At 65.5% G+C, this 51446-nt stretch carries 37 protein-coding genes and 1 other annotated feature; of the genes, 22 read left to right on the top strand and 15 right to left on the bottom strand.

The window, feature by feature from the left end; translation table 11 throughout:
- The first annotated feature begins 130 nt into the window (after positions 1–130).
- The 9 genes from AIIKEEIJ_RS16420 to AIIKEEIJ_RS16380 are packed head-to-tail and all read left to right on the top strand — an operon-like array spanning position 131 to position 10900.
- Complete coding sequence (locus tag AIIKEEIJ_RS16420; RefSeq protein ID WP_161996142.1) at positions 131–970, top strand: hypothetical protein; 840 nt, start codon at positions 131–133, stop codon at positions 968–970.
- Positions 961–2541, top strand: coding sequence for a hypothetical protein (locus AIIKEEIJ_RS16415; protein WP_161996141.1), 1581 nt, complete (start codon positions 961–963; stop codon positions 2539–2541). Before AIIKEEIJ_RS16420 ends, AIIKEEIJ_RS16415 begins: the two co-directional genes overlap by 10 nt.
- Positions 2538–4043, top strand: a complete 1506-nt coding sequence (locus AIIKEEIJ_RS16410) for an SCO6880 family protein (protein WP_161996140.1) — start codon at positions 2538–2540, stop codon at positions 4041–4043. Before AIIKEEIJ_RS16415 ends, AIIKEEIJ_RS16410 begins: the two co-directional genes overlap by 4 nt.
- Positions 4044–4062: 19 nt before the next feature.
- Complete coding sequence (locus AIIKEEIJ_RS16405; protein WP_161996139.1) at positions 4063–5820, top strand: ATP-binding protein; 1758 nt, start codon at positions 4063–4065, stop codon at positions 5818–5820.
- A complete protein-coding gene (locus AIIKEEIJ_RS16400; protein WP_161996138.1) occupies positions 5817–6131 on the top strand; it encodes a hypothetical protein in 315 nt (104 codons plus the stop codon). The genes AIIKEEIJ_RS16405 and AIIKEEIJ_RS16400 overlap by 4 nt, the downstream gene beginning before the upstream one ends.
- Positions 6128–7759, top strand: a complete 1632-nt coding sequence (locus tag AIIKEEIJ_RS16395; RefSeq protein WP_161996137.1) for a peptidoglycan DD-metalloendopeptidase family protein — start codon at positions 6128–6130, stop codon at positions 7757–7759. The genes AIIKEEIJ_RS16400 and AIIKEEIJ_RS16395 overlap by 4 nt, the downstream gene beginning before the upstream one ends.
- Positions 7760–7773: 14 nt before the next feature.
- On the top strand, positions 7774–8322 hold the full coding sequence (locus AIIKEEIJ_RS16390; RefSeq protein ID WP_161996136.1) for a hypothetical protein: 549 nt from the start codon (positions 7774–7776) through the stop codon (positions 8320–8322).
- A gap of 17 nt (positions 8323–8339) precedes the next feature.
- Positions 8340–10331, top strand: a complete 1992-nt coding sequence (locus AIIKEEIJ_RS16385; protein WP_161996135.1) for a TraM recognition domain-containing protein — start codon at positions 8340–8342, stop codon at positions 10329–10331.
- 2 nt (positions 10332–10333) lie between these two features.
- A complete protein-coding gene (locus AIIKEEIJ_RS16380; protein WP_161996134.1) occupies positions 10334–10900 on the top strand; it encodes a DUF4913 domain-containing protein in 567 nt (188 codons plus the stop codon).
- An 83-nt stretch (positions 10901–10983) separates the two neighbouring features.
- Here the strand turns inward: AIIKEEIJ_RS16380 and AIIKEEIJ_RS16375 are convergent, their stop codons facing one another.
- The 5 genes from AIIKEEIJ_RS16375 to mobF all read right to left on the bottom strand — a co-directional run bounded on the left by AIIKEEIJ_RS16375 (position 10984) and on the right by mobF (position 21624).
- Positions 10984–13725 (bottom strand): AAA family ATPase, encoded by a 2742-nt coding sequence (locus AIIKEEIJ_RS16375; protein WP_161996133.1) that lies wholly within the window; start codon positions 13723–13725, stop codon positions 10984–10986.
- A gap of 5 nt (positions 13726–13730) precedes the next feature.
- The gene (locus AIIKEEIJ_RS16370; RefSeq protein WP_161996132.1) at positions 13731–14849 is read right to left on the bottom strand and encodes an ImmA/IrrE family metallo-endopeptidase; all 1119 of its coding nucleotides are present in this window, start codon (positions 14847–14849) and stop codon (positions 13731–13733) included.
- On the bottom strand, positions 14842–15537 hold the full coding sequence (locus AIIKEEIJ_RS16365; protein WP_161996131.1) for a hypothetical protein: 696 nt from the start codon (positions 15535–15537) through the stop codon (positions 14842–14844). The genes AIIKEEIJ_RS16370 and AIIKEEIJ_RS16365 overlap by 8 nt, the downstream gene beginning before the upstream one ends.
- Positions 15538–16104: 567 nt before the next feature.
- Positions 16105–17286 (bottom strand): hypothetical protein, encoded by a 1182-nt coding sequence (locus AIIKEEIJ_RS16360; RefSeq protein WP_161996130.1) that lies wholly within the window; start codon positions 17284–17286, stop codon positions 16105–16107.
- A 48-nt stretch (positions 17287–17334) separates the two neighbouring features.
- Positions 17335–21624, bottom strand: a complete 4290-nt coding sequence (gene mobF / locus AIIKEEIJ_RS16355) for a MobF family relaxase (protein ID WP_161996145.1) — start codon at positions 21622–21624, stop codon at positions 17335–17337.
- Between the two features lie 246 nt (positions 21625–21870).
- Between mobF and AIIKEEIJ_RS16350 the strand changes: the two genes are divergently transcribed.
- From AIIKEEIJ_RS16350 to AIIKEEIJ_RS32660, 3 genes are read left to right on the top strand one after another with little or no spacing between them, the layout of a single operon-like run.
- Positions 21871–22407: a hypothetical protein gene (locus AIIKEEIJ_RS16350; protein ID WP_338020968.1), complete on the top strand. Its 537-nt coding sequence runs from the start codon at positions 21871–21873 to the stop codon at positions 22405–22407.
- Between the two features lie 13 nt (positions 22408–22420).
- Positions 22421–22990 carry a hypothetical protein gene (locus tag AIIKEEIJ_RS16345; protein ID WP_161996129.1) on the top strand — a complete coding sequence of 190 codons (570 nt, stop codon included), beginning with the start codon at positions 22421–22423 and terminating at the stop codon, positions 22988–22990.
- 54 nt (positions 22991–23044) lie between these two features.
- A complete protein-coding gene (locus tag AIIKEEIJ_RS32660) occupies positions 23045–23221 on the top strand; it encodes a hypothetical protein (protein ID WP_169918107.1) in 177 nt (58 codons plus the stop codon).
- 137 nt (positions 23222–23358) lie between these two features.
- Here AIIKEEIJ_RS32660 and AIIKEEIJ_RS16340 read toward each other — a convergent pair whose 3' ends face one another.
- Both AIIKEEIJ_RS16340 and AIIKEEIJ_RS16335 read right to left on the bottom strand, forming a co-directional pair.
- Positions 23359–24360 (bottom strand): DUF4192 domain-containing protein, encoded by a 1002-nt coding sequence (locus AIIKEEIJ_RS16340; RefSeq protein WP_072815172.1) that lies wholly within the window; start codon positions 24358–24360, stop codon positions 23359–23361.
- Positions 24361–24463: 103 nt separating this feature from the next.
- A complete protein-coding gene (locus tag AIIKEEIJ_RS16335; RefSeq protein WP_072815170.1) occupies positions 24464–24694 on the bottom strand; it encodes a hypothetical protein in 231 nt (76 codons plus the stop codon).
- Positions 24695–25688: 994 nt separating this feature from the next.
- Between AIIKEEIJ_RS16335 and AIIKEEIJ_RS16330 the strand changes: the two genes are divergently transcribed.
- Both AIIKEEIJ_RS16330 and AIIKEEIJ_RS16325 read left to right on the top strand, forming a co-directional pair.
- Complete coding sequence (locus tag AIIKEEIJ_RS16330) at positions 25689–25925, top strand: BrnT family toxin (protein ID WP_072815168.1); 237 nt, start codon at positions 25689–25691, stop codon at positions 25923–25925.
- 5 nt (positions 25926–25930) lie between these two features.
- On the top strand, positions 25931–26182 hold the full coding sequence (locus tag AIIKEEIJ_RS16325) for a hypothetical protein (RefSeq protein WP_072815224.1): 252 nt from the start codon (positions 25931–25933) through the stop codon (positions 26180–26182).
- A 418-nt stretch (positions 26183–26600) separates the two neighbouring features.
- On the opposite strand, the gene AIIKEEIJ_RS32655 is transcribed toward AIIKEEIJ_RS16325, so the two are convergent.
- From AIIKEEIJ_RS32655 to AIIKEEIJ_RS32650, 5 genes are all read right to left on the bottom strand, one after another.
- Complete coding sequence (locus AIIKEEIJ_RS32655) at positions 26601–26906, bottom strand: hypothetical protein (protein ID WP_202917131.1); 306 nt, start codon at positions 26904–26906, stop codon at positions 26601–26603.
- The gene (locus tag AIIKEEIJ_RS16315) at positions 26872–35775 is read right to left on the bottom strand and encodes a helicase-related protein (RefSeq protein ID WP_161996143.1); all 8904 of its coding nucleotides are present in this window, start codon (positions 35773–35775) and stop codon (positions 26872–26874) included. Before AIIKEEIJ_RS16315 ends, AIIKEEIJ_RS32655 begins: the two co-directional genes overlap by 35 nt.
- A gap of 95 nt (positions 35776–35870) precedes the next feature.
- Entirely contained in the window at positions 35871–36500 is a 630-nt protein-coding gene (locus AIIKEEIJ_RS16310) for a hypothetical protein (RefSeq protein ID WP_161996128.1), read from the bottom strand.
- A 200-nt stretch (positions 36501–36700) separates the two neighbouring features.
- Positions 36701–36898 carry a hypothetical protein gene (locus AIIKEEIJ_RS16305; RefSeq protein ID WP_238072206.1) on the bottom strand — a complete coding sequence of 66 codons (198 nt, stop codon included), beginning with the start codon at positions 36896–36898 and terminating at the stop codon, positions 36701–36703.
- 39 nt (positions 36899–36937) lie between these two features.
- Entirely contained in the window at positions 36938–37114 is a 177-nt protein-coding gene (locus tag AIIKEEIJ_RS32650) for a hypothetical protein (RefSeq protein WP_169918105.1), read from the bottom strand.
- Between the two features lie 154 nt (positions 37115–37268).
- Here AIIKEEIJ_RS32650 and AIIKEEIJ_RS16300 point away from each other — a divergent pair, with 154 nt between their 5' ends.
- The 3 genes from AIIKEEIJ_RS16300 (at position 37269) to AIIKEEIJ_RS16290 (ending at position 42608) form a co-directional block, all read left to right on the top strand.
- Entirely contained in the window at positions 37269–39341 is a 2073-nt protein-coding gene (locus AIIKEEIJ_RS16300) for a DNA methyltransferase (RefSeq protein ID WP_161996127.1), read from the top strand.
- Positions 39338–41890 (top strand): DEAD/DEAH box helicase family protein, encoded by a 2553-nt coding sequence (locus AIIKEEIJ_RS16295; RefSeq protein ID WP_161996126.1) that lies wholly within the window; start codon positions 39338–39340, stop codon positions 41888–41890. Before AIIKEEIJ_RS16300 ends, AIIKEEIJ_RS16295 begins: the two co-directional genes overlap by 4 nt.
- 271 nt (positions 41891–42161) lie before the next feature.
- Complete coding sequence (locus AIIKEEIJ_RS16290; protein ID WP_238406437.1) at positions 42162–42608, top strand: hypothetical protein; 447 nt, start codon at positions 42162–42164, stop codon at positions 42606–42608.
- A gap of 393 nt (positions 42609–43001) precedes the next feature.
- Here AIIKEEIJ_RS16290 and AIIKEEIJ_RS16285 read toward each other — a convergent pair whose 3' ends face one another.
- Positions 43002–43811: a recombinase family protein gene (locus AIIKEEIJ_RS16285; RefSeq protein WP_072816378.1), complete on the bottom strand. Its 810-nt coding sequence runs from the start codon at positions 43809–43811 to the stop codon at positions 43002–43004.
- A gap of 827 nt (positions 43812–44638) precedes the next feature.
- Between AIIKEEIJ_RS16285 and AIIKEEIJ_RS16280 the strand changes: the two genes are divergently transcribed.
- From AIIKEEIJ_RS16280 to AIIKEEIJ_RS16260, 5 genes are all read left to right on the top strand, one after another.
- A complete protein-coding gene (locus tag AIIKEEIJ_RS16280; RefSeq protein ID WP_338020967.1) occupies positions 44639–46333 on the top strand; it encodes an asparagine synthase-related protein in 1695 nt (564 codons plus the stop codon).
- 12 nt (positions 46334–46345) lie between these two features.
- Positions 46346–46612 carry a PqqD family peptide modification chaperone gene (locus tag AIIKEEIJ_RS16275; protein ID WP_161996124.1) on the top strand — a complete coding sequence of 89 codons (267 nt, stop codon included), beginning with the start codon at positions 46346–46348 and terminating at the stop codon, positions 46610–46612.
- 12 nt (positions 46613–46624) lie between these two features.
- Positions 46625–47023: a lasso peptide biosynthesis B2 protein gene (locus AIIKEEIJ_RS34340; protein WP_161996123.1), complete on the top strand. Its 399-nt coding sequence runs from the start codon at positions 46625–46627 to the stop codon at positions 47021–47023.
- 39 nt (positions 47024–47062) lie between these two features.
- Positions 47063–48835, top strand: a complete 1773-nt coding sequence (locus tag AIIKEEIJ_RS16265; RefSeq protein WP_161996122.1) for an ABC transporter transmembrane domain-containing protein — start codon at positions 47063–47065, stop codon at positions 48833–48835.
- A gap of 359 nt (positions 48836–49194) precedes the next feature.
- On the top strand, positions 49195–50019 hold the full coding sequence (locus AIIKEEIJ_RS16260) for a transposase family protein (RefSeq protein ID WP_161996121.1): 825 nt from the start codon (positions 49195–49197) through the stop codon (positions 50017–50019).
- Positions 50020–50026: 7 nt separating this feature from the next.
- On the opposite strand, the gene AIIKEEIJ_RS16255 is transcribed toward AIIKEEIJ_RS16260, so the two are convergent.
- Positions 50027–50845: an IS3 family transposase gene (locus AIIKEEIJ_RS16255; RefSeq protein ID WP_161996120.1), complete on the bottom strand. Its 819-nt coding sequence runs from the start codon at positions 50843–50845 to the stop codon at positions 50027–50029.
- Positions 50750–50884: a sequence feature (AL1L pseudoknot), on the bottom strand. It overlaps the preceding gene by 96 nt.
- A complete protein-coding gene (locus tag AIIKEEIJ_RS16250) occupies positions 50842–51153 on the bottom strand; it encodes a transposase (RefSeq protein ID WP_006935361.1) in 312 nt (103 codons plus the stop codon). Its footprint overlaps the feature before it by 43 nt. Before AIIKEEIJ_RS16250 ends, AIIKEEIJ_RS16255 begins: the two co-directional genes overlap by 4 nt.
- Between the last annotated feature and the right edge of the window lie 293 nt (positions 51154–51446).

Here is a 51446-nt window from a genome sequence, read left to right as displayed (position 1 = left end):
CCTCCGCGACCACCCTGGTGGTGTGGATCGACGACGACTGGCGGCTGAACCTGCCCAGCAACGACACCGCCACCATCACCGCCCTCGACGCGCTGCCGTCGGAGCTGGTCGACCTCGAGGAGACCCGTAAGTGACCGAGCAGAACACCACCGACTCGACCAACGAGAAGAATACTCCCTCGCTCGAAGCCGAGAACGAACGCGCATCGTCGGCCACCAAACTCACCATTGGCTTGGCGGCGGTGGCCATCATCGTCGTCGTCGGTGTCGTGGTCAGCCTGGTGATGGTCTTCCGAGGCGAGGACGCAGAGCCGTTGGTCTCTCTCGATCCGACCACCGGCAGTAGCGCTACCGCCCAGGACAAGGACGGACTGTTCGAGCCGGACCCGGTCTTCGACAAAGGCAACCGTGTTATCTACGTGCCGCTCGAGCCCCACGGTGTGATCCTGTCCGACACTCTGGCCAGCTCGAACCGTCCGGCGGACCAGGCCCCTAGCGGGGTGATGCTCCAGCGCATCCACGGGAACATGGACCTGCCGTTCTCGACTTCCGATGGCCCCACCGGGTTCACCGACAACGGTGTCGCCACCGGGTTCTCTCGCACCGCGCAAGGAGCGGCACTCGCCGCTGCGCACTACTTCGCATATGTGACCGGGGGCGCGGATCGTCTCGAACTGCTCGAACAGGCCGGGAAACTGTCCGATCCGACGGGGCAGTTCGCCGACCTGGGTCTACCCGACAGCATGGCGACCGCGGCTCTGCCGATGATCAAAGTGATCTTCAACCCCGACCTGGCCCTCGTGAAGTTCGGCTACACCGCGGAAATGGATGATGGCTCCACGAAGGTTGTGGCCTCGAAGATTCCGATGGTGTGGCGCGAGGACACCGGGTGGGTTCTCAAGGGCGACGCGACTGCGTTGGGTGTCGAGTACGAGCCGGTGCCGGCCGACGGGTGGCAGCAATGGTGGTGAATCGCAGCCTGTTCACGGGCTTTCTGCGCCTGCTGATTACTGCGTGTGTCGCGGTGGTGGTCACTTTCGGCGTGGCAGGTACGGCGTTTGCACAGGAAACAGAGGACTCCTCGACGGATTCGTCCAGCACCAGCGCCGATAGCTCCGAAGTCGAAGAGCAAGACTCGGGTTTCTCGTTGTCTGAGGGTGCTGGAATCTTGACCTGTACCCCAGGCGGCACGGCTGTCAGCGCAGCTTTGAAGGGGATCGGAGCTCTCGCGGACATCGATACGGATTTCGTACCGAGCTGCGGCGAAGGTGTCGGTGAGGTTGTCGATGCCGGTGTGGGCAAGCTTGAAGAAGTAGCTGGCGGTGTCGCGGAAGGCGCGGTCGAGAAGACCGCACTGTGGATCGGCAACGCCGGTGTCGCGGTCCTGAAGTTCGCGCTCGGATGGTGGATCACCGGTACCGAGATGGACGGGGACACCTTCCAGGCCACGGTAGCGACGGTCAACGACTACACCTTCTACATCCAGGTCGCGGCCCTGTCGTTGTCTCTGATCCTGCTCGGCGGCCGGCTGGCACTGGCCCGCTCCGGCGCGATCCGCGACACCTCGGAAGAGGGCCTCAAGCAGATGGGCCGTGCGGCGTTGCTCGCCGGGGGAGCATCGACGCTGATCGTGCTCGGCACCGAACTGTCGGACCAGATTTCGGCCTGGTTCATGGACAGTGCGGTCGGCTCCGACCCGTCCCGACTGGCCGAAGCGATGGTCTCGATCTACCTGTATTCGGGTCCGGCCGGGGTGGGCCTGCTGTTTCTGATCGGCATCATCGGCATGCTCGGCGGGTTGATGATGGCGTTCTTGATGCTGCTGCGCACCGGCATTCTCGTGCTCATGGCAGCGGCGCTGCCGATCGCCGGCGCGGCCGGAGGCACCAAGGTCGGCAGCCAGGCATACGAGAAGATGCTGGCCTGGACGATCGCGTTCTTGCTGGTCAAACCGGTCGGGGCGTTCGTGATCGGGGTCTCGGCGATCCTGTTCCTCGAAGCCACCCCGACCATTACCGACCCCGAGAACGGCGACGGGTTCATGGCCTTGTCCGGGGTCATCACCTTGTGCGCTGCGGCGCTGGTGCTGCCTGCCCTGATGCGGTTGATCGTCCCGAACGTCGGTGCACTGGGGGGCGGCGGCAGCGGCCTGGCCGCAGCCGCCGGCGTGGCCGCGGTCGGCGCGAAGGTCGGCGGGATGATCGCCACCGGCGGTGCCAGCGGCGCAGCATCCGGCGCGGCGACCACCAGCACCACCTCATCGAGCATCTCGAATTCTCCGAGTGGGGCTACCCCGTCGGGTTTCGGGGCCGCAGGGGGTGCCGGGGGTGGACAGGCAGGCGGCAATCAGAACGGAACTCCGTCCGCCCGTGATGGCAGCGCCGCCGTCGGCAGTGGTGGCCCGCAGGGCAACGACTCGGGCACCCCCGGTGCCGCTGCGTCCGGCAGTTCTGGAGTGGGCGGTTCCGGTCACTCCGGCTTCGATGCGCCTGTGGCGACGGGGGCCGGTCACCAGTTCAACCGAGGGGGCTTCGAACAGTGAGCAACGAGCCGACATTCAACACCTACGGCAACTGGCGCCGGCCCCGCAGCACCGGCCTGCTCGGAGCCACCTTCGGCACCTCGATCGCAGGGATCGCCGCCGCAGCCGTCGTCATCATCGCGGGCCTGTTCCTCGGCATGACGGTCGCATTGCTGCTGGCCATCCCGGTGATCGTGTGCTTCATCCCCCTGGTCATCTCCCGTGACGGCCGCTCCGGCTACGAAAGGGCACTGATGCGATTCCAGTTCTGGCGCGGCCGCCGCCGCGGTGAGCACGCCTACGCTTCGGGCACGTTCTCCCGCGTTCCCGGGCGGGCCTACCGTCTTCCCGGCGTGCTCGGCGAGACCGAGCTCTACGAAGGCATCGACTCCGACGGGCGCACCTTCGGCATGATCCACATGCCCAGTAAGAATGCCTACACCGTCGTCTTCGACGCCTACCCCCAAGGCGCCGAAGCCGTCGACCAGGACGTGATCGACCACTATGTCGGCAACTGGGCACAGTTTTTGTCCGGGGCCGGTGAGACCTCGGACATCCTCGCGGTGGTCACCACCGTCGAGACGCTGCCCGAGACCGGCATCGAGCTGTACGAAACGGTGCACCAGAACACCCGCGCCGACGCCCCGCAGCTGGCCCGCGATGCGGCCTACCAGCTCGCCACCGGCTTGACCTCCGGCGGTATCCGCCTCGCAGCGAGGATCGCGATCACCTTCGAAGCCAAGACCACCGAACGCAAACAGGACCCTTCCGAGCAGGCTGTCGAACTCGGCCGGCGTCTGCCCGGTCTGACGGCGTCGGCAGCACGCTCCGGTGTGCCCTGCTCGCCGATGGATGCCGACGAGATCATGGCGTTCGTGCGCCGCTCCTATGACCCGGCCTCGCTCGTCGATGTGGAAGCCGGCGTGTACTCCGGCGAGGGCACGGGGTTGACCTGGGAGGACTGCGGTCCGCGGACCGCCCTGGAAAGCGCCGACGGCGGCAAATACGTCCACGACGGCGCGGTGTCGGTGACCTGGGAGATGCGCGAAGCACCCAAGGGCGCGGTGACCGAACGGGTGCTGCAGCGCCTGTTGGCCCCGAACGAGGCGGTGCCGCTCAAGCGGGTCTCGGTGCTCTACCGCCCGCATTCGGCCGGGGAAGCCACCGACATCGCCGACAGCGACTACCGCAACGCGATGGCCGAAGCACATGGTGGGTCGCTCAAGAACGGATCGATCGGTTCGGCGAAGTCGCAGATCGAGCTGGCGGCCACGGCCCAGGCCCGCATGGAACAGGCCCGTGGCGCCGGGATGGTGCGCTTCGGCGTGCTGGTGACCGTGACCGAACCGGCCGGCAGCTCCGATGTGCCGAAGATCGACGCCCTGGTCGAGGACCTCTCGCGCCAGAGCCGACTGACAATCCGCCGCTCGTGGTGCTGGCAGGCCGCAGCGTTCGCGGCCTCCCTCGGTGTCGGGGTCATCGCCCCCGACCACACCACCATTCCCAGCTTCCTCAGCAACTGAACACGCAAAGGGCACATCCATGAGTGCACGCAACGCCACGAGATCGTCGCGGCTGCTCACAGCGCAGAAGATCGCCAAGACTCTGCTGTCGGACGACGAGTTGTCCCGGCTCGAAGAGCAGGCCGCCACCGCCACCGGGCTCACGAAGGCATGGAAGAAAAGCCTGGTCAATCGCCAGTACAGTCGCCGGGCGACGGTGGAGCGGTTGACCCGGATCAATTCCGACGGCTTCGACCGCCCGCTCGCCGATCTCGACGATCGCGGATTCGACGGGGTCGGTGGTGGCCGGATGTCCACGGTGATGCCGCCGGTCGAATACCGGGGCACCTCGGTTCAGGTCGCTGGGATCTACCCGTGGATCGTCGGCGCGAAGGCCCCGCTGCTGGGTACCCCGCTGGGTCGGCATCTGACCACCGGCGCGGCCGTCGGCTTCGATCCGCTCTACGCCTGGAAGATGAAGGCGATCACCGCCCCGTCCTGCTTCATCTGCGCCCTCAACGGATTCGGCAAGTCGACGCTGCTGCGCCGGATCGCCCTTGGCGATATTGCGCGAGGCACATTGGTGCTCGTGCCCGGTGACGTCAAGCCGGACCTGCGGGTGCTCACCGAGCAGGTCGGCGGGCAGGTCAGCGAGGTCGGCTACGGCACCGGCGCGATCAACCCCCTCGATCGCGGCCCGATCGGCGACGCGATCGAGCAGTTGCCCGCAGGTTCGCTCGAACGGGAGAAGGCCGAGTTCGCGCTGCACGCCCGCCAGCTGAACATGATCTGCGCGCTGCTCGAGATCGTCCGCCGTGGCCCGCTGAAGGACTTCGAGGAAACCCTGCTCGCCTCGGCGATCCGGTTGCTCTACGCCCCGGGCTCACGGTTCGACAACGACCACGCCGCCCGCCTCGAGGACCTGCTGACGCTGATCTCGACCGGCCCCGAGGAACTGATGGACGACGCGGTGGCCGACACCGACGACGAATACCGCGGTCAGATCAAACCGCTGCTGCGCTCGCTGCGCGCGTTGGTCAAAGGCCGGTTCGGAGAGACCTTCAACCGGCACAGCACCGTGCGGATCGATATCACCAAGCCGATGGTCGATTTGGACATGTCCTCGGTGCCGCCCGGCGACGAGTTGATGCGGGCTGCGGTGCTGCTCGCCGGATGGAACGAAGCGTTCGCGGCGGTGGAAGCGGCGCACATCCTGGCCGACAACAAGGTGCCCGGTGCCAAGGCTCTGGCGGCGCACATCATCTTGGACGAGGTCTGGCAGGTGATCGCGACCGGCAGCTCGGCGGTGGCCCGGTTGGATGCGGTGCAGCGGTTGCAGCGGTCGATGGGTGTGGCGATGACGATGGTCACGCACTCGCTGGCGGACTTCGAGAAGGTCGGGGCGCTGGGCATGATCGAGCGCTCCCGCGCCCGGATCGTCGGCCCGGTCCCCGAGGCCGAACTCGACCGGCTCGGCCGGTTCATGAAGTTCTCTCGCGCTGAGCGGGCGATGGTGACCGGCTGGGCCAACGACAGCACCTCCTCGGTGGAGGAGAAGAAGGCACTGCGCCAAGCACGCCGCAAGGTCACCGGAGACGGCGATGGCACCGTCTCGGCGGGCAGTAAGCGCACCGCCGCCGGTGTCGGGCATTTCCTGCTCAAGCTCGGCGAAGGCGCAACACCGGGCACCCCGTTCAAGGTGTGGGTGCCCCAGGCAGAAAAGGATTCCGGGATTCACGACACCGATGCCCGTCTGCGGGCTGCCGATGAGGATCGAGCCAAGGAGTTCGCCGCATGAGCCGGCGTGGCCGTCCCGGCCGTCGCCGGTACACCCTGGTCGATGACCTCACTCGTGAGGCCGCGATCGAAGTGGTTCTGGGGCGCATGAAGGTAGGGGTCAGCTTCACCGCTGCTACGCGAGCGGCTGCGGCGCAGCTGGATGTGGCCGAGACGACGGTGCGGGGCTGGGTCAACCGCTCCGGCCGGCGCCCTCGCCGCACACCGCAGGAAGTCGCCGCCCTGGAGGCGGAGCTCGCACTGGCGCAGGACCTGAACCGGGCGCTGGCACGCAAGCACGGCATCGCCGCTGAGGATCTGAGCCTGCGGTGAACACCAAGGGGGGTACCGGCCTGATCGCGCTGATCCTGGCGCTCACACTGATTCCGTTCTTCCTGCTCCTCGTGCTGGTGATGGGGATCCAGGACGAACAAGACCGTCAGGCCGGCACGAGTTGCCTCGGCCCCGGTTCGGGTGTGGGGTCGGGGGACCGGCTCGCACCGACCGGCTCGTTCCTCAAACCGGTCGATCCCTCCGCCGTCACCCTCACCTCCAGGTTCGGTGAGCGGTGGGGGACCCAGCATCAGGGCATCGACCTGGCCGGGGCCATCGGCACCCCGATCTACGCCTCGGCCGACGCGGTGGTGCGCCATGCCGGCCCCGCCAGCGGGTTCGGGCAGTGGGTGGTCCTCGACCACGTGCAGGGTGGGCAGCTGGTGTCCACCGTGTACGGGCACATCGACACCTACACCGTCGCCGTCGGCGAGCAGGTCCGCGCCGGTCAGCAGATCGCCACCGTGGGCAATCGCGGGGAATCGACCGGCCCGCATCTGCACTGGGAAGTCTGGCCCGGCGGCTGGGGCACCGCAGCGGTGGACCCGTTGCCCTACTACGACTCCGCTCCCGCACCGGGACAGTCCTCGGCCGGGCCACCCACCGCGGTGCCGTCCGCCCCGCCGGAGGGGAACTTGGCGCAACCGTTGCCGCCGTCGGCCGGTTCCGAGCAGGGCCTGCAGGTCGATGCGAAGAAACTCGCTCGCGCTGCCCACCTGAAGTTCGGGGACCGGATCGCGAGCATCGGGGGGTGGCGCGCCGACGGTGGCTACGCCAGCGATCACACCGAAGGTCGGGCTGTGGATCTGATGATCGCGAACTATCGCTCCGGTGACGGGGTGGCTCTCGGGGACGAGATCACCGACTACATCCTGGCCAACGCGGAGTTCTTCAATGTCGAGTACGTGATCTGGCGGCAGACCTACTACCCCGTCGGCGGTGCCCCGAGTCTGATGGAAGACCGCGGCAGCGAGACCGAGAACCACTACGACCACGTGCACATCAGCGTCCACGGTCAGGGCACCGACGAGAGGTTGGTGTCGTGGGGATCGCTGCCCGGTGGCAGCGGCAACGCCACCGCCGCGGCCGCCGACTGCCTCATCTCCGGTGAGGGTATCGGCGACCGGCTCGCCGATGGCACAGTGCCGGACGAGTTCGTTCCGTGGATCGAGCGGGCCGGGTCGATCTGCCCGCAGATCACACCCTCGCTGCTGGCCGCCCAGCTCGCCGCCGAGAACGGCTTCCGCCACGGAGACTCCGCGCCGGTATCGGTCACCGGGGCGAGGGGACCGGCGCAGTTCATGCCGGGCACCTGGGCGAGTTATGGCCGCGACTACGACGGCGACGGCCGGGTCGATGTGAACAGCATCGGCGATGCGGTCATGGCCCAGGGCCACTACATGTGCACCATCGCCGCCACCATCGACGGGGCGATCGCAGACGGGGTGGTCTCCGCACCGAACGGGCGCACCGAGCTGTATCTGGCCGGCTACAACGCCGGCGAAGGCGCCGTCCTGAACTCCGGGGGTTTCCCCACCGGGCACACCGACTACGTGGTCCAGACCCGCCCCTACGCCGACAAGATCATCGCCGCAGAACCGCAGTACCGGGCGATGGGCAACCAGTGAAAAGAGGTACACCCGTGAGGATCACACGAGTCACCATCGCGGCCGTGTGCACCGCGGCCGCCGTCGCCCTGGCGGGCTGCGGCAGCGACACCACCCGCGACCAGCACACCCGTGAGGGCAGCGACGACCACCAGGTGATCGAACCGCTCTCACCCCAGCAGATCGACGCCGACCAGACCGCGATCACCGCGATGCAGATGATCCTGTCCTGGCAGCCGGCGATCGACGAGAGCAAGGCCGACGCCCTGATCCGGGCCACACCGTATCTCGGCGGAGACCTGCTCGCCGTTGCCGAATCCGGCAGCCGTGCCGACGTCCGGCCCGATGCCGACTGGCAGCAGTGGGCCGCGGCGAAAGACGCGGTCACGGCGGTGTGCGCCCATTCGGACACCACTCCGGCGGCCCCGGCCGGGATGCGCACCGTGGTCCTCGACGTGATCTGCACCCAGACGGTGCTGCACGCCAGCGGGCAGACCACCCGCCTGACCCCCCAGCTGTGGCGCACCACCATCGTCCGCACCGACGACGGGTGGCGACTGACCGATTACCGATTCCAGCAGTAGAAGGGGGCGCACAAACGATGGCACACACCAGACGCGAGCGACCGCGCAGCTCCTCGGCCGCCGACGAGGTGTTCCTCAAGGCGTTCCCGGCCCTGCTGGTGGCGGCCTATCTGCCGACGATCGCCTACAACACCGGCGGGGGAGCAGACCCCACCTGGAACCCGATCGGCTTGTTCTTCGCCCTAGGGTTCGGCTCGACGAGCTGGCCGGCCGGCGCAACCATCATCCTCGGTGTCGAGCTGGTCCTGCTCGCCGCTCTCGCCGGGTTCGGATGGTGGGCGCTGCGCCGGTTCGGGGTGCTCGAGACAGTGCAGGGCAAGCAGTTCGAACAGCGCATCGACCGCCTCGCCCGCACGATGGTCGACCCGAAGGAGGTCGATGAGGCCGACCCGACGTACCTCGCCGCCTCCACCGACCGGCTCGCCCCCGCCATCTCGCAGACTCATCCCGGCTATCTCGGTATCCCTCTCGGACACACCGTGGTCGGGGATCGCACGCTGCGAATGACCTGGGAATTCGTGGCGATCGCTTTCGCCGGCGCCCGCATGGGCAAGTCCGCCTCGTTCGCTATTCCCGCGATCTGCCACGCCCCGGGGGCGGCGCTGGTGGCCTCGAACCGCGGGGATGTGTACTCGCACACCGTCGGCATCCGCCGCGAAACAGGACGGGTATGGGTGTTCGACCTGCAAGGCGTGTCTACCGGCAACCGACAAGAACGTGCGAGCTTCTGGTTCGACCCGCTGCGCACCGTCACCGACCTGCCTTCTGCTGCGGCGGTGTGCGGCTACTTCATCTCCGCTGCCACCGATGCCGGTGCCCGGGTCGATGCCTACTTCGACGGCAACGCCCGCGATTTGTTCGCCTCCTACCTGCTCGCCGCGGCTCTGGCCGGCGGGGACATCCGGCATGTGGTCGAGTGGCTGACCCACACCCAGTCGCAGATCCCTCCGGCCGTGCTCGAGCAGTACGGCTACCCGGAGCTGGCCCGCACGATGCGCGGCAAGCAGGCCGTCAACGCCAAGCAGCGTGACGGCTTCTACGACATGGCCCGGCGCTTCCTCTCGCCGTTGGACGAGCCTCGCTATGCCGAAGCGGTCCTGCCGAACCGTCGGGTGGTGATCGGCACCGACCAGTCCGGCCGGGTCACCGTCACAGAGGGGGAGCACGTCCACGACTTGCCGGAGTTCATTTCCGCCGAGTTCGCCCGCCGCACCGACACGATGTATGCGCTGTCCAAGGACGGCCCCGGCTCGTCCTCGGCGATCTCGAGTGCCCTGGTCGGGCAGATCCTTACCTGCGCCGAGGAATACTCCGAGCAGCAGGAATCGGAGCGGATGCCGATCCCGCTGACGGCGGTGCTCGACGAAGCTGCCAACATCTGCAAGATCGAGGACCTACCCCGCTGGTACTCGCACTTCGGTGGCCGCGGCATCATCCTCATCACCTTCTTCCAGTCCCCCTCCCAAGGGGAGAAGGTCTGGGGACGCGAAGCCTTCAAGTCCATGGTCGATGCGTGCAGCGTCGTCTGGTACGGCGGCAACGTCGAAGACGACGCCTTCCTGTCCGGCCTGGTCGATGCGGTCGGCACCCACTACGTCGACACCGAGTCCCGCAGCCGTCCCACCGGCTTCTTTTCCAGTGGTCAGGCGAGTGTGTCGAGCAGCTGGCAGAAGGAGAACATCTTCGAAAAGCGGGACCTGCGGGCCCTGCCGAAAACCCGTGCGCTGGTGACGATCGGCGGCTCCACCCCGATCCTGGTCCGCAAAGCATTCTGGGGGAACTCGCCGTTCGCCGAAGCAATTCGCCAATCCCAGCGTGAGAGCAAGCAGCTCGCACCGGCCAAGCAGAAAGCCCTGACCGTCGGCGAATCCGACCGCGCCGACGTTGCGGCCACCCTGGAGACGTTGCCCGAGGACCGCCCCGATACGACGCCGATCCCCGTCGAACCGGTGCCGGACACCTCTCGCGCCGACCGGCTCTTCCACTCCGAATTTCTGACGAAGGACTGACCATGGTCGAGATCAACACTGCAGCCCCCGACGAATGGGACACCACCAACGAAGCACCAGACGGCGACGAGTTCGGTGCCACCGATGACTACGACCCCGCCGACGAATACGACGGTGAGGACACCGACTCCTACGAGGATGACGAACTCGCGGACGAGCTGACCGAAGATGGCAATCAGAGCGAAGACGAACCAGAGGAGAAACAACCGAAGTTCAAGAACGTCATCGAGTTCGTCGAAGGCTTCTTCGTCCCCGTGATCCGCCGCCGGATCAGCGATAACGACGGCGGCCTGTCCTGGGACCCGAGATGGTGGGCCTACCCCGAAGTCGTCGCCCGCCTGACAGCACTGCACCAGGCATGGGAAGAAGCACGCGCCTCCGACTCCATGTCAGCCATGTCCTCGTGGTGGATCCAGCACCTCGAACCCCACCTGCGCGTCATCCTCGACGGCGACACCGGACCGATGGCCAACGCTAAGGCCGACCGCAGCTTCATAGGATGGCCAGCAATGCCGTCGGACCCTGTTCCGGCCGAAGTACTCGACGCAATTCTTAATCAGAACAGCTGACCTGTAGAAACCTATGTCCAAAAGGGGAGAGCGAGGCGCCTTCGATGCACGGGTCTTCTTCGATACCTCTTCCACTGCGGTTACTACGGTCGGCGACGTTCCTTCTGCCGCCTTGGCCGCGCGCCAAGCGGCGTGACACCACGACGGACCTTAAGCAGGTTCTCGTCCTTAGCGTTCTCGCGCACCGCCAGCCGGCTCAGAATCCGCTGCTGCGTCTCTGCCGTCCAGAACACACCGAGCCGACGCCTGGCCCGCGTGATCGCCGTGTAGAAGATGCTGTGGGAAACCCGCTCCTCGTTCGCGTCGGTGACGACGACTTTGACCGAGTCGTATTCCAGACCCTGTGCCTTGTGGATCGAGACGGCGTACGCGATCTGGAAGGGCACTAGCGTGTTGACGTCATCGTCATCGTCGTCCGAGTTCACGCGGTCGAAGACATCGAACTGGACGATCGAGCCCTCGACCCAGCGCAGGTCCGTATGGAACAGATCATCCTCGTCGACCTCTCGTTCGAGGTCGACGTCGAATGTGATGCGACCAGGCACTCGTTCGATGCCGGCGATCCTGCCCTTGAGGTTGTTGAAGATGACCGGCCGGAAGCGCTCCGTCTCGTTGAAGAGCACCGGGTCACCGACCTTGTAGGTCACCTCGCCCCAGGTCACGGCGGGGTTCGGGTTGCTCGCCTGCAGGAATCGGTTGACGTTATTGATGCCGTACAACCCGTCGTAGTTCAGACAGAGCACGATCTCGTCGTCACTCTCACGCTTGAAGAGCGCGTCGCCCAGCGCCTTCGAATAGCCGTTCTTGGCCAGCGACTCTTCGATCCGGTCGTCCAGGTTCCGCACCCGGTCCCACAAAGTGAGTAGCGCCTCGTCCTCCGTCCTCCACGGCTTAGTCAGCTCGAAGACCGAATCCTTGGGGATATAGGCGCGGACAAGGCTGAACCAGTTGCCGAACTCGATCGACTCGATCTGGTAGACGTCGCCGACGAGAACCAGCAGTTCGAAGCTGGTGTTCTTAAGCACCTTGAGCAGGCTGGCGTTGCTCAAGGTGCTGCACTCGTCGATCACGACGATGTCGTAGTGCGGCCCGAACGAAGAGCTGTTGTAGACGTGCTTGGTGACGGTGCGGAACTCGGCGTTTGGTGCATGCACCCGCCGCTTGAGGTTGTCCACGGCCGGGTTGGTGTGCGCGAGGAAGAGCTTCCGCTCGGCGGAGAAGTAGTTGGCGATGTGGTCCACCATCGTGGACTTCCCCGTCCCGGCCGCACCGTAGACGAGCGCGACCTTCGAGCGTGCGAAGAGCGCCTTCAGCGCGTGGGCCTTTAAGTCGTCGTCGACCTCGTCCGGGTTCTCATCCAGCCACTCCTGGACGTCCTCGGTGTGTCCTTCGATGCCTTCGTCCGCGATCGCCTGTAGCTTCTCAATGATCGCCACCGTGTCGTCCTCGTACCCGACGATGAAAACGTGCCCGTTCGCGTGGACTAGCTTCCGCGGCGCGTGCCGTTCGGTCGGCGGGAGAAGCCGGTTGTAGACCTCGATCAGCGCATCGACGTCACCGAGGTCTTCGCACTCCGCGGCCGCCGTGTAGATCGCTCCGTGCTGCTCGACGTTGTTCCTCACACGACGCGCCAGCATCTCGTGCTCGCGGCCGGTTACATCAAGACTCTCTGCGAGATCCGCGAACCGCGGAACGTGACCACTCGGGGCGGTGCAGAACGGCATCGTGTCGAAGGGTCTGCTTCGTGACGTGAGTCGGAGCCCCGACAGCCAGCTGTTCGGCGTAGATTCGTACTGACTCTTGATCCACTGATTGCGCATCTGGAGCATCAAATACCGCAGCACGCGAGCCCCGGCCCGGTTCGCGCGGATGAGTGCCCGCGCCTCGTCGAGCGCAGGGAAGATCATCGCCAATCGACGGGAATCGCTGAGAGCCCAGTTTCGGATCTGGTTGTAGCTCGCGTCGGTCATGTCGACGAGGTCGAGGAGGCTGGATCGGGTTGTCGTCAGGTATTTCATCAGGTTGCGGTACTCAGCATGGCCGGACTGAACGCGGGTTGACTGGCCGAAGAATCGGGCGAAGTTGTCGAACTCGCAGGGGCGTATCGAGACCTCCCATGACCGGATGATCAAGATCGGCATGGTTTGCCCTAGCACCGTGATCGACTCTCTCGACAGGTCCAGGTAGGCCGCGTACTTGTCGGTCATGTCGATGTCGGTGAACGCGATCGTGCGGTCAAACTTGCTGGTCCAGTTGTGGGCCACCGAGAAGGTGACCTCGTAGTAGATCTTGCCGCCGAAGAAGAAGGGCCGCGAGCTGTGGATGTAGTAGCGTTCGCGACGACGCTCAGCCTGTGTCGTCCGGACTGCTTCGATACGCTTTGCGATCTTCTCGTGGTATTCCCGGAGAGATGGATCGAGGTCCACTGGGAACGCCTCAAGGTTGCCGAGGATCGCGATGCCGAACTCTTTCGAGGCGAGGTCGCGCGTGCGGAGCAAGTACTCGTAGTACTTGAGCATTAGCCGCTCGGACGGATCGCCGTCCAACGTGTAATGCGAAGCACTGGCCTGGAGCAGGTTGTGAAACCTACTCAATAAGCGGAATTTTGCCTTTGCTTTGACCTCGTCCAGTGCAGGCCCTACCTGGTTGTAATGGAACTCGGCGGAAGGATCGTTTAGATGCGCCCAGACGATGAGCCCTTCGAGCAGGTTCCGAAGCTGGGAGAGGAGGTTTTGGGAGAGAAGTCCGCGATCGTCACCGAGATTGGCGATGTTCTGGCAGATCACGCTGTCGGCGCTCTGTACTTGTTGCTTTACCGATGCCACGGCCGTCAGGCCTCACTGTCGACAAGACGCAGTACCGGGCGCTGGTCCGTATCACCGAGCAGGCCACGGACTTGGCTGGCGCTGAGCTTTAACGCCTCGGCGAGGACGGGCATCCCTGCACCGTGGTCGCCTGCCAGCTTTGCGGCCTTCTTCAGGAGCGATGGCGTCTCCCCTGGGTACGCGCTTGTCGGATCGGCCAACGGATCGTCGGTCATGGCCAGGCGTTGGTAAGCCCGGCGGGCCGAGGACTCCGTGGTGCGGCCGCGCTCGACCATTCGTCGGACGAGCGAGTGCGGCGAGACGCCCCAGGTCCGCCCGAGCCGGTCCAAAGCTGCGAGATCGAGGCGCTGTGGGAGGACCGCGTCCATCGCGGTTGCTGGCATGAGGAACGCTGCTGCGAACTCGTCAGCCTCCTTCTCGATGGCCGCGCTGTGCTCGTCCGAGTCGGCGTGCAGCAGCAGGTGCCCGATTTCGTGCGCGATCGAGAACCTGTGTCTGAAGACGTTCTCACTCCGGCGGGGCGTGGTGATGATGATCGGTCTGTCGACGATCACGACGGAGAAGGCATCGACGGCGTCAATCTCGCTGAGCGGCCGTACAGAGACGACGATGCCGTGAGACTCGGCCGTGGCTACCAGATGCTTAACTGGCCCGTCGGGTAGATCCCAGTGTCGTCGCAGGATGGCGGCAGCTTCAGCTGGCGTCGTACGGACGGGAAAGACCGGGAGATTAACCTCGGGCAGCTTGACGTACCGTTCAAGCGCGAACGTCAGCTCCCACACCAACGTCGCGGTGGCTAACGCCTTCTGCCGATCGCTGACGCGAGCGGACCGCAGGCTGCGGAAGTGCGCGTTTATGGTGTCGATGCGCGCGAGCGGTCGACCGATGCCGAAGAACTCCGGCCGCACCTTGAGTGTGCGTGCCAGTCGTTCGAGGACCTCGGGCCGCGGCGAATTGACGCCTGCCTCGTACTGGCCGATCGCAGCGGCCGAAACGCCCACCTCGCCAGCCAGCTCCGTCTTACTCGCTCCGAGGCGGACGCGCGCCTGAGTCAGCCGCGCGGGCTCGAACCGGCCGATCCCTGTGGCAGGGCGGTCGAACAGGCCTGGGCTGTCCTTACCCATCGGTTTGCGTCCGGTCCTGCAGCTCCACGACCGGTGCGACCGGCACGCCGCTATCGAACGACTCCACGTCGGACGCGGCATCGTCTGTGACGAGTTCCGGCTCCCAGATGCGCTCCTGCCCGCGCAACTCGACCTTGCCATCGTCGTCGAGTACGGCGACTGCCCACTCGACCGACTGCAGCTGGCGCGGCGTCGATTGGACCATGACGAGCACCAACGTCATGGTGTCACCGACCGCCCTAAGCACGGGACCAAGCTCGTCCGCTTCAGAATTGTTCTCGACTACCTCGTGTACCTCGTGGTCTTCCGAAAGTCTGGGGTCCCACAGTGTCGGGTCGAGAGGTTCGGCCGTGAACCCGCTCCTGCGCGTCGGGCTTGACGCGAACTTGCTCACAGCGTTCGGGTGGTTCGGGACGCGCCAGACGTACACCAGGCTGTCGTTGACCACCGGAACCTCTTGACCGCCGGGTGCGAGTTTGCAAAGCCGAAAGCCCCGGTCCTTCAGTGCGTCGCGGGTGTCGTCGAGGAGGTCCCGCCACTGGCTGCCGAACCCCATCGCATACCGCGACTCGGAAACCTGGTGCGCCTCGGCAGAAAGGACGTGCCGGGAGCGCACGGTTTCAACGATCAGGTCGCGGAGTCCTGAAACGTACGAGCCAAGGGCGTCAGCGGGCGAGTCCGGAACCATGGGCGAACCTCCTCCTGAGGCCATGTCCGGAGCCGACTATCGACCAGGACGGACTTCAGTATGACACATGATTCGTGCACATCCGCTTCAGTGCTGCACGGCTATGGAAGAGTGGCCTCACCAGAGTCACACACGAGTGTTCGTGGCTGTCGATTGTGTGCTGTCGACAGCACGCATGCTGTCGCGGATGGCCGAGTTCGACTCGATCTGATCAGGACTCGGACCCGCGAAGGCGTGGCCGAAGCGAAGAAGGCTGGCCGACTCAAAGGAAAGCAATCCAGCTGTCCGTCCTGCAACTCACACGACTGCACGCTGACTACGAATCCGGCGACTACACCGCCTCTCAGCTCACCGAAGTCGGCAGACTGTCGGGGTCGGCGATGTACGCGACCCTGCAAGGCGCCCGAGAAGAAGGGGCCTTGACCCCAGTCACTGTCTGACACGCATCAAGACAACCAGCGGCCCACCGAAGCCGGGTCGGACCACCCACGATCAAGCCCGCCGTGTACGAACGTGGTGAGTCACCTCCGCTCAGGGGACACGCGAGACCCACCACTCCGGCTTCGGTCAGTATCCGAGTGTGGCCTCCTGGCCGTGTTCGACCCCCATATCGGGGACGAACGCAGCCTCGTTCCTCGGATCGGGTTCACTTTCGATGTTGAGCATCTCGGTCACCAATCGGGGGTGACTGCTCATCGCTGCGCCCACCGCGGACAGCAGCTCCTGACTGAGCTGGTTCAGATCGACCGGGGACAGTGGCGAGGCGATGTCATCCTCGCCATTGACCGGACCGACCGCAGTAGCCACGCCACGACCAGCAGTCTCAAGCACAGGTCCGAGTTTGCTCAGGTCGCGGCCGTTCCTCTGCTCCACGCCATCCGGCGCAGGTACCTGCTGGAGTTCGTCGGAGACGTCCGCGTCCGCGAGTGCTTCCGCGGTGTTCTCCTCGTCGTAGGCGACTTTTTTGGCGAGGTCGATCCCGGTCTTTACCTCGGTCACAGCATCGGCCTGTTCCGGGAGTCTGCTCGCGTCGAGATCAGGCGCCTCTCCTCCCACCCGGCCGTCGGGGTATCTCGTCGGCTGCCGGGCCGCTTCGCTCGTGTGCTCGGGTTCGGGAACCATATCGGCCACAAGGTGCTCGTGGGACAACTCGGTGAGCTTGTCGAACGCTGGCAGGCTTTTGACCGCGACGTAGCTCAGCGCGAGGGCACCGGCGGCATCGAAGGCGCGCCTGTCGGTCTGGCGGTCGGCAGTAACACGCTCGCTGATGCGCCGGTCGATCTCCTCCGGAGGAAGCTGTGCCTGCACGTACCGGGACTGTTGCTGCCGGTATTGCTGAGCACGCACCGCGTCGAGGCGAGCTGCGTTGTCCTGTGCGAGCTTCTCCCACTTGCGGGCGGTGGAGTTCTCGCCACCGAAGTGCCGTGCTGTCGCGGCGGCGGCAAGGATCTGCACGGTGGTCTGAGTGGCCGGGGAACCATGGAAGGCGCCGAGAATGGTCTGCATCGGCTGCGGCCGGGGAACAGGCCGGCCCTGACTGCGTTCGGTGTCGACCTCGCGGATGAACGCCACCACGTCGACCACATCCTGTCTTGCCTGCACCGATGCAGGTCGTGGTGCTTGTGCCGTGGTCAATCGCGACGGTGTTCCGCGACGGCCGGCGCGGGCGTCGATGTACGCGGCCGGATCCTCCGTGGTCGTCGGTGGGCGGGTCCGGCGGAATCGGCGGGTGCGGTCGGTGTCAGCCATCGGCAGGTGTCCTCGCTTGTCTTCGTCTCGCGGTACTCACAGGTCGTGTCACATCTGCGCCTCGGGGCCGGAATTTTGCTGTGTCGGGTCCAGCTCAGGGTGCAGGTTCGCCGACGGCGGCGATACCTGCTCGGGTTCGCTGCCCCGATGGGCGCCGGGCGGGGTTCCTTCGCGGTCGCGTCGGGTGAGCTCGGCGTCGATCTGGCCGAGGATGTTCTCTTCGGTGCGCAGTCCGTCGCCCAATCGGGTGATGCGGTCGCGCACCCGGCTAATCGCCTGGTCGTCGAGGTCGCGGGCACGGTCGTAGCGCGAGGCCGAGGCCCGATTGAACTGAGCGGAACGTTCGATGATCGGCCAGTCCCGCTCCGGGGGTGCAGCGTGCTCGGCCGCCGACACAGCCGAGGTTGCTGCCGCGACCTGCTCTGCGGTCGCGGCAGGATCGGTGCGCAGCCGGTCGAGAGCAGCACGGGAGGCTCGCACCGCCTGGATCTGCTGATCTTGTCGCTCGACCTGGGCGACACGTTCGTCGACGGCGATGATCGCAGAGTCGGTGCCGCTGACGCGGGCGAGCTCCTCCTGCGCCAAAGCCAGCAGCATCCGGTCTTCGGTGAGCCGTTGCAGGCTCGCCTGGCGGGCAGCGCGTAGTTCGGTGTCGCTGTAGCGGGCATACGGTGAGGCCGACGTCGCCGAACCCGTCCGCTGCGACGGTGAAGTGGTCAGCCGGGAAATCGCTGCTTCCGCCTTCTCGCGACGGGTCCCTTGTAGGTAGACCAGCGGGTCGTGATGGTCGTCGGATGCATCGGCGACGACGCGGGAGATGGCGATGTCGCGCACGGTGGTGTTCCACAGCTTGATTCGCCGCGGATCGTCGCCGGGGGTGCCGACGGCGGCGAGCCACGGGGCGTTCTGTTCGATCGCGGTCGTGAGGTACGAGTCGATGAAGGCGTGCATCTGCTGCTGGTGAGCGCGGGCATAGGCGGTGAGGATCGGGTCCATCTGCGCCGCCGCGTCCGTCAGGGCCGGCACCTTGTAGCGCGCCAGATCGTCGCGGCGGGTGCGCGGCAACGCCGGTCCGTCGGTGGGGGAGATGCGTTCCTTGAGCGCTGCGGCCAGGACACGGCCGGGAGCGTTCGTGCCGTCGTCGAGGCGGCCGGCACGGCCGTGCTCACGCATCACCTCGACGGCCTCACGCAGCAGACCCTGAGTGTCCCAGCCGAAGGTTTCGGCCTGGGCGACAGACTTGACGATGGCCTCCCAGCCGCCGAGGTCGTGCACCCAGCCGAACTGCCGCTCGGTGAGAAGACGGCCGAGAAGCTGCTCGGTGTAGTCCTCGTACAGCGTGGACACAGCCAGTTCGTAGACCTCGGTGGCCTGTGACCACGAGGCGGCCTTGCGCTGGGCCTGTTCGATCATCTGGTGGGCGGTGCGCTGCGAACCATCGCGTTCGAGAATCTTCGCCAGCAGCCCGATCGCACCGGGGTGCTCGTCCTGGGCATGTTCGAAGTCCCAGTCGGGCAGCTCGTCGTGCGCGGCGTAGACGAGGTTGGCGAGTTTGCCGCGAGTCATCGCAACGTACAGCGACTGCCGATCCATGTTCGCCGCGGCGAGCACGTGGCAGTGGCCGACGGTCATGCCCTGCGAGCGGTGCACGGTCGTCGCGTACCCGAGCTGCACGTTCTCGGTGATGTAGTCGGCGGCGACGGTGACCTCACCTGAGCTGATGTTGTTGCGCAGCCGCAACGATCCGTCGGTGCCGATCTCGGCCACGGTCCACAGATCGCCGTTCTTCACCCGACCGAACTTGTTGCCCTCGGAATCCTTCACGACGTACTTGGAATTGTTCTTGCGGGTGACCACCACGTCCCCGACAGCAGCTTCGAGACCGTCGGCCAGGACGACACCGGGGCCGACGACGGTGCCGGTGCTGCGGTAGTAGGCGGCGGCCTTCTCGTTGAGCTCGCGCACCAGATCGTTGGTCGGGGCGACCATCAACGTCACATGGCCGGCCTCGACGTCGGCGACATAGGCGTCGAACACCATGTCCGCCAGCTCATGCGCCATGCCTTCGCGGATGCGGTCATTGCGCTCGTACCAGTCGAGGGCGTCGACGTTGCCGCTGCGTAGCAGCAGGCTCGCGTCGGCTTCGCCGTCGGTGGCGAATCGGTGCACCTTCTCGAGGAACGGTGCGCCGGTCAGATCGGCGAGATCGCGCAACACGCCCCCGGCTTCGACGGAGGCGAGCTGCTGCGGATCACCCAGCAGGCGCACCACCGCACCGGCGTCGACCGCGATGCGTGTCAGGTCTGCCAGATCCCGGGCCGAGGCCATGCCCGCCTCGTCCACGAGCAGCAAGCCGCCCTTCTCGATGCCGGTCGCGATACCGGCACGGTGGCGGGTGAGCACGTCGGCGATGGTGCGGCCCTGCACCGAAATCTCTTCTCCGAGCACTTCGGCGGCACGGGCGGACGGGCCCAGGGCGACGACTGTTCCGTGTGTGGCCTCCCAGGCGCGGGCGATCACCGTCGCGGCGGTGGTCTTGCCGGCGCCGGCCGCTCCGACTGCGACCGCGACGCGTTTCTTCGCGGTGAGGAAGTGTTCGATCATGGCGATCTGGTCGCTGCCGAGGCTGTGGCCCGCCTTCTTCTCGGCGCGGCGGATCTGGCGTCGGATCACGAAGTCGGAGACGGTGCGCTCATCACCGGTCTCGGCTTGTCGGCGCATGAAGTCCTCGGCGTCGAGGACTGATTGTGCGGTGTACCGCATCTCGGCGCGGTCCACGAGATGACTACGTACCAGGCCGTGTTCGATGCGTTCGGTGATGCGCTCCGGCCCTCGATACTCCTCGGTGAAGGTCGGCAGGCAGTAGTCCCGCAGGGCGAGTTCGAGGGCGTTGTCGTACATCGCCCGCAGCTCGTCGTCGTGGGCGAAACTGAACTCGCGCAGCTGCCGATCGAGCTCCGCGGACAGGGAGAACACCGTCCAGGTACCCACCTTGCGTGAGAGCGTATCGACCGCCTTCTCCACCACAGCAGGGACCTCATCCGGGGACATCTCGGGGCGGCGATCGCGCTCGCCCTGCACAGCATCAACCAGTTCGCCGGGATCACTACCGGCGAGGATCGCCTCGGCCCGCTCGCGCCATTCGGCCCGCAACTCGGACAGCGAACGTGGGGGATTCTTGGCGTTGCGGGTATCGAGGGTGGCCTGTTGCGCGTGAGCGTACTGCACCTTCTTCGGCGGGTTCTTGCCGTACTTGGCCTTGTACTCACGCGCCAGCTCTTCTTGGCGGTTCTCGATCGCGGAGCGGCGCGAGAATTCCTCGATGAGCGTCAACGGGATGCCCTCGACCTCGTGAACCGGCAGTTTGCCGACCGGGGTATCGGGCCTCGGGACGAAGGTGACACCGAGCTGACGGGCGACCAGATCAGCAACCCGGGTGTTGTACTTCTCCGACCCCGCAACGTTCGCCTTGTACAGGATCGTGCCGTCGATGCTCGTCCACTTGTCCTCGGCGAACACGCGGTTGAACACCGCGCAGTGAGTGTGCAGGTTCGGATCCGCGGCACGGTTGTCGTAGTGATCGAACCGGGCCACCAGCAGACCGTCGGCCTTGACCTTGCGGGCACCGCCGGCGCCGCGGCGGGTATAGATCACTTCGTTCTCGATCCACTCCAGCGTTTCGGTCACAGCTTGTGCGTGCGCCTGTTCGACCGCGGCCTTGACCCGTTCGTCCCCGAGTCCCCACAGCAACGAGATGGACTTGGCGGGTGTGAACACCAGGTCGTAACCGGCGACGGGGGAGCGGGCCTTGCCGTATTGATCGACGACGAACGTCCATATCTCGTCGTCGCTGAGCAGGTCGGCGCGCTCACCGTTCACCCGCTCAAGGTGCTTGCGGGCGGTGGCGAACTGGATGTCCTTCTTGGTCTGAGTGTCGGGGTATTCGCCGTGCTGTGCCTTGTACGCACTGCACAGTTCCTCGACGTCGTTGACGTACTCCTGGCTCTTCTGAAACCACGAAAATGCTCGACCGAGAGCTGTGCTTTCCGACCAGTCGAGACGATCTTCGAGCGGAGCATCCCTGCCCGGACGGGTGTCGAATGCGGTCGGAGTACGAGCTGCACCGAAGACCGATCGCATCGCAGATTCGGTGACTTCGGTGCCGATCTCGACGCCTACCTTCTCGGCGAGTTTTCCGCACCAGATGCCGGGCGGGGTGCCCTTGGTGACGTAGTAATCAACCGCATCGGACTTGCGGGACTCGGTGGCGTCGCCCTTGGCGACGTGCTTGGTCAGATAGACATAGCCGTCCCCGGCATTGAGCTTGTGGACGGTCATCACGGCGCCGATTATGCCACGTCGCACCTTTAGTGCATGAGGTGTGTGGGGATTTTCTGGGCGAACGGAGTTCGCACCGAGGTCCGACAGGACCTTGGGGGGTTCTGGCGGAGCAGCGGAGCTGCGGGTGTTAGGCCGGTTGGGGTGGTTTTCCGTCGGTGAGGTGAGCGAAACGGATGGCATGTCGAGGTGACGACGAAGCGTGGCGAGCCGCTACACTGCGGGACTATGGCCTCGACTTCTCGTGTGGCGTCCCGCCGCTCCCTGCGTCCGCACACCGCCGGCAATGTCCGGGAGAACGCGCGCCGCGCACGCGAGCGCCTGTTGGCTCGTCAGGCGGAGCTCGAGAAGCTGTCCGCGCCGATCCACGCCGCCGCCGAGAAGCTGGCGAAGCTCGACTCGGCGGTGTCCGCTCGTGCCGAAGCGCCGTTGAAGAAGATCGAGCGGCTTGAGAAAGCGCGTGATCGGAAGATCGAGAAGATCCGGCAGGAGTACGCGGCGAAGATCGCTGCGGTGCGTGAGGAGCTGGAGTCCGACGCCGAGCAGATGACGCCGGCCGAACGCGAGCAGGAAGAGATGTTGCTGCGCGAGTATGCCGATGCGATCGTCGCGTTCAGCGGTAAGGCGTCGGCGGCGGAGCTGGCTCCGCTGCTCGGTGTGAGTGTGCGCGAGGCGAAGAAGATCATCGAGCAGGCTCGGGCCGACCTGGGGATCACCGGCGACAGCTCGGACAGCGCTGAGCCGTCCGACGAGGACCGGCCGGTGAGCGTGGCCGCGTCATGAGCGCGGTGCGGCCGTGAGCGAAGACGAGGAGCCGCTGTTCGACCTCGCGTTCAGCGACGGCACCGTCGAGTTCGTCGCCGACGATGCTCCGGACCGTCGTCGCCGGGTACGGGTGGTGGACAACTCGCTGCGGCCGTCGCAGGCGAACATCTCCGCGTTCTGGTCGAAGGTCGTGAAGTCCCCGACGTGTTGGTACTGGGTCGGGGCGATCAGTGCGCCGGACGGATACGGGCGGTTCAACTTCCAGCGCGGGAATCGGCAACGCACGATGCTCGCGCACCGGTTTTCGGTGGAACTGACGCACGGGCCGTTGGCTCCGAACGTGGTGTGCGAGCACAAGTGCAACGAACCGTTGTGTGTGCGGGTCGGGCTGGCGCACCTGGTGGAATCCACCTACAGCGAGAACGTGCGCTACGCGATTGCCCTGGGCCGGCTGTCCGGTCACGCTCTGCTCGACGGGCAGGGCCGCACTCGCTACGAGCGGTCGCTGGCGATCCGGGAGGCGTTGCGCGACGGCTACGACGAGCAGGCGTTGCTGCGCGCGAAGACCGATCCGGGACAGTGGCAGCAGACGCTGTTCTGAGCAACAGGTGGGCCTGTGCTGGTAGGTCCGGTGACTACACGCGAAGGGGTGTCGATGGTTCAGCGATCCGAAGTGGAAAAGCAGTTGTACGAGGCGGTCAAGCACACGATCCGGCCGAGCGAGAGTGACCTCGAAGCGGTCCTCCACGGTGAGCCGGTGCCGTTGTCCCGGCCGGCGTCCGGGTCGTTCGACCTGGCGTTCCCGGACGAGCAGGTGGGCGATGCGTTGTAGCGTGCGTGCGGCACTATGCTGTGCGGTGTAAGACGTGCGCAAGTGGTGGTCGGGCTCGATACCTGACCAACACTTGCGCGCAACGGGCGAGGCCCCCGGAACTACGGATTCCGGGGGCCTCGTCGTGTCGGGTGGTGTCAGATCCGGTCACCGCTGGGCGCGGGCAGCTCGATGCCGAAGCGTTCGCGGGCGATGCGCACTGCGGTGCCTGCGAGCTCGCGGATCATCGACGGGTGCAGTCCCTGCTCGAGTGCTTGTTCGAGCAACCCGAGGAACCGCGTGTCGCACAGCGGGAAGCGGGTGGCTTCCTCGCGGGCGGCACGGAACGCGCACCCGGCCTCGACGCCCTGCCCGTTGGCGTAGGAGAAGTACCCGGCCACCGTCAACGCGGCCACTCGCTGGGCGGTGGGCAGTCGGCGGGCGATGGCACCCATCGTCTCGGCCGCGACACCGCCGTCGAGCAGTGCCAGCCCGAGCATCGCATCGCGGGCGGTGACATCGGTGACGAGAACGAGTCCGGTGCGCGCTGCGAGTGCGGCATCCGGTTCGGTGCGGGTGCGCACCGCCTCGGCCAGCTCTTCGAGGACCGAGCGGGCGAAGTTGTCGCCGAGCTCGTCCTTGGCTGTGCGGGCGTGGGCACGGTCGCTGAGGGTGACCGTGCCCACGCGGCGGAAGCGTGCCTCGATCTCGTCGCGGCTGCCTGCCACGGTCTTGCCGAGAACGGCGTAGGTGGCGGCAACCTCGGTGGCGTTCGGGGCGGGGATGGTGCCGCACTGCAACGTCTCCACCTCGGTCCACTGCTGGCCGTCGTCGATGCGCGGGGTGTAGTAGATCCCGCTGACGTCCATGCCCAGATCCAGCAGTGCGGCCTTGGTCTTGCTGCCTTCGGCGATCACATCGGCGAACGGTGTGCGGTCGGTGACGATGACGACGATGACGCGATCGGATTCGCCGGTCTTGGCCAGTGCCTCGGCCGACACGGCGAGCTGGCGCGCACCGAAGTCGCGGCGGGCGGTCCACACGAGCCGGTCACCGCGGAACAGCAGCAGCAGGGTGGACAGCTCGGGGGTGAAGCCGAGGATGTTCGGCACAGCGGCGATCAGCTCGCCGATTCCCTTGATGCGGATGCGCTCGGACATGAATGCGTTCTCCTTCGTTGTCGGGCGGGCCGGCGGCCCGCCGGTTTGGTGAGTGGGTGTTGCGCGCCGGGGCCGCTCGCGGCCCCGGCGCAAAGGGGGCGGGTCAGGCGCGGTCGATGGCGGCGTCGATGACCGCTTTGATGCGCGAGGTCCGTACGCCCCGCGCTTCGGCGTCACGCAGCAACTGCGAGTGGCGGCGCAGCAGATCCGAAATCCTCGGTCCGGTGGAGACGTTGCGGATCACTGCCGCAAAGTCGTTCCCGAGACACTCGGCGCGTCGCAGGATGGCGTCGACGTGATCGTCGCGCCCGGCGAACGTGTGCTTGGTGGTCATCGCAACTCCCCATGCTCGAAGTGAGAACCGGCGGCGATCGGGCCGCCTGTTCTTTGCCCTTTCTGGCATGGAGATTCAGACCGGCTGTAAGGCCGCGGAGTGCAACCCGGGGGGCGAAAAGTTTCGGAGGAGCGAAGCGGGGGAGAAAGTTTTCGAGCCGTAGGCCGCGTCAGCGCCCCCGGGTTGCGCGCAGCGGCCGGCCGGTCAAAATCGGAAGGCCAGAAAGGGCAAGGGCAAGTTCTTTTTCAGTGCGGCGCGCCAGCGCCGCTCGATTCGGTGGACACCGAAGGTGGCCTGGCGGCGCTGCGAGGGCGCAGCTTCGGCACCGCTGCCGTTGGGCGGTGTCCGGGGTGTGCGCTACTGTCCCGTTCGGCGGTATCCGGGGGGCCGCTGCGCCTCAACTTTCGGTGCGAGAACTCTTCTGGGAGTTCTCGGCCCGGACTCGGTGACTCGGGAGATCACCGGGTTCGAGGCGCAAGCGGCCCCCTCGATGCGCAAGTGCTGTCGGCGGCCCTTGCCCGCAGTGGGTCGGTCTGACCAGCGGCCTCGCGCACGCTGACCAGCGGCGGCAGGCCGATGCTTCCCGAAGGCCGCCGCCGACGCCCCTCCACCGGCCTGCCGCACATCCGATCATAGCGCTCGTTCGAAAGTATGTGCGAATATCGGCGGTGTGGGATCCTGCGAGCGCGCTCCGAAGCTGTGCCCGAACGGGCGTCGCCTGGGGCCGGGCCGCGTCGTAGTGGGATGGTGGCCGTGCTCGTGCGAGACGGCCCACCGGCCGTCGGGAGCGACCGGGCACCGCACCTACCGGTGCTCGTCGTGTGGTGCCGAGATCCTGATTCCACCGCATACCGGTATACCGGCGCCCGCGACACCCCGAGCACCCACCCGAAGACAAACTCTTCCGTAAGCGCCGGATCGCCATAGAAGATGATCCTGATGCAACGTGTAAAGCAGGTATTGACGCCGCAGCGCGTAAAGGTATCCTTTACGGGTGAGGATCGTGGATTCGGCGCGCAAGCACGGGATCGGTGATGACGACATCGTCCACGCGTTCGACGAGGCGATCCGCTACGTCGAGTACGAGTACGACGGCGAGGAACGGCTGTTGATCATCGGTCCCGACACTGCGGGCCGGTTGCTCGAGCTGGTGGCCGTACCCGCGGGTGAGCCGACCCGGATCATCCATGCCGATCGCCTTCGGGCGAAGTTCTACCACTACCTGAGGTGAGCACCATGCAGACCGTCAAGCGCAGCGACACCGATGTGACCGGACTCGACCAGCTCGATCCGGCCGTCACCGACGCCCGCGATGCCACCCATGTGCGGCGGATCATCGCCGCCCGCAAGGCCCTGGCCGCCGCCGAGGCCGAGCTTCGGGCCGCCGTGGCCGCCGCCCGAGACGCCGGTGACTCCTGGGCCGTGATCGGTACGGCACTGGACACCACCCGGCAGGCGGCATACCAGCGATTCGGAGCGAACAAGTAGACCTTCCGTGCCCGGCGCATCGACCGGTCACCGAGCGCCCTCGGGCGCTCCTGCACGGTGCCCCGAGGATGTCAGGGCAGCAAACCGTGCGCGCCGGGACGGCGCCGCTGATGGTGTCAGCGCACTGCTCGATTGGTCCGCGACTGGCCAGATCCTGCCTCGCAGATGTTGCCTCGCCACCGCTGTGCGGCGGCTCGTCCCTTGAGCCTTGACAGATCGGTCAAGAACCGCACTTGCAAGAAGATCTTGATTACTTTCGTCTGACCCGGTGTTGTTCTATGGACTGAGATCGTGGCTGGTGTGGTGCGGCGATAGCCCGTAGATCGACGCCGTGGTCGATGATCGGGCCGACGGGCAGCGGATGGGTGGCGTCGGTGATCGCCATGTCGAGCACTCTCGGGAATATCGGGAAGCCATGTCAGTCGATGTCGTAGCCGGCCTCGCGGGCAAGGATCTTGGTGATTTCCTCGAAGGTCTTCGTGCCTCGGATCAGATCGACCAGCAGCTCTTTGTCGGCGTCGCTCATCTGACGGCCTTCGATCGCCATGATCGGTTCCATCGCAGCGATGTCGGCGCGGGCTTCGGCTTCGGTGACGTGTGGTTCCACGAGTTCCCCCTGGTCGGTGGTGGGGTGGGGCAGAACCTGGATCGGTTCTGCCCCACCGCTGGTGACGAGCTTGGAGGCGCGGTCAGACGGCGCGGCCGTCTTCGTATCCGCCTTCACAACCGGCTTCGTACTGTTGCATCGGATGCATCGGACCGGGGTGCTGCTGCGGTCCGGTGCTGATGAGATCGCGCCTGCGCAGTGGGCGCACGTCGCCGGCCGCCCGCAACCCTTGCGCGAGCGTGTCGTCGAGTTCGAAGGTGTCCTCGCCGGTCCGCACCGCCTCGGTGGGCTCGACGATCGCCTCGGTCGGCTCCACGACTGCACCCTGGAGTGCTTCACCGTCAATGCTGGTTGTTTCTGCGGCACCGTCGGTGATGTCGACCTCGGTGTCGGGGGGTTCGACGGTCGTGGCGGACGCTTCGGCTTCGAGGCGTTCGCGGCGGTCCATGCTGGCCTGGTGGATCGCCTCGCGGGGGATGTCCCGGTCGGCGGCGAACTTCCCGACGGCGCGGACGGCGGTGTTGAACGCCTCACTGCGGGTGTTGACGGCGGCGCGGTCGAGCGCGCCGTCGCCGTCCCAGGCTTCGAGGTGCCACTGCCGGTCGTCCCAGTACACCCGGGCGCCGGGCCGCCCGCTGTCGGCGTCGAAGCCGTACTGCCAGAGCGCTTCGCTGGCGTCGAGGGGCACCCACGGATCGGCCTTGCGGTCCGCTTCGCGCTGTTCGGCGCCGTCGAGCCATACCTGCCGGGCTGCGGCCATACGCGCCGGTACCGACGCGATCAGGTCCTGTTTGCTCATCCCCTGGTGTTCGGCCCACGCATCGGTGGGGTTCAGGTCGAGGGTCCACTTCGGGTACTGGCCGTCGGCGGCCCGCCGCTCCCGGTCCTGGCGGGCTCGGCGCAACGCGTCGGGGGAGTTCTCGCGGGCGTTGACCTCGAGCCGCAGCTCTTCGGCCCGCAACTTCGCCGCCTCGAGTTCGGCGGTGTCGGTGAAGTCGAGTTCCGGCTCGGCCTCGGCCTCGGCGAGCCGGAGACGGTTGTGCTCGATCCGCGCCTCGATCTTCGACACGTGCGTGCTCGCTTTGCCGGCGAGTTTGCGGATCGAGGTCAGCATCGCCTGCGCTCCGCTGGAGCGTTCGAGAACGTTGTAGAACCGGTCGCGCTCGTACCAGCTCGTTTCCTCACCGACGGCGATGTAGAACTGCCCGATGACCTGGGTGTAGCCGAGGGTGAGCGGCACTCCGCCCAGACCGCCGAAGACCTTCTCGTCGTTGGTCTTGGTCACCTCGCCCGCGAGCCGGGTCAGCGAGCCCCGCAGCGCGTCGGCCAGGTCCGCGGTCTGCGAGTCGGGGATCTCCCGGCCGTCGAAGTGCCACGTCCTTGCGGCGCGGTCTTCGATGCCGGTCCACGCTTGAAGCTTGGCGGCGGTCTCCCGCACCTCGGGCAGCCGATTCTCGTCGGCGGTGATCGACCGTCCCAGCGCCCGGATCGCGGCGCTGCGGGCGGCGTTGGCGCTGTGCACGGCGTCGCGTCGGGCTTCGAGCGCGGCGACCTTCCGGTCGGCCTCGACCTGCTCGACGAACACCGGATCGCCGGTGGCTGCGGCCTTGCTCTGCGCCCACGAGACCGTCAGATCCCCGCCGACGTCCTCCATCGTCGGCGGCACATCGGCCTTGCGGATCATGGCGACGAAGTTCGATTTGCGGGCCACGTACTGGTACATCATCGCGTCGAAGGAGCGGCGGGCGACCATGTTGACCACGCTGACGCTCTGGTGGACGTTGCCCTGACGGATGATGCGGCCCAGCCGCTGTTCCATGTCCGCAGCGGTCCACGCCGGGTCCATGTTGATCATCTGCTTGAGCGCCCGCTGGACGTTCAAACCGGTGCCGCCCTTCTTGGTGGAGGTCAGCAGCACCCGGATCCGGCCGTCGGTGCACGCTTCGACCAGCCTCGCCTTGGCCTTGGGGCTGTCGTAGTCGTGCATGAACGCGATCTCCTCGGCCCTCATGCCTCGCCGGACGAGGGCGTCGCGCAGCTCGGTGTAGAGATTGCGGGCATTCGGGCCGGCGCCGGCCTTGGGGGTGCCGCGGTCGCAGAAGACGAGCTGGAACACCCCGGTCATCTCGGGGCCGTACTTGTCGGCCGGGATGCGCAGGTCGGCGTGGTCGCGGTGGACCTGCCAGATCAGCTCGGCGGCGTGTTCGATGCGGCTGTGCTGCGGGTCCGGCGGGGCCAGGTTCGCCAGCGCGGGATACATCGTCAGGTTCCGCCCGTCGGTGGCGATCTTGAGGCTGTTGTCCAGGTCCATCCGATCGCCCTGGATCATGCTCATGCGCACATCGAGGTCGGCCATCGCGTCGATGGCGTCCTGGCCCATGTCGAACTCCACGATCTTCGGGGTGCCGCCGTCGAGGACGGGCAGCTGCACCGGGATCCGATCGGCGGTCACCACGTCCCGGAACTGATCGAGCATCGCCACCAGCTGCGGCACGTTGGCGTATTCGGCCATGCGCGTGCGCATCTGGATGCGGGTGGCGGTGGTGTTCATCTCCGGCACCGACACCGGCTTGGCGAAGGTCCCCGCCCAGTTGTCGATCCGTCCCAGGCCGGCGGCATGCAGCAGGTCCGGGCGCAGGTACTTGGTCATCACCCAGATCTCCGACAGCGAATTGCTGATCGGGGTGCCGGTGGCAAACGCGATCCCCTTGGCCGGCGCGTGCGCCATCCCCTGCTCGGCGCCCCGGGCGCGGGCCTTCTCCCGCAGGTACTTGGCCTTCATCTCCAGGTCGGTGGCCCGCTGGGAGCCGTTGGTGACCGACAGGTCGGCGCTGTTGGACGGGCGGGTGAGGTTCTTGTAGTCGTGGGCCTCGTCGATGAACAGGAAGTCGCAACCCGATTGCTCGAAGGTCAGCCCGTCGTCGGTGGCCTTGGCCGCGATGATCTTCTCGATCCGGGCCTCGGTGTTTTTGATCGCCTGCTCGATCTGCTTGACCGTGAACTCCGCGCCCTGGTTGTTGGCGGCGGCGAGGGCGTCGCGCAGTTCGGCGAGTTCGCTGTCGAGGTACTCGATCTGCGCTTCGCGGCGCAGGGCGATGCGACTGAACACCGACTGCGGCACGATCACCAGGTCCCAGTCTCCGACGGCGGTTTGCCCGACGAAGCGTTGCCGGTCGTCGCGGCCGTCGAGTTCGGAGGCGACGAGGATGTTGGCGTTCGGGTAGGCGTCGCGGGCCTCGACCGACCACTGCGCGAGCAGGTGATTGGGCACCACGATCCACGGCTGGCGGATTTGTCCGAGCCGTGTGGCTTCCATGCACGAGGCGGTGATCGTCAGGGTCTTGCCGGCCCCGACGACATGGTCGAGCAGGATCGTCTCGTCGTGCAGGAACCGCTGCACCGCCGCGGCCTGATAGTCGTACGGCGTGTACTTCGGGTTCAGCCCCGGAAACGACTTGCTGCGGCCGTCGTGGACCGGTTTGACGTAGGAGTTGTAGCGCTCGTTGAATGCGCGGGCCAGGCGCAGATAGCGGTCGCCGTCCTCCCACAGCCACTTTTCGAACCGTTCTTGCAGCGCCGCGGCCGAGGCGTGGGCCTGTTCGGTGAGCTTGACGTTGAACCGCGGCTTCGGGGAGCGTTCGAGCTCGTCGGCGGTCTTGAGGATTTGGACGGGTTTGTTGTTGGCGAGCAGCTCGACCATCTTCACGCCCGGAAGCCGGTCGGTGCCGTACTTGTCCGGGTAGCCGCCGGACCATTCGTGGCGGCTCTTCTGGTCGGTCCCGAGTTTCCAGGTGCCGGTGACCGTGTCGTGCTCGACGGTCAGCCGGTCGTCGCGCAGCCCGAACTCCTGGACCAGGAACTGGCGGTAGTCCTCGACCGGAATCCAGGTCGCGCCGATGCGCACCCCGATCTCGGCGGGGTCCACATCCGCCGGCACCACCGATTCCAGGGCCTGCACCAGCGGCGCGTAGCGGGGATCGTCGGCAGCTTTGACCTTCGCGAGTGCGAGCTTGTCGCGGACCTGCCCGGACAACGCGACGGTGGCCACCTCCCACTGGTCGTCGGCGTGCAGGGACGGATAGATCTTCCCCTGGGCCTGCTCGAGCGCGTCCTCGACGGACACATTCAGCAGCTCGGCCACCCGCTGCGGGGCGATGTGTCCGAGTTCGTCGAAGCAGATCGCCAACGCCTCGTCGAGGTCGGCGGCGCCGGTGGCCTTGTCCTTGAAGGGGGTGGTGTCCTCGGTGAAGATCGCCGTCTTGGTCGCCACCGCCTCGCTGCCGTCGAAGCGCGACTGGAAGTTCTCGATCGCCAGCACCATGCCCAGCCGTGGATCCCGGGCGATCGCGCCCTGCAGATGCGCGGAATACCGCCGCGGCTGCGGCTGCTCGGCCGCCTTCTCGCACAGCTCCTCATACACCTGGTCGGGAATCGACCCGGTGTAGGGGCCGGCCTGCGTCGGGTCGAGTCCGTCGGCAATAGCCTCGTCGCGGCCGGTCTTGAGCCGCCACTCGTCGATCGCCTTGTCTAGCCGGGCGGCGGTCTTCGCCTCCGACAGCGGCGTCGGTTCGGTGAGCTTGAACCGGTTCAGCGGCCCCCACCGGCGCACGTAACGGTCGTAGAGCGAGTTCAGCCGGCCCCGGAGCACGTCCCGGTCGGCGACGGTGGCGGTGCGGGAGCGGCTGGCCTCGGACAGCTCCATCACCGTCTCACCGAGAGCGATGAGCACCTTCCACTGTCGCGCCAGGTCCTTGCCGCGGCAGCCGACCTCGGCCCAGCCCCGGCCGAGGGTGAACTGCTCGAAGCGATTCTCGGTCTCGTGGAACCGCATCGCACCGGGCAGCACCTCGTTCGAGTCCAGACCGGCTCCGGTGCGCAGCCCCGGTGCGGTGAACGCCGAGGCCGCGGCCGGGTCGGGGGCCGGGGCGGTGAACCCGAGACCACGCGCGACGGCCCGGTCGACGATCGGATCGAGCTGGGTGCGCAGCTGCTCGGCCAGGGCGCTGCCGGGGTGCGGGGTGACCCGCAGCGAGCCCCCGGCATACATGCCGCCCCCGACGGTGAGGGTGCCCAGCACCCGCTCCGGGTACTTCGCGAAGTAGGGGTTGATCCAGGTCCGCGCCGGCTCACCGGTCTTGGCGTCGATCGCGGCGACCTGCACGGCGGGTGCGGCCCAGTCGAGAGTGTCCTCGGTGGGGGTCGCGCCGTCCTCGCGGCGGCGGAAGATGAGCACGTCGGTGACCACGTCGGTGCCGGCCTGCCGGTCGAACGCGCCGGTGGGCAGACGCACCGCACCGATCAGATCACCCTTCGCGGTGATCGCGGCGCGCTGTTCGGCGCGGCGGGCATCGGAGGTGAACATGCTCGTCACCACGGCGACATAGCCACCGGGCGCGGTCAGCGCCAGGGACTTGGCGATGAAGTGGTTGTGGATCGCCAGACCGTCCGCGTTGTGGATCGGATCGACGGGCGCGAACTTGCCGAACGGGACGTTGCCGATCGCCCCGGTGAACGTGTTCTCAGGCGCGAAGTTGCGCTCGAAGCCATGATTGCGGATCTGCTGCGAGGGATACAGGTAGTGCGCGATCTTCGCGCTGATCGGCTCGATCTCGACACCGACCATCCGCACCGAGGCCGGGGCGGTGCCGACGAAATGACCGGCCCCGCACCCAGGTTCGAGCACCAGAGCGCCGTCGGGCAACCCGGCACGCGCCGCCGCCCGCCACAGTTCCGCCACCACCGCGGGGTCGGTGTAGTGCGCGTTCAGGGTGGTCTGACGGGCCTGGGCGAAGCCCTTCTCCCCAAGCAGATCGAGCAACTCGGCGTGCTCGTCGCCCCACTGCGCGAGAACCCTCGGGCGTTCGTCGAAGACCTCCGGCACCGCTCCCCAGCCGGACCACCGCGCCAGCACTGCCTGTTCGTCGGCGGTGGCCGGTCGCTGCTGCTCCTCGAGCCGGCGCACCAGGCGCAGGGCGGCGATGTTCGCCCGTGCCCGGGCCTTCGCCCCGGACGGGACCAGCACCTCGGTGCCGAGATTGAAGTCCCGTGCCTGCACATCCTGCGGGGCGGGACGCACAGCCGCGGCGGTCTCGGCGGGCCGCTCACCCTCGAGCTCCGCAGCACGGTCGCCGGTCTCGGTGACGACCTCCGGCTGCTCGCCTGCGGCCGCGGCGGTGGCGGCGGCCGACGGCTCGGCCGCACCGGCGGCTGCGGCAGCCTCCGGCTGCGGTGCCGCCTCAGCCTGCGGTTCTGCGATCGCGGCGGATTCGTCTTCGGCGGCCGGTGCGGCGGCCGGCCCGATGGGGCCGACCATCAGACGGTCGTCAACCGCCCATGAGGTCGCGGCGGCATCACGGCCGGCCTGGGCCGCCGGTTCGGCGGGAGCCGACTCGGCCTGTTCGAAGATCACCGCGCCTGTGTCATCGACCGCAGGCGCTACGACTCGAGGGGACGGCGGCTCGGCCTCCTCGCTGATCCGTAGTTGTTCCGCCTCCGCCTCCCTCTCGGCGTCGGCCTCGGCAATGTGCTCCGTGTCGCGCTGCTCGCCCTGGCGTGCTGCCGCGAGGCCGGCGCGAGCGTCGGCGATCGCGTCCCGCAACGTCAGCTCGGGTCGGGGCCGGCCATCGACGTACGTGATGGAGGCGGAGCTTTTCGGTGCCCGCCGGGAGCCGATGGTGATGTGCCGGCCAGCGGGATCACCGACGACCACCTCTCCCGCCCCGGCGAAGGTCAGGTCGGTGGGGGCGAGGCTGTAGAGGTCGTCGCCGGCCGCCCGGATCTCGCGCAGGACCTGCGGGTCCACGTCGTGCGCGAGCGTCCAGTGCAGGTCGATGCCGAGGGATTCGAGCAGGTCGACCTCGGCCGGGAAGTCGCTGCGCAGCTGGTCGATGATGCCGCTGCGCACGTCGTTGATGAGTGAATGGTCGGCAGCGGCCGAGCCGGATTGGCTGTACTGCCACAGCAGGTCCGCCCGGGCGGCGGCGTGGTAGAACTCGTTGTTCCGGGCGTAGGCGTTGGACCTGGTCAGCACGGTGGCGCGGGCCTGGGCATAGGGGCGGTAGACACGCTCGATCCACTCCGGGATCGGGATGTTGCCTGCTTCGAGCAGCGCACCGACCGCCACCCGTGCATTGCGGCCGCAGGTGACGAAGGTGCCGCCCCCGTCGAGGGTGTAGTCCCAGCCTCGGGCCGGGAGATAGCTGACCTTGCTGGTCAGGCGATCGTTCAACTTCAGGGCACAGTATGCGGCTCCGTCGCTGAACCGGGCGGCAAGGTCCGATGCCTGGGGTGCCGGCAGGTTCGGGATGATGGTGCCGCGCATCTCCGCAGCCAGCCGGGTGGCGGGGATGTCGGCGGTCGCCGCGACGAGATCGGGGCGTTCCTCGGCCATGACCTCGAACGCGGTCTCGATGCCGATCTCGATTAGCGGGGTGCGCGTGTCCATCGGCAGTCCGGCCCACGATCCGAGGAGCGGGTCCCGGCGCGCGTGCATGGTCATCCACGCCGTCCACTGCGCGGCGGTGTCCTGATCCCAGGTCAGCTCGGGGCCGTGGATGCGCTCCCACTCGGCATAGGCCCGCTCGTACAGCTCGGCCGGCAGCGGGTGGTTCTCGAGCAGGACTTTCGCTGCGGCCTGCCGCAGCGGGGATGCCTCGCGGGCTGCGTCGGCAATCAGCCTCTGGGCCTCGGCGCGGGCCACGGCCGGCAGGTACTCCGGGCGCCGGCCCTCGACCTGGGCGATGAGCCTGGGATCGACAGCGACCTCGGCGATCAAGGCGCGGCGTTCCTCGGCGGTGGCCTCGCGGCGTCCCTGCGCGACGCCGTCGAACCACCGGCTGCGGATCTCGTCGCGGGCCTTGCGGCGGCGCACCGCCTTGATCGCGGCGGCGACCTGCGGGTCGGTATCCGGTTGCGGCAGGGTCAGCGGGTCGTCCGGGTCGTAGGCTGCGCGGCCTCGCGCCCACCATTCATCGACCTCGACGGTGGCGGCCTGGTCGATGCCGTCCTGCACGGCGTCGACGTGCTCGCCGCGCTGGGCGGCGGTGGCGGGTTCGGCCGGCTCCCGGGTGTCGAGCACGGCCTGGGTGGTGTCGAGGAAGTCCTCGGTGATGTGGCGTTCTTTGCTGGCGCGGGCATCGACGATCGTGTCGGTGACCTCGGCGGTGACCGGGTGCTGCACCGGCTCTCCGGTGCGGGCCTGCCAGTACGCCTCGGCGGCGCGGTGCCCGAGTTCGCCCAAGCGTTTCGGATCGGACAGGATCGCCCGGCACACCAGGAACATCCCGTCGGTGAGCGAGTCCCGATCGGCCATCAGATCGGCCAGGGCGACCTGCGCCTTGACCTTGAAATGACTCTCGGCCCACGAAAGGAACTGCGCGGCGGTGTTGACCTGTGGGTTCGCGGCAGCATCGGCCTCGGTGTCCGGCTCGGCCAAGGTCTTGAGCAACCGACGCTCGACCTGGGCCAGCGGATCGATCACCGGCCGCGGCTGCCGAGCCTGCCCGGCCTGCGGTTCCCCGCTCCGGGACACCCCGGCAGCGGCCTGGTCCTCGGGTGCCGGCTCGACCGGCGTCGCGGCCGGGATGAACATCGGTCCCGCGGGACGGCCGGTGAACTGGGCCTGCGGGAGGTTGCCGGCCAGCAGCGCGGCGATCAGGTCGTGGGCCTGGCCTTTGGTGAGGCCCGCCTCAACCACGAACGGCGCGGTCGTCTCCGCTGCCAGACGCTCGAGGGTGCGGAGCTGACGGGCGGTGGCCGGGTGCTCACGCCACGCCGGCTTCGCGGCCGCGACCTCGCGCACCGTCCGTTTGGGAACGGCCTCCGGGTTGATCCCGAAAGCGTGCAGCTCGCTGCGCAGCCGGTTCTCCTGCGCCCGCAGCTCACGCCAGCGGCCCCGCAGACGTTCGAGGCGCTCGGTGAGCGTGGCGACGCGCTGACCGTTGAGATCGATACCGCGCTCGAGGCCGAGTTCGTGCGCCCTCGCCAGGGCCGTCCTGGCTTTGACCAGGCGACCGCCGAGTTTCTCGGCCTGCGTTTCCAGCTCGACGAGCTGATCGCGGACCTGCGCCCACTGCGCCTGGATCAGAACGGCAGATCCGGGTCCTCCGGCGGGTTGCGGCGCATCTCGTCCTCGATCAACGCCGCCAGTTCGTCCGCCAACGGGTCGCGGGAGGTCATCGGCACCGGTTGGTTGTCCTCGATCCGCTGCGCGATCAGGGCCTTCGCCAACGTTCGGAACCACCCCGGCTTCGCCAGCCACACCCGTTCCACGACTCGTACCGCGGTCGGGTTCGGTCGCACGTTCCGTGTCCGCCACCGCTCCGGGTCCTGCGCTGCCCGGGCGGCTTCCCAGTCCTTCTCGATTTCCTGGTCGGCCCACTCCTCGAACCGCTCCCACGACTCCCGCATCTCGGGTGTCACCTGCGGATACAGCTCGGTGGCGAGCACCATCTCCCGCGCCGCCCGCCACGCTGTTTCCTTGGCCTGCAGCACGTCCCAGTACGTCGCGTCCGGCGCCGCCGGGTGCGCCTGCTCGAACTGCTCGGCCGCGTCCTCGGTCATCTGCTGAAGGCGCAGCGCTTCCCGGTCGATCCGCTCCTGCTCGGTCGCCGGATCGAGCCCCAGCCACTCGACCAGAATCCGCCTGGTCTCGGCCGCGATCCGCAGGTCGATCCCCTCGACCTGCGCCCTGAAATCCTCGCTCTGCGTCACCGCTGCGTCCTCCTTGATCCTCGGAACCGGATGCGCCCCGCGGGGCGGCTTGCTCTGCCACACGACCTCCTCGACTGCGCCCGATCCCGGGCGTAGTTCCCCCCCTGTTCCGCAAGGGATTACAAGGTCGATATTACCATCAAGATCAGCGAAAAACCGCGTCTGACCTGCGGTTTTCCTCTTGTCGTCCGGTGCGGGCGTTACGGCAGGCGGGCTGCGCGAGGGGTGGCCACAGCAACCGCCAGAACGAACAGCAGCGGGAAGATCATCAGTCCGCCGAGCCCGGCGAACACCGCCCGGCCGGCCCTGCCGTAGCGCCGGTACGAGCGCGACGCGCACACGGCCGCGCTCACGGTGGACAACAGATTGAAGATCGACAGGATCACGAAAAAGCCCACAATCGAAGTCCCTTCGTCGGCGTGTTAGGCCAGGGGTGGTTAGAGATCGAACAGGGAGAACTGGTTCTTCGCGGCCGCGGCGTCGGTGTCGCGTTCGTACCGTTGCGCCATCAGCCGCGCCGCTTCCGGGGCACAGCCGATCTCCTGCGCGACAGCGTGCCAGTCGGCACCGTCGGCGTTCATCTCCCAGGCGGTGCGGTGCAGCTCGTCGTCCATGCGCGCGTCCTCCTCCGTGTCGGCCGGCCGTTGGTTGTCTATTTTGCAATATTATTGACTGGACTGCAATTGACGCCGACCCCGCGGCAATGAGGACCAGGCACCCGCATAGCCTTCTCATGTAACAGTTCAACCGGGAATGGCAGGGAGCAGGATGAGCGACGAGTCCAACGTGCTGGATCAGTTGATCTCCCGCGTTGACGACGACACACTGCGCGCCCGTCTCGCCCACGAAGTCGACCTCTTGCGCGGATCTCGCCGATTCGGCCTCGTCTTCGACCGGCACCTGCCCGAGTCCGTCCGACTACCCGACCACCCCATCCGCAAGGGCATCCGCGTCGCGCTGCGCGACGAGTCGTCTGCCAAGACCTGGGTCGTCGACCGGTTCACCGACCGCACCCGCGAGGTCGCAGTCCTCACCGGCGATGGCGGTGAGCGGCACATCTGCGAGCTGATAGTCGTCCGCGAGTTCGGTGAGCCGATCTACCCGGGCCTCCGTTCAGTCGAGCGCATCGAGAACGGACCGGCCGACGCGCCGTGGCACGTCGTGATCAACGGCGAGAACTTCCACGCCTTGCAGGCGCTGCGGTCCACGCACCGGGGCAAGGTCGACCTGATCTACATCGATCCGCCCTACAACACCGGCGGCAAGCGATCCTGGCTCTACAACGACAAGTTCGTCGACAGTAGCGACCGCGCAAAGTCTTCGAAGTGGCTGTCGTTCATGGAGCGTCGACTTACCGTCGCACGGGATGTGTTGAAGCAGTCGGGCGCGATCATGATCTCGATCGGCGACGACGAGCAACACCGACTTCGCATGCTCATGGACCAGATTTTTGGTGCAGAGAACCAGGTCGCGCAACTCGCTGTCGAGATGTCCACGACCTCGGGCCCCAAGACGACCAATGCCCAACAGGGAACAATCGTCAAAAATGTAGAGTACGTACTTATCTATCGCAAGTCTGAGGCATTCGATCTCGAAGTCAAGCACACCCCGCTCTATGACGGGATCGACAAATGGGATGCGAACTATCCGCTGTGGCTCAACGACGACGGGACCACTGATTCAATCTACGGACGACTTGATCGCGAACCCAGCGTGCGGGCGGATATCGAGCGATTCGGGCTGATTCATCAGACAGGAAAACGTAAGGGCCAATTTATCGGCGCACCCAAGATGGACGTCCTTCTCGCCGCTTCCACCGCGGCCCGGGACTTCGTCCACGCCAACCTGCACCGTATCGGTCGTACTGATACGGCTCCGGTATCGGGCAAGGACGTCGACGTGCCTGCAGGGCGATGGGTGGACCACCGGACCGACGGCCGGTCCTACCGACTCACCAGGTCAAGCGCAGGAAAAATCTGGCAGATCTATACTCTCGATCGTAATTTCCGCAACTCCGACGACTATGATCCACGATTTGGGCGCACTGTGATCCGAGGGGATTTATGGCGCGGTTTCTACTCCGACATGGGACATGTAGGAACTGAAGGGGGTGTCGGATTTGCTAATGGAAAGAAACCTGTGCGCCTCATCAAACAGCTTGTCCGGTGGGCCAACAATTCGCCGGATGCTGTGGTGCTGGACTTCTTTGGCGGCTCGGGCACGACGGCCCACTCGATTATGTCGATGAACGCAGAAGACGGCGGAAATCGCAAGTCGATAATTGTCACCAACAATGAAGTTGGAATTGAGCAGCAACAGAGGCTGCGCCGGCAAGGTCGGCATCCCGGAGACCAGGAATGGGAGCAATGCGGGGTCTTCCAGCAAGTCTGCCGGCCCCGGATCTCGACCGTGGTCACCGGAAAGCGCCCGGACGGCTCCTCTTACTCGGAGGGACTCGCGGCGAACGTCGAGATGTTCGACCTCACCTACCTCGATCCCGGTATGGTGCGCCGCGGGCATGAGTTCGAGTCCGTGGCCCCGCTGATGTGGCTCGAAGGCGGTGCCCGCGGACCCCGCATCGACGAAGTCCCCGAGAAAGGCTGGGCACTCACCGGCGCGTACGGCGTTCTGTTCGACGTCGACGTGCTCACCGCATTTGCTGACGCCGTGACCGACGCCGCGACCAGTGGAACGCCCCCTGCGGTGGTGTTCGTCATCACCGACTCCGAGGCCGAGTACCAACAGGCCGTCGAGCGGCTCCCGGTCGGGATCGAGACCGTCCAGCTCTACGAGGACTACCTGTCGAACTACACCATCAACATCACCGGTGGTGGGCGGTGAAGTTCACACTGGAGCCGTACCAGAGCACCGCGGTCGAATCGGTGCTCACCCACCTGGCCAAGGCCCGAGCCGGCTACCTCGACGACGGGGAGCGCACCGCCGTCGGTCTGACCGCGCCCACCGGCGCCGGCAAGACCGTGATCGCGACGGCGGTGCTCGAAGGGATCTACAAGGGCACGCCCACGCGGACTCCGAACCCGGACATGACGGTCCTGTGGATCACCGATGACCGCTCGCTCAACGCGCAGACGATCTCCAAGATCACCCAGGCCTCGGGCGGATCGATCGACATCAACCGCATCCGCTTCCTCGGCGAGGTCGACCACCGCACGCTCGAACCCGGTCACATCTACTTCGTCCACATCCAGGCGATGCAGAAGAACTCGACGCTGCACGCCGTCCGGCCCGACGGCACCCACAACGACAAGCGCACCCACGGCGCCTGGGACATGATCGCCAACACCGTCCGGGAACGCGGCGAAGACTTCCTGGTCATCTGGGACGAGGCGCACCGCGGCGCGGGCACCAAGAACACCGACCGCAAATCGATCGCCGGCACCATCGTCGGCGGGGGCACCACGAACATCGGCACCGTCCAGCCGCCGGCCCCGGTGGTGCTGGGCATCTCGGCGACGCCGGACCGATTCCAGGCCGCCATGCAGGCCGCGGACCGCACCATGCGGCTGGTCGAGGTCAAGGCCGGCGACGTCCGTGAATCGGGTCTGCTCAAGGACCGCATCCTGCTGCGCAGTCTCGGCGAGTCGCAGTCGGCCGACAACACGATGCTCGCCCTGGCCGTCGAGGACCTGAAGTCCTCCGACCAGGCGTGGCGCATCCACCACGCGACCACCGGCGACCGGCCGGTCGAGCCTTTGCTGGTGGTCCAGGTCGAGCAAGGTCTGTCTCCGGCGAAGGAGGAGGCGCGGCTCGCCGAGATCCTCGCGGTGATGGAATCGGCCTGGCCCGTGTTGTCGGACTACGCCGTCGCCCACGCGTTCGGCGACCACGGCCAGTACAAGGTCGGCGACAAGACCGTCCGATACCTACCGCCCGAGGCCATCTCCGGTGACGACCAGGCCCGCGTGGTGCTGTTCAAGTCCGCGCTGACCACCGGCTGGGACTGCCCGCGGGCCGAGGTGATGATCTCCTTCCAGAACAAGGACAGCTACACCGAGATCGCCCAGCTGATCGGACGATTGGTCCGCACGCCGCTGGCCAAGCGTGTCGACGGCGGCGACGACCGCCTCAACGAGGTCGCCGCGTACCTGCCCGGGTTCCGCACCGAACACGTCGCCCGCGTCGTCAACGCCCTGACCGAGGACGAGACCGTCGAGGTCGACGTCGTCGTCGCCCCCGTCGTGTGCGAGAAGTCGGCCGATGTGCCCCCCGAGGTGTTCGATCTGCTCGACTCGCTCCCGTCCTACACACGGCAGAGAACAACGTTCAGTTCCCGTACCGCCCAGCTGATGCGCCTGGCCGCCGCGCTCACCGAGCACGACCTCCTCGAGCAGGGCTCGGCCAAGGCCAAGCAGTGGATCGTCGACCAGATGCGCGCCGCCGACGGACAGCGCAGCAGCGAACTCGACGCCAAGGTCGAGGACATCATGTCCCTGACCGTCAGCACCACGATGGTCGCCTACGGCGAAGCGCTCATGCAGAGCGTCGGCAGGTCCGCCACCCCCACCAACGAGCGCGACCTCGAGGGCTACTTCCGGAAGGCCAAGCGTCTGCTCCCGGACGGCTCGGCCAACTGGTACTACAACGACCTGTGCGATCGAGGCGAGGACGACATCGACGCCTCGGCCCGCCTGGCCGCGATGGCCGACCTCGGATTCAAGACGGTCATCGAGGAACAGGCAGCGGCCCTCATCGACAACTGGCGTCAGCAGCACGCCGCCAAGGTGTCGGCGAAACCGCGCCATGTCCGGGACCAGATCGAACCGCTGTGGCACCTGGGCGGAACGCCGATGCTGCCGACCACGGTCGCGGTCCGCGACGCCTACCCAGCGGCAACCGAGAAGGTGCGCGGTGCGACCGTCGAGCCGATCGACACCTACCCCTCGCACCTCTACGTCATCCCGGCGGGCAAGCCCGACGCCGGCAAGTTCCCCGTCGACACCTCCCGCTCGTCATGGGAGCAGGAAGTCCTCGACTCCGAACTCGACTCCGACACGCTCGTCGGCTGGTACCGCAACCCGTCATCCGGCCGGCACGCGTTGGCAGTCCCGTACGAGTTCGGCGACAAGCACCAGCTCATGCACCCCGACTTCCTGTTCTGGCACGACGACGGCGACAGCCAGTACGTCATCGACATCGTCGACCCGCACCGCTTCGACCTCGCCGACACCTCGGCCAAGTGGTCCGCGCTGGCACGCTACGCCCAGGACCACGCCGACCGCGTCCGCCGCTGCCTCGCCGTCGCAAAAGTCGGCGCATCGCTGCGGGCCTTGGACCTCACCGCCCCCGGCATCGACGAACGCATCGCCGCGGCCACGAATCAGAACCTTCTCGAGGCGATCTTCGTCGCCGAAGGGGTGTCGTATCCTTGACCACCCCAATACCAACTGGAGGATGAGAGTGGGGCAGCCGAACAGAGGGCGTTTTCTCGACCGACCGACCCCCTGGGTGGACCCACCCCCGCCGGGACCGACCGTTGTCATCGACATCGATGGTCCACTGGCCAAGATGGACGCGTTCACCTACCTGATTTAGGCCCCCAAGTACAAGGACCGGGACTGGAAGGCCTTCCACAGGCACTTCAGCGACGCCGCGCTCAACCGGCCCGGCGGCCGCCTCGTCCGCGACCTTGCCGGCGCGGGCTTGACCATCGCGTACACCACAACGCGTCTCGGCGCGTTCATGCCGACCACGGACTACTGGATCCGGCAGAACTCCCTACCTCCGGGACATATCGAGTGCCGCGACTTCTGGACCGACGGCACCGTCCGCCCAGCCCTCGACATCAAGCGCCGGCATTGGTGGAAATGGGTCGACAAGTACGAGGACCGGTCACCGGTCGTGGCCTGGATCGACGACGACCCCGAGGCTGTGGCGATGCTCGCCGAGCAGGGCTGTCCGGCCTGGCAGTTCGTCCAGCTCGTCGGCGAGCATCGAGCCGGAAACCTGCTGTCGACGATCGAGCGCGGCCCCGGCCCGCGGTCGAGTTCGCCGAGCAGCGCGCCGCAGCCCGCCCGATTTTCGACGAGGCCGAAACGGTCCGCCAACGCACACACCCGAAATGGCAGCAGGCACACGCAGCCCGCATGAAGCAGCAGCGGCAGAAGGAACACCGCCAACGGCTCGCCCAGGCGTGACCGGCGACGGTCGACTGTCCTCGCCGGCACCGACACCGGTCCTGACGAGGCACTCGCGTGGGCGGAAGTGACCGGGCGTCCGGCGCCCCGGTCCGACGGCTCTCCGCGGGTGGTGAGACCGGTGTGGGGCCGGGGTGTACCGTGGCCGTCGGTCACGCGCGGTCACCCCCGAGCGTGCGGGCCGTGCGCCCCGGCCTCTCCCCCCGACGCCGGGGCGCTGGCCTTTTCAGTATGTATATGTAGTGGCCCCCCGACGGCGGGGATCAACTCGCTATCCATGTACAAGCGGGAAACAGCACGTCCGCTGGTACGTTGCGAGACTCTTCCTAGATTCGTGGTGAGCGGATCATGTGACGCGACCAAGAACGCGGCCGGCGCGAGCCAGCTTCTCGCGCTCGCGATCCGCGGCGCGGGCGGACGCTGATCGTCGGCGCGAGTCGGCACGAGCACGTGAATCGACAAGCCGCGCAACCGTTGACGGATGCCACCGTCCGCCGCGTTTCGCGGGCACGCCAGCGTCGTTGAGGCGGCGGGCGATAGCTCGCACGCCGACCCCTTCGGCGGCCCAGGCACGCATCTGGCGCAGGACAGCAGCTTCCTGGGGGTGCTCGATGAGCTGGTGATCGACAACACGCTGACCGTAGGGAGGCGATCCTGTTGCGTATCCGCCGCTTTCGGCCTTCTGCCGTCTCCCTGATTTCAGGCGTTTGACGATCAGCCCACGTTCGAGCTGGGCGGCGGCTCCCATGACCTGCCGGACGAACGTGCGCATCGGATCGTCGTCGTCGTCGGGGAGGTGTTCTCCCCGGTCGGCGGTGAAGAATCGCTTTCCGTGTGCCCACACCACCGACAGGATGGCTTCCTGCTGGGTGAGGTGGCGGGCGAGGCGATCGAGGTTGGGAGCGAGTAGGGCGTCGACCTTCCCATCGGTGAGCATCTGCAACGCTTCGGCCAGGCCGGGGCGTTCGTCGTCACCGGCCTTTCCGGTAACCCCCTCGTCCCGGCACATCCTCACGATCCGCATGTTGTGTGTGCGGGCGTAGTTGCGGCAGTCCTTCTCCTGGACGTCGAGGCCATAGCCCTCGAGCTGCGTTCCGGTGCTGACTCGGCAGAGCACGACTACCCGGATCGGACGCGGTTCGTGGGTTACCGTCATGCTCTCAGCGTATCTATCTATGGATATAGATAGAACGACGCAGGTAGAGCGGTTTTCGTCCGATGGAGTGGGCCGTACTTGTTCCGGCGGGGGTTTCCCGGTGGCGAAGCCATCGGTTTCTCCTCGTTCCCCGGTCGGGAGGCCCCCGGTGGCGTCGCTACCGGGTTGTGGGGCCAGTGCGCCGCCGTCCGCGGCGGTGGTGAAGGCCCGCGAGGGGAGGCCCCGCCAGGGGCCGAGCCGTGAGGCGACCATAGTGCTGTCTAAGCAGGTAGGTTCGGGCGGCAGCATTCGTGCGGAAAGCGCGCACCGCCTCCGGGGCGGTAGCGGTGCAGGTCGTGCGCAGACACCGCGTCCGGCACGAGATCCTCGCCCACGTCCGGTCCGCACATACCTGGCCGGAATGTTCCCTGCTGTCATCGGTAACACTCTGATGAGAAAAACTCAGTTTTCAAGTATGAATCGGTCCAATCCTTTGCGGCGTCGAGTAGGAAGAGCTAACCTTTATCATCAAGTTTCCAGAGATGGAAAGGGGGTGAGTCGTATGGCTTTCAAGAAAAGTCGGAAGAGCTATCAAGAGCCCATGCTGCGGGTGATCGGAGAGTTCCGCCGAACCACGCGCGGGTTGGGCGCATGGACTGTGGACGGAACGCATCTAGGGCGTCGAACCTAGACCCTTCTCCTCCCTACGATTAGAGATTGGCGGAGTGGTGCTCGGCCGTAACGTTACTGGTTTTGTACTCTTGCCCGACGCAGAGACAAGCCGTGTTGCGGCCGAGTGCCTCTCCAGCTGGGGTAATATCGAGCATTCGTACCCCTCAGGTAGACCAATGCTAATTCGCAATCAACGGAGCCACCGACTTTCTGTTGCTTGTTTGAAGGATCGCCGAGCAGCAATTATCGGAGAACACAGCGTTTCACCCGAGAAGTTGCGGTGCGCTCTCTCTGCGATTACCACCAATGAAGGTTGGGATTCCTTCGTTAGCACTACTAGTGGTTCGTTCCATCTACTCGTAAGCGACTCTGGTCATCTCCGCGCCTACGGGTCGGCATATGGCACATGCCGTTTATATTATGCATGGCATTCCGGTTCGATACTGGTCTCCGATCGCTCCTTCCTCCTCGCCGTAGCAACACAGGCAACGGTCAACCCATCTGTCCTGTCCACTTACCTCATTGAGAGCCCTCCTTTTCGCTTGGCGGAACAGCCGCTCTGGAATGGTGTGATGCCCGTTCCACCTGGCCACGCAATAGCCCTTCGCCACTCAGGCACAGCACCGACGATTAGGAGATGGCGGGAATACGGCGTCGGTGGACATCTCGACACCCCACGAGCAGCCGATGCGGTCCGAAAAGCACTTACATCTGCTGTTGAAGCAAGACTCGCAGCTTACAGTTCTGTTAGCTCCGAACTGTCAGGGGGTTACGACTCAACATCGATCACCGCAATCGCGTCTAGATGCACTGAACACCTAATTGGCCATACTACGGCCGGCAGGGACCCGCTAAACGAAGACATGCATTGGGCCTCTCTGGCTGTGCAGGAATTGTCTGGCATCGAACATGACGTTATGGCCCCACACGACCATGCTCTGTTCTTCGACCGAATTCTCGAAGAGGCTGTTCCCCTCGATGAGCCATCGATAGCCACGGCAGGTGCAGCACGAGTTATGGGGGTCTACCGTCGCCTTCGAGCCCGAGGCTCATCCCTGCATTTGACGGGACACGGGGGAGACCAGTTGTTTACACATCTCGCTGTCACGTTACAAGATAATTTCAGACGAAAACCGCTTCTCGGGTCACGTCGCGCTCTACAGGCCGCTTCCTATGGGAATTGGCCCCTACGCGATCTTGCTCAAGTCTTCATGGATCAGAGGTCTTTCCGGTCATGGTGGGCTGCAGAGGCACAAAAACTAAACGTCGATGACAACCAACCCCGTCCTCTCTTGGGCTGGGGAGTGCGCCCGCGCGTCGCACCATGGGTGGCCAGATCAGTTGTCTGCCAACTCCAGAACAAGATCGCGACGGATCTGGCCGCACAGGGCCCTCTTGCCCCAACCCGCGCAGAAAATCTGCGTCTCGAGTTCATTTTCAATGGGATCCGTTTAGGGAGGGCATTAAGTCAAATGGCTACTAGTATTGATTTAACACTATCTACACCGTTCTACGATGATGACGTAATCGATTCAGCCCTATCGGTCGACCAAATATCCACGTACTCGACAACCGGATATAAACCACTACTCGCCGCTGCGATGTCTGGCATAACTCCGGATCGGATTCTGACCCGCAAAACAAAGGACGATGGATCTATTGATCTCGTACAGGGACTAGTAAACAACGCCCAGGGCATAAGGTCTCTATTCGCCGACTCATATCTGGAGCAGATGGGTCTCATCGATGCCAAGGCCTTGCGCCGCACCCTTAAGAATGCCGCACACCCGTCGCTGGATGACGGTGCGATCTTCGCGACATTAGCCTGCGAGATGTGGGTCCGAACCTATGCGACTTACTCACAACAATGAAATGGGAGTTTCATGTACTCGCTAAGCAGTTCAGCGCTGGTGTCATACACGGAATACGGCGCTGCTATATTGAATATTGATACTGGTACCTACTTCATGTTAAATGAAACTGGCGCTGATATTGTCAAGCTGCTATCCGAGAGTCTCCCATCAGCCGCAGTTGCCGAACGCATTGCGGAAGTCTATGACGCACCCATCATGGAGATAGAGCGCGACGTCAAGAATATTCTTGATGAACTAATGCAGAACGGCCTCGTCGAGCTAAAGACGATCTCATGAAATGAGTATGTAATGCGATGGCCCGTCCGGAAATTCGACACTGGGATTGCCGTAGCTCTCTCGGTTACCTCAGCTCGAATGCTCGCTCGATTGTCGCCTCGAGCGCTTGAGACGATCATGCGCTTCGTAAGTCGCGGTTCAATGGCCGCGACCTTTCGCGTTGCCACGAAAGCACACGCGGATGTGATTGACTCTTCCATAGGGATGGCCGGTCCTCATAGTTGCTTGCCGCGGTCCATTTCTGTCGCGCTGCTTTGTCGCATACGTGGATACTGGCCTCGGTGGTGTGTTGGCGTCAGGACCCACCCGCCATTTGCAGCACATGCTTGGATCGAGGCCGAGGAACGTATGATCGGAGAATTCACTAGCCCTGGCGCCTACCAAACAATGATTTCTATCGACCGGCGTTAGATTTGCATATTTCAGTATCTACGGAACTAGCGCGAGGGAATGAGCATTATAATGAGCAGACGTAGCCATGCAATAGATCCCGAACAAACCAAGTATGATGACTTCTCGACGCTTCGAGAGATTATACGCATAATCTGGCCTCAACGTGCGCGGATCGCCATAGGTCTAATTACATCTATCTTCGTCGTTGCGTTAGCCCTCTTGCAGCCACTTGTTGCTGGCGACGTCGTGGCTCACGTTTCACAACCTTCGGCATTTGCGGCTTATATCGCTATTCTTGTTGGTCTCTTGATCGCTCATTCCGTAATAGAGGCAATTAGCGGATACTTGCTGGAGGTTGCTGGTGAAAGAGTAACGCGGGACCTAAGGCGCGACTTTACTCGACACATACTGGCGTTGCCTTTGCGTACAATTGAGACGATGCGTCTGGGGGATCTAATCTCCCGAGCAACCTCAGATACGACGCTCATCAAGAACTTGGCATCGCAAAGTCTTGTCCGTTTGTCAACGGGAATGCTCGGAGCAACAGGCGGCGCGCTATTGATGTTTAATGTAGATCGCATATTGACCATCGTCGCACTCAGTACCATGGCGATAGCGGCTGTAGTGCTTACGGCTATTGCCCCAAGAATCCAGAAAATCGCTATTCGAAGCCAAGAGTCAGTTGGGATAATTACCTCGGACCTTGAGCGGGCTCTTTCCGAGATACGCACTGTGAAGGCTAATCAGACGGAAGGGTTCGAGGTTAAACGAATTACAAAATCAATCGATGGGGTATTTCGACATAATCGCGAAGGCGCTCGACTCGTATCTATTGGGAGTCCGCTGATCCGTCTCGCGACAACAGGATCCCTCGTCGTCGTACTAATTGTTGGAGGCACGCAAGTGTCTTCGGGGGAGGTGCCCCCGGATCATCTAGTGACTATTATGCTGTACGCGATCTATATTGCCGGTCCTGTGAGTGACGTGTTTGAGTCTGTCTCGGAAATACAACGAGAGACCGGCGCTCTACGCCGGATATCTGAAGTGGAACGCCTATCGGTAGAGCCGGTATACGTCGCCGCTGTAGAGAATGACCCGATAATCGGCCAACGTCCGATGTCAACGAGCGCTAATCGAGAGCCCGGAGTGTCCGAAGGACTGCAGTTCGAGTCAGTAGGATTCTCTTACCCGGGAGGCAACAGCCGGGTGCTAGACGGGGTTTCATTCAGTGTTAACATCGGAGAGCACGCAGGTCTTGTTGGCGTATCGGGATCGGGCAAGTCGACAGTATTCTCTCTCGCATGCCGCCTCTACGAACCTCAGACGGGAACGATCCGAATTGCTGGTTCGGATCTGCGCAAGATTAGTTTGTTCGAGGCTCGTTCACTAGTCGGACTGGTAGACCAGCATGCACCAATTCTGTTCGGCTCACTACGAGAGAACCTTCGATATGGAAACGAAGCCATATCTGATGACGATATTAGTGAAATTGTCGAGAGGGTCAGTTTGGGCGATCTTGTCCGGAGTCTTCCCAGGGGGCTCGACTCGCAAGTTGGTGAACATGGTTCACTACTATCTGGTGGGGAGAGGCAACGTATCGCTCTAGGCAGGGCGCTGCTGGGGAACCCTTTCGTTCTCCTACTCGATGAGCCTACTGCTATGCTCGATAGCAAAGCAGAGGAGTCTCTTATCGAGGTTCTCTCAGAGGTGAAGAAATCATGCGCGATTCTAACTATTTCCCACAAGATGTCGACGTTAGTTGCGTGTGACACCCTTTGGAAACTTGAACATGGCAGGATTTCGCTCTCAATGCCGGCTAGTCTGTCCTGAGTTGCACCAGGTGAGCCGGTTCTCGGGGTGATCCCGGGTATCTGCGCAGGTAGAGGGGGTCAGGGCTCCGTAGTTGTTGATTTCCAACGCTCTGTCAAGTCCCGAGTTTTGTTGAGGCTGAGCGTGTGTTCAATTCTCAGGCCGCAGAGGCGGCCGGCGGTTGTGCGTAATAGGCGGCCTCGACCTCGGCCGGGGTGCGATAGTCGAGCATGCCGTGGACCCGTTCGGTATTGAACCAATGAGGTTTTCTCAGTGAGTTGATCTTGCTTGGGCGGTGTCAGGACCGGATCGCCAAGAGACGCAGAGCCCCTGGTAGGACTGGATTTGCGAAGATCAAGTCCACGAACCAGAGGCTCCACGTGATCACCTATTCTGCCACGCTCGACGTCCCTCGACCGCTCGCCCAGTACCTGTGTCGACTGTTGCAGGCCGACCGCCGCGCACGCGGTACCCGCAGGGGCCGCCGGGCCCTGACTGCGTTCGCCCAGGCGGTACTCGTGCTGCGCTGGTTCCGGCAGGACACCGCGCTCACCGCCCTGGCTCGCGACGCCGGCATCTCGATCGCTACCGGCTACCGGTACCTGCACGAAGGCATCGACGTGCTCGCCGCCCAAGACCTGCCCGACGTGCTGCGCGAGCGCCTCGCCGCCGGCGAGACCCACGTGATCCTCGACGGCACCCTCATCCCCAGCGACCGGGTCGCCGAGACCACCCTCGGCAGCAGAGGCACCCCGATCCACCTGTGGTATTCCGGCAAACACCGCCGATTCGGCGCGAACATCCAGTTCGTGGCGACCGCGGACGGATTCCCGCTGTGGGTCTCCGACGCGCTGCCGGGCAGCACCCACGATCTGACCGCTGCCCGCACACACCGGGTCACCGGAGCCCTGTACGCCGCCGCGGCGCAGGGTCTGCTCACCCTCGCCGACCAGGGCTATCAGGGCACCGGCATCGGTATCCACATGCCCACGAAAGCCCCTGCCGACGGCAACACCCTCGACACCGACACCGTCTGCCGCAACATGCTGCTGACCAGTCTGCGGTGCCTCGGCGAACGTGCCGCTGCGCTGCTCACCACGCGATGGAAGGCACTCGACAGGATCACCCTGTGCCCCAAAAGGATCGGTTCCATCACCAAAGCGGCGCTCGTACTCACGCAATTCGAGCACGCAGGCCGTTACTGAGAAAACCTCAATGCACCCACTGCGCCGTGGCAGCCTCGACATCCTCCCGGCCGGCCCAGGGACCGTCGAGGAAGATCAACTCGGCCTTGTACAGCGAGTTCAGCGCCTCGGCCATCGCATTGTCGAACGAATCGCCTTTCGATCCGACCGAGGCGACCGCGGCGGCCTCGTCCAGGGCCTGGGCGTAGCGCAGCGCTCGGTATTGCACGCCGCGATCGCTGTGATGGACCAGTCCGGTGACGTCGCGGCCTGCACGGCACCGTGCCCACAGACCCATCTTCAAGGCGTCGAGTGCCAGATCGGTGTACATCCGCGTCGAGGTCTGCCACCCGACGATCATGCGGGAGAACACATCGAGGACGAACGCGACATAGACCCACCCGGACTGCGTGCGCACATACGTCAGATCGGCCACCCACAGCTCGTTCGGCGCGGTGGCCGTGAAGTCCCGTTCGACGAGGTCCTGGGGCCTGTCGGTTTCCGGTGCCGGCTTCGTCGTCCGGGGCCATTTCCCGCGGACGGTGCCGCAGACACCGAGTTCGCGGCAGAGTCGCTCGATGGTGCAGCGGGCCACCTCGTGGCCCTCCCGGACCAGTTGGGCGTGGATCTTGCGGATTCCGTAGACCCGCATCCGTGGGTGGGTGTGGATGCGCATGATGTGCTCTTTGAGGACGGCGTCGCGGCGCGCTCTGACGCTGGGTTCGCGGCCTATGAAGGCGTAGTAGGTGCCCGGGGCGATCTTGACCTCGGTGTTCTCGGACAGAACACGACAGATCGGTTCGATCCCCCAGCGGTGTTTGTGTTCGTCGATGAACGCGACGATCACTTCAGTCGGCGGTCGAACTCCGCCTTCGCGAAAAAAGCTGTGGCAGAACGTAATATCTCCATCGACTGCCGTAGTTCGCGGTTCTCCTTCTCCAGTCGGCGGATGCGCGCTTCGGCGTCGACGGGCTCGGTGGGGAGCTCGTCGTCTTCGGCTTTGCGCACCCAGGTCCGCAGGGCTTCCTTGTGGACACCGGTCTGCTCGGCAATCCGGTTGATGGCGCCGGTGCGGGTGTCGGGGTCGCGGCGGGCTTCGACGGCGAGTCGGGTCGCTCGCTCACGGAGTTCCTGAGGGTACTTGTAGTTCGCCATGATGAGTCTGGGGTGATCCTTCCGGGATATCTGGCTCACCCTCAATGAAACCAGGGACGATTCACTCTGACCAGCGAAATCACCCCCTCAACACCAGGTCGGCAGCACGATACGGACACCCCGCCAACCGCCTGCACGCCCGCGCAATATTCGACTGCCCCGCCTGACCCGAGTTGGCTCACGTTTTCGGGATGATCGACGGCTCACGTCTGTGACCTGCTGGTTCTCGTCGGGATCGGTCTCTGATTTCACGCACTAACGGCTCTGGTTCTAGGCTCGGCGAGTGGTGTTTG

The sequence above is a fragment of the Rhodococcus sp. YH1 genome (genome assembly GCF_009939605.1).
GTDB classification, from domain to species: domain Bacteria; phylum Actinomycetota; class Actinomycetes; order Mycobacteriales; family Mycobacteriaceae; genus Rhodococcus; species Rhodococcus aetherivorans.
This window is presented reverse-complemented; position numbering and strand designations above follow the sequence as displayed.

Excerpts from the sequence above, each read along its gene's own strand:
- AIIKEEIJ_RS32650 (WP_169918105.1), bottom strand. The coding sequence starts at position 37,114 with ATGGACGACGAGCTGCACCGCACCGCCTGGGAGATGAACGCCGACGGT.
- AIIKEEIJ_RS16405 (WP_161996139.1), top strand. The coding sequence starts at position 4,063 with ATGAGTGCACGCAACGCCACGAGATCGTCGCGGCTGCTCACAGCGCAG.
- AIIKEEIJ_RS16335 (WP_072815170.1), bottom strand. The coding sequence starts at position 24,694 with ATGACCACCAAGCACACGTTCGCCGGGCGCGACGATCACGTCGACGCC.
- AIIKEEIJ_RS34340 (WP_161996123.1), top strand. The coding sequence starts at position 46,625 with ATGCGATGGCCCGTCCGGAAATTCGACACTGGGATTGCCGTAGCTCTC.
- AIIKEEIJ_RS16415 (WP_161996141.1), top strand. The coding sequence starts at position 961 with ATGGTGGTGAATCGCAGCCTGTTCACGGGCTTTCTGCGCCTGCTGATT.
- AIIKEEIJ_RS16360 (WP_161996130.1), bottom strand. The coding sequence starts at position 17,286 with ATGGCTGACACCGACCGCACCCGCCGATTCCGCCGGACCCGCCCACCG.
- AIIKEEIJ_RS16250 (WP_006935361.1), bottom strand. The coding sequence starts at position 51,153 with ATGGCGAACTACAAGTACCCTCAGGAACTCCGTGAGCGAGCGACCCGA.
- AIIKEEIJ_RS16285 (WP_072816378.1), bottom strand. The coding sequence starts at position 43,811 with ATGACGGTAACCCACGAACCGCGTCCGATCCGGGTAGTCGTGCTCTGC.
- AIIKEEIJ_RS16275 (WP_161996124.1), top strand. The coding sequence starts at position 46,346 with ATGTACTCGCTAAGCAGTTCAGCGCTGGTGTCATACACGGAATACGGC.
- AIIKEEIJ_RS16300 (WP_161996127.1), top strand. The coding sequence starts at position 37,269 with ATGAGCGACGAGTCCAACGTGCTGGATCAGTTGATCTCCCGCGTTGAC.
- AIIKEEIJ_RS32660 (WP_169918107.1), top strand. The coding sequence starts at position 23,045 with ATGGTTCAGCGATCCGAAGTGGAAAAGCAGTTGTACGAGGCGGTCAAG.
- AIIKEEIJ_RS16370 (WP_161996132.1), bottom strand. The coding sequence starts at position 14,849 with ATGGGTAAGGACAGCCCAGGCCTGTTCGACCGCCCTGCCACAGGGATC.
- AIIKEEIJ_RS16380 (WP_161996134.1), top strand. The coding sequence starts at position 10,334 with ATGGTCGAGATCAACACTGCAGCCCCCGACGAATGGGACACCACCAAC.
- AIIKEEIJ_RS16325 (WP_072815224.1), top strand. The coding sequence starts at position 25,931 with ATGCAGACCGTCAAGCGCAGCGACACCGATGTGACCGGACTCGACCAG.
- mobF (WP_161996145.1), bottom strand. The coding sequence starts at position 21,624 with ATGACCGTCCACAAGCTCAATGCCGGGGACGGCTATGTCTATCTGACC.
- AIIKEEIJ_RS16365 (WP_161996131.1), bottom strand. The coding sequence starts at position 15,537 with ATGGTTCCGGACTCGCCCGCTGACGCCCTTGGCTCGTACGTTTCAGGA.
- AIIKEEIJ_RS16340 (WP_072815172.1), bottom strand. The coding sequence starts at position 24,360 with ATGTCCGAGCGCATCCGCATCAAGGGAATCGGCGAGCTGATCGCCGCT.
- AIIKEEIJ_RS16280 (WP_338020967.1), top strand. The coding sequence starts at position 44,639 with ATGCTAATTCGCAATCAACGGAGCCACCGACTTTCTGTTGCTTGTTTG.
- AIIKEEIJ_RS16265 (WP_161996122.1), top strand. The coding sequence starts at position 47,063 with ATGAGCATTATAATGAGCAGACGTAGCCATGCAATAGATCCCGAACAA.
- AIIKEEIJ_RS16385 (WP_161996135.1), top strand. The coding sequence starts at position 8,340 with ATGGCACACACCAGACGCGAGCGACCGCGCAGCTCCTCGGCCGCCGAC.
- AIIKEEIJ_RS16400 (WP_161996138.1), top strand. The coding sequence starts at position 5,817 with ATGAGCCGGCGTGGCCGTCCCGGCCGTCGCCGGTACACCCTGGTCGAT.